The sequence below is a fragment of the Chryseobacterium sp. HMWF035 genome (genome assembly GCF_003094695.1).
Classification (GTDB): Bacteria; Bacteroidota; Bacteroidia; order Flavobacteriales; family Weeksellaceae; genus Chryseobacterium; species Chryseobacterium gambrini.
In genome coordinates, this window is record NZ_QEHP01000057.1 from 129331 (window position 1) to 187001 (window position 57671).

52 protein-coding genes, 2 tRNA genes and 3 rRNA genes (1 of these 57 running past the window's edge) are annotated in these 57671 nt (G+C 37.7%); 30 read left to right on the plus strand and 27 right to left on the minus strand.

Annotated features, from left to right (window positions below):
- Positions 1-192: 192 nt before the first annotated feature.
- The 7 genes from DD829_RS09980 to DD829_RS10010 all read left to right on the plus strand — a co-directional run bounded on the left by DD829_RS09980 (position 193) and on the right by DD829_RS10010 (position 8551).
- Positions 193-1709: ribosomal RNA gene (locus DD829_RS09980) — 16S ribosomal RNA — on the plus strand.
- Between the two features lie 272 nt (positions 1710-1981).
- A tRNA-Ile gene (locus DD829_RS09985) sits at positions 1982-2055 on the plus strand.
- Positions 2056-2138: 83 nt separating this feature from the next.
- A tRNA-Ala gene (locus tag DD829_RS09990) sits at positions 2139-2212 on the plus strand.
- 158 nt (positions 2213-2370) lie between these two features.
- Positions 2371-5125: ribosomal RNA gene (locus tag DD829_RS09995) — 23S ribosomal RNA — on the plus strand.
- Between the two features lie 195 nt (positions 5126-5320).
- Positions 5321-5428, plus strand: a 5S ribosomal RNA gene (gene rrf, locus DD829_RS10000).
- Together the 16S, 23S and 5S rRNA genes with 2 tRNA genes alongside form the textbook arrangement of a ribosomal RNA operon.
- A 518-nt stretch (positions 5429-5946) precedes the next feature.
- The gene (locus DD829_RS10005; protein WP_108408878.1) at positions 5947-7068 is read left to right on the plus strand and encodes a vWA domain-containing protein; all 1122 of its coding nucleotides are present in this window, start codon (positions 5947-5949) and stop codon (positions 7066-7068) included.
- 43 nt (positions 7069-7111) lie between these two features.
- Positions 7112-8551, plus strand: coding sequence for an AAA family ATPase (locus DD829_RS10010; RefSeq protein WP_108408877.1), 1440 nt, complete (start codon positions 7112-7114; stop codon positions 8549-8551).
- 402 nt (positions 8552-8953) lie between these two features.
- Here the strand turns inward: DD829_RS10010 and DD829_RS10015 are convergent, their stop codons facing one another.
- Positions 8954-10582, minus strand: a complete 1629-nt coding sequence (locus tag DD829_RS10015; RefSeq protein ID WP_108408876.1) for an acyl-CoA carboxylase subunit beta — start codon at positions 10580-10582, stop codon at positions 8954-8956.
- Between the two features lie 415 nt (positions 10583-10997).
- On the opposite strand from DD829_RS10015, the gene DD829_RS10020 reads away from it, so the two are divergent.
- From DD829_RS10020 to DD829_RS10030, 3 genes are read left to right on the plus strand one after another with little or no spacing between them, the layout of a single operon-like run.
- Positions 10998-11876: a DMT family transporter gene (locus DD829_RS10020; protein WP_108408875.1), complete on the plus strand. Its 879-nt coding sequence runs from the start codon at positions 10998-11000 to the stop codon at positions 11874-11876.
- Positions 11877-11888: 12 nt separating this feature from the next.
- Complete coding sequence (locus tag DD829_RS10025; protein ID WP_076396673.1) at positions 11889-12971, plus strand: PorV/PorQ family protein; 1083 nt, start codon at positions 11889-11891, stop codon at positions 12969-12971.
- Between the two features lie 12 nt (positions 12972-12983).
- A complete protein-coding gene (locus tag DD829_RS10030; RefSeq protein WP_108408874.1) occupies positions 12984-13739 on the plus strand; it encodes a hypothetical protein in 756 nt (251 codons plus the stop codon).
- Positions 13740-13929: 190 nt separating this feature from the next.
- Here the strand turns inward: DD829_RS10030 and uvrC are convergent, their stop codons facing one another.
- Together uvrC and DD829_RS10040 are read right to left on the minus strand one after the other, a co-directional pair.
- Positions 13930-15720 carry an excinuclease ABC subunit UvrC gene (gene uvrC / locus DD829_RS10035; protein WP_108408873.1) on the minus strand — a complete coding sequence of 597 codons (1791 nt, stop codon included), beginning with the start codon at positions 15718-15720 and terminating at the stop codon, positions 13930-13932.
- A gap of 129 nt (positions 15721-15849) precedes the next feature.
- Positions 15850-16611 carry a hypothetical protein gene (locus DD829_RS10040; protein ID WP_108408872.1) on the minus strand — a complete coding sequence of 254 codons (762 nt, stop codon included), beginning with the start codon at positions 16609-16611 and terminating at the stop codon, positions 15850-15852.
- A 132-nt stretch (positions 16612-16743) separates the two neighbouring features.
- Here DD829_RS10040 and hutH point away from each other — a divergent pair, with 132 nt between their 5' ends.
- The 5 genes from hutH (at position 16744) to DD829_RS10070 (ending at position 21423) form a co-directional block, all read left to right on the plus strand.
- Positions 16744-18231, plus strand: a complete 1488-nt coding sequence (hutH, locus tag DD829_RS10045; protein WP_108408871.1) for a histidine ammonia-lyase — start codon at positions 16744-16746, stop codon at positions 18229-18231.
- Positions 18232-18237: 6 nt separating this feature from the next.
- A complete protein-coding gene (locus DD829_RS10050; RefSeq protein WP_108408870.1) occupies positions 18238-18501 on the plus strand; it encodes a hypothetical protein in 264 nt (87 codons plus the stop codon).
- A gap of 348 nt (positions 18502-18849) precedes the next feature.
- Positions 18850-19296 carry a GNAT family N-acetyltransferase gene (locus tag DD829_RS10060; RefSeq protein ID WP_108408868.1) on the plus strand — a complete coding sequence of 149 codons (447 nt, stop codon included), beginning with the start codon at positions 18850-18852 and terminating at the stop codon, positions 19294-19296.
- 106 nt (positions 19297-19402) lie between these two features.
- Positions 19403-20899, plus strand: a complete 1497-nt coding sequence (locus DD829_RS10065) for a S8 family peptidase (RefSeq protein WP_116547698.1) — start codon at positions 19403-19405, stop codon at positions 20897-20899.
- Between the two features lie 257 nt (positions 20900-21156).
- Positions 21157-21423 (plus strand): hypothetical protein, encoded by a 267-nt coding sequence (locus tag DD829_RS10070; RefSeq protein WP_108410020.1) that lies wholly within the window; start codon positions 21157-21159, stop codon positions 21421-21423.
- Between the two features lie 54 nt (positions 21424-21477).
- Here DD829_RS10070 and ygiD read toward each other — a convergent pair whose 3' ends face one another.
- Together ygiD and DD829_RS10080 are read right to left on the minus strand one after the other, a co-directional pair.
- Positions 21478-22305, minus strand: a complete 828-nt coding sequence (gene ygiD, locus DD829_RS10075; RefSeq protein WP_108410021.1) for a 4,5-DOPA dioxygenase extradiol — start codon at positions 22303-22305, stop codon at positions 21478-21480.
- 76 nt (positions 22306-22381) lie between these two features.
- Positions 22382-22894, minus strand: a complete 513-nt coding sequence (locus tag DD829_RS10080; protein WP_076396693.1) for a YceI family protein — start codon at positions 22892-22894, stop codon at positions 22382-22384.
- A gap of 840 nt (positions 22895-23734) precedes the next feature.
- Here DD829_RS10080 and DD829_RS10085 point away from each other — a divergent pair.
- The 3 genes from DD829_RS10085 to DD829_RS10095 all read left to right on the plus strand — a co-directional run bounded on the left by DD829_RS10085 (position 23735) and on the right by DD829_RS10095 (position 28080).
- Positions 23735-25876 carry a S9 family peptidase gene (locus tag DD829_RS10085; protein WP_108410022.1) on the plus strand — a complete coding sequence of 714 codons (2142 nt, stop codon included), beginning with the start codon at positions 23735-23737 and terminating at the stop codon, positions 25874-25876.
- Positions 25877-25892: 16 nt separating this feature from the next.
- The gene (locus DD829_RS10090; protein WP_116547699.1) at positions 25893-26975 is read left to right on the plus strand and encodes an acyltransferase family protein; all 1083 of its coding nucleotides are present in this window, start codon (positions 25893-25895) and stop codon (positions 26973-26975) included.
- A 79-nt stretch (positions 26976-27054) separates the two neighbouring features.
- Positions 27055-28080: an LLM class flavin-dependent oxidoreductase gene (locus DD829_RS10095; RefSeq protein WP_108410570.1), complete on the plus strand. Its 1026-nt coding sequence runs from the start codon at positions 27055-27057 to the stop codon at positions 28078-28080.
- A 101-nt stretch (positions 28081-28181) separates the two neighbouring features.
- Here the strand turns inward: DD829_RS10095 and DD829_RS10100 are convergent, their stop codons facing one another.
- From DD829_RS10100 to DD829_RS10125, 6 genes are all read right to left on the minus strand, one after another.
- Positions 28182-28679, minus strand: coding sequence for a hypothetical protein (locus DD829_RS10100; protein WP_108410569.1), 498 nt, complete (start codon positions 28677-28679; stop codon positions 28182-28184).
- A 94-nt stretch (positions 28680-28773) separates the two neighbouring features.
- Positions 28774-29808, minus strand: a complete 1035-nt coding sequence (locus DD829_RS10105) for a T9SS type A sorting domain-containing protein (RefSeq protein ID WP_116547700.1) — start codon at positions 29806-29808, stop codon at positions 28774-28776.
- A 21-nt stretch (positions 29809-29829) separates the two neighbouring features.
- A complete protein-coding gene (locus tag DD829_RS10110) occupies positions 29830-30471 on the minus strand; it encodes a hypothetical protein (protein ID WP_123906843.1) in 642 nt (213 codons plus the stop codon).
- A 125-nt stretch (positions 30472-30596) separates the two neighbouring features.
- Entirely contained in the window at positions 30597-31349 is a 753-nt protein-coding gene (locus DD829_RS10115) for an intradiol ring-cleavage dioxygenase (RefSeq protein WP_228408162.1), read from the minus strand.
- 251 nt (positions 31350-31600) lie between these two features.
- Positions 31601-32278: a LytR/AlgR family response regulator transcription factor gene (locus tag DD829_RS10120; protein ID WP_228408163.1), complete on the minus strand. Its 678-nt coding sequence runs from the start codon at positions 32276-32278 to the stop codon at positions 31601-31603.
- Positions 32279-32281: 3 nt separating this feature from the next.
- Positions 32282-33376, minus strand: a complete 1095-nt coding sequence (locus DD829_RS10125) for a sensor histidine kinase (protein ID WP_108408663.1) — start codon at positions 33374-33376, stop codon at positions 32282-32284.
- 120 nt (positions 33377-33496) lie between these two features.
- Here DD829_RS10125 and DD829_RS10130 point away from each other — a divergent pair, with 120 nt between their 5' ends.
- Positions 33497-33748 carry a VF530 family DNA-binding protein gene (locus DD829_RS10130; RefSeq protein WP_108409724.1) on the plus strand — a complete coding sequence of 84 codons (252 nt, stop codon included), beginning with the start codon at positions 33497-33499 and terminating at the stop codon, positions 33746-33748.
- An 80-nt stretch (positions 33749-33828) separates the two neighbouring features.
- Positions 33829-34329 carry a peptidylprolyl isomerase gene (locus DD829_RS10135; RefSeq protein ID WP_076396709.1) on the plus strand — a complete coding sequence of 167 codons (501 nt, stop codon included), beginning with the start codon at positions 33829-33831 and terminating at the stop codon, positions 34327-34329.
- A 223-nt stretch (positions 34330-34552) separates the two neighbouring features.
- On the opposite strand, the gene DD829_RS10140 is transcribed toward DD829_RS10135, so the two are convergent.
- Both DD829_RS10140 and DD829_RS10145 read right to left on the minus strand, forming a co-directional pair.
- Positions 34553-34930: a YchJ family protein gene (locus tag DD829_RS10140; protein WP_108409723.1), complete on the minus strand. Its 378-nt coding sequence runs from the start codon at positions 34928-34930 to the stop codon at positions 34553-34555.
- Positions 34931-35120: 190 nt separating this feature from the next.
- The gene (locus tag DD829_RS10145; protein ID WP_108409722.1) at positions 35121-37262 is read right to left on the minus strand and encodes a M3 family metallopeptidase; all 2142 of its coding nucleotides are present in this window, start codon (positions 37260-37262) and stop codon (positions 35121-35123) included.
- 58 nt (positions 37263-37320) lie between these two features.
- Between DD829_RS10145 and DD829_RS10150 the strand changes: the two genes are divergently transcribed.
- Complete coding sequence (locus DD829_RS10150; RefSeq protein ID WP_108409721.1) at positions 37321-38139, plus strand: GIN domain-containing protein; 819 nt, start codon at positions 37321-37323, stop codon at positions 38137-38139.
- Between the two features lie 121 nt (positions 38140-38260).
- Here the strand turns inward: DD829_RS10150 and DD829_RS10155 are convergent, their stop codons facing one another.
- From DD829_RS10155 to DD829_RS10175, 5 genes are all read right to left on the minus strand, one after another.
- Positions 38261-40138, minus strand: coding sequence for a monovalent cation:proton antiporter-2 (CPA2) family protein (locus DD829_RS10155; RefSeq protein ID WP_116547702.1), 1878 nt, complete (start codon positions 40136-40138; stop codon positions 38261-38263).
- A 7-nt stretch (positions 40139-40145) separates the two neighbouring features.
- The gene (locus DD829_RS10160; protein ID WP_076393105.1) at positions 40146-40667 is read right to left on the minus strand and encodes an NAD(P)H-dependent oxidoreductase; all 522 of its coding nucleotides are present in this window, start codon (positions 40665-40667) and stop codon (positions 40146-40148) included.
- 249 nt (positions 40668-40916) lie between these two features.
- Positions 40917-41735: a TPM domain-containing protein gene (locus DD829_RS10165; protein WP_076393103.1), complete on the minus strand. Its 819-nt coding sequence runs from the start codon at positions 41733-41735 to the stop codon at positions 40917-40919.
- Positions 41716-42147: a TPM domain-containing protein gene (locus DD829_RS10170; RefSeq protein WP_087705773.1), complete on the minus strand. Its 432-nt coding sequence runs from the start codon at positions 42145-42147 to the stop codon at positions 41716-41718. Before DD829_RS10170 ends, DD829_RS10165 begins: the two co-directional genes overlap by 20 nt.
- Positions 42147-42755, minus strand: coding sequence for a LemA family protein (locus tag DD829_RS10175; protein WP_087705775.1), 609 nt, complete (start codon positions 42753-42755; stop codon positions 42147-42149). Before DD829_RS10175 ends, DD829_RS10170 begins: the two co-directional genes overlap by 1 nt.
- Positions 42756-42831: 76 nt before the next feature.
- Here DD829_RS10175 and DD829_RS10180 point away from each other — a divergent pair, with 76 nt between their 5' ends.
- A complete protein-coding gene (locus tag DD829_RS10180) occupies positions 42832-43317 on the plus strand; it encodes a dihydrofolate reductase (protein WP_116547703.1) in 486 nt (161 codons plus the stop codon).
- 101 nt (positions 43318-43418) lie between these two features.
- On the plus strand, positions 43419-43988 hold the full coding sequence (locus tag DD829_RS10185; RefSeq protein WP_076393095.1) for a hypothetical protein: 570 nt from the start codon (positions 43419-43421) through the stop codon (positions 43986-43988).
- 126 nt (positions 43989-44114) lie between these two features.
- On the opposite strand, the gene DD829_RS10190 is transcribed toward DD829_RS10185, so the two are convergent.
- The 4 genes from DD829_RS10190 to DD829_RS10205 all read right to left on the minus strand — a co-directional run bounded on the left by DD829_RS10190 (position 44115) and on the right by DD829_RS10205 (position 46730).
- Entirely contained in the window at positions 44115-44747 is a 633-nt protein-coding gene (locus DD829_RS10190) for a trimeric intracellular cation channel family protein (protein ID WP_076393091.1), read from the minus strand.
- A 39-nt stretch (positions 44748-44786) separates the two neighbouring features.
- Positions 44787-45149, minus strand: a complete 363-nt coding sequence (locus tag DD829_RS10195) for a four helix bundle protein (RefSeq protein ID WP_076393089.1) — start codon at positions 45147-45149, stop codon at positions 44787-44789.
- A 36-nt stretch (positions 45150-45185) separates the two neighbouring features.
- Entirely contained in the window at positions 45186-45650 is a 465-nt protein-coding gene (gene coaD / locus DD829_RS10200; protein WP_076393087.1) for a pantetheine-phosphate adenylyltransferase, read from the minus strand.
- A gap of 93 nt (positions 45651-45743) precedes the next feature.
- Positions 45744-46730, minus strand: a complete 987-nt coding sequence (locus tag DD829_RS10205; RefSeq protein WP_076393085.1) for a D-alanine--D-alanine ligase — start codon at positions 46728-46730, stop codon at positions 45744-45746.
- 155 nt (positions 46731-46885) lie between these two features.
- Between DD829_RS10205 and DD829_RS10210 the strand changes: the two genes are divergently transcribed.
- The 5 genes from DD829_RS10210 to murI all read left to right on the plus strand — a co-directional run bounded on the left by DD829_RS10210 (position 46886) and on the right by murI (position 52257).
- Positions 46886-47992 (plus strand): PASTA domain-containing protein, encoded by a 1107-nt coding sequence (locus DD829_RS10210; protein WP_108409811.1) that lies wholly within the window; start codon positions 46886-46888, stop codon positions 47990-47992.
- Between the two features lie 73 nt (positions 47993-48065).
- Entirely contained in the window at positions 48066-49139 is a 1074-nt protein-coding gene (locus DD829_RS10215; RefSeq protein WP_185140316.1) for an RluA family pseudouridine synthase, read from the plus strand.
- Between the two features lie 51 nt (positions 49140-49190).
- Positions 49191-50141 (plus strand): type IX secretion system membrane protein PorP/SprF, encoded by a 951-nt coding sequence (locus tag DD829_RS10220; RefSeq protein WP_116547704.1) that lies wholly within the window; start codon positions 49191-49193, stop codon positions 50139-50141.
- Between the two features lie 51 nt (positions 50142-50192).
- Positions 50193-51317, plus strand: coding sequence for a radical SAM family heme chaperone HemW (hemW, locus tag DD829_RS10225; RefSeq protein WP_116547705.1), 1125 nt, complete (start codon positions 50193-50195; stop codon positions 51315-51317).
- 109 nt (positions 51318-51426) lie between these two features.
- A complete protein-coding gene (gene murI, locus DD829_RS10230) occupies positions 51427-52257 on the plus strand; it encodes a glutamate racemase (RefSeq protein ID WP_108411039.1) in 831 nt (276 codons plus the stop codon).
- Between the two features lie 304 nt (positions 52258-52561).
- On the opposite strand, the gene DD829_RS10235 is transcribed toward murI, so the two are convergent.
- Positions 52562-53161: a nitroreductase family protein gene (locus tag DD829_RS10235; RefSeq protein ID WP_108410611.1), complete on the minus strand. Its 600-nt coding sequence runs from the start codon at positions 53159-53161 to the stop codon at positions 52562-52564.
- Positions 53162-53249: 88 nt separating this feature from the next.
- Here DD829_RS10235 and DD829_RS10240 point away from each other — a divergent pair, with 88 nt between their 5' ends.
- Positions 53250-53597, plus strand: coding sequence for a winged helix-turn-helix transcriptional regulator (locus DD829_RS10240; protein ID WP_087705857.1), 348 nt, complete (start codon positions 53250-53252; stop codon positions 53595-53597).
- An 18-nt stretch (positions 53598-53615) separates the two neighbouring features.
- On the opposite strand, the gene DD829_RS10245 is transcribed toward DD829_RS10240, so the two are convergent.
- The 4 genes from DD829_RS10245 to DD829_RS10260 all read right to left on the minus strand — a co-directional run bounded on the left by DD829_RS10245 (position 53616) and on the right by DD829_RS10260 (position 56080).
- On the minus strand, positions 53616-54200 hold the full coding sequence (locus tag DD829_RS10245; protein WP_087705788.1) for an RsmD family RNA methyltransferase: 585 nt from the start codon (positions 54198-54200) through the stop codon (positions 53616-53618).
- A gap of 71 nt (positions 54201-54271) precedes the next feature.
- Entirely contained in the window at positions 54272-54988 is a 717-nt protein-coding gene (locus tag DD829_RS10250; protein ID WP_108410612.1) for a DUF3822 family protein, read from the minus strand.
- Between the two features lie 18 nt (positions 54989-55006).
- Complete coding sequence (locus DD829_RS10255) at positions 55007-55501, minus strand: Smr/MutS family protein (protein WP_076393067.1); 495 nt, start codon at positions 55499-55501, stop codon at positions 55007-55009.
- An 81-nt stretch (positions 55502-55582) separates the two neighbouring features.
- The gene (locus tag DD829_RS10260) at positions 55583-56080 is read right to left on the minus strand and encodes a metallophosphoesterase family protein (RefSeq protein WP_108410613.1); all 498 of its coding nucleotides are present in this window, start codon (positions 56078-56080) and stop codon (positions 55583-55585) included.
- Between the two features lie 533 nt (positions 56081-56613).
- Here DD829_RS10260 and DD829_RS10265 point away from each other — a divergent pair.
- Positions 56614-57671 carry the 5' portion of a serine hydrolase gene (locus tag DD829_RS10265; protein WP_116547706.1) on the plus strand. It continues 487 nt past the right edge of the window, so 1058 of the gene's 1545 nt are visible here — the first part of the coding sequence; it begins with the start codon at positions 56614-56616; its stop codon lies off the right edge, out of view.

Consider the following 57671-nt stretch of genomic DNA (forward strand, 5'->3'; position numbering starts at 1 on the left):
CTTTAAAATTTTCTTCAAAACATTTGGTCAGGATAAAATAAAGTATTACTTTTGCACTCGCAAATACGAAATGAAAACGACAGAGAATTAGTTTTGTAGGAGCGTAAGATTTGAAGATCATTGACATACAATATAACAACCAAGTAAGGAAAAACTAAAGCGTTAAAAACTTTGAGTGAGTCAGACAAACATACAATGGAGAGTTTGATCCTGGCTCAGGATGAACGCTAGCGGGAGGCCTAACACATGCAAGCCGAGCGGTAGAGATTCTTCGGAATCTTGAGAGCGGCGCACGGGTGCGGAACACGTGTGCAACCTGCCTTTATCTGGGGGATAGCCTTTCGAAAGGGAGATTAATACCCCATAATATAATGAGTGGCATCACTTATTATTGAAAACTCCGGTGGATAGAGATGGGCACGCGCAAGATTAGATAGTTGGTGAGGTAACGGCTCACCAAGTCAATGATCTTTAGGGGGCCTGAGAGGGTGATCCCCCACACTGGTACTGAGACACGGACCAGACTCCTACGGGAGGCAGCAGTGAGGAATATTGGACAATGGGTGAGAGCCTGATCCAGCCATCCCGCGTGAAGGACGACGGCCCTATGGGTTGTAAACTTCTTTTGTACAGGGATAAACCTATTTACGTGTAAATAGCTGAAGGTACTGTACGAATAAGCACCGGCTAACTCCGTGCCAGCAGCCGCGGTAATACGGAGGGTGCAAGCGTTATCCGGATTTATTGGGTTTAAAGGGTCCGTAGGCGGATCCGTAAGTCAGTGGTGAAATCTCATAGCTTAACTATGAAACTGCCATTGATACTGCGGGTCTTGAGTAAGGTAGAAGTAGCTGGAATAAGTAGTGTAGCGGTGAAATGCATAGATATTACTTAGAACACCAATTGCGAAGGCAGGTTACTATGTCTTAACTGACGCTGATGGACGAAAGCGTGGGGAGCGAACAGGATTAGATACCCTGGTAGTCCACGCCGTAAACGATGCTAACTCGTTTTTGGTTTTTCGGAATCAGAGACTAAGCGAAAGTGATAAGTTAGCCACCTGGGGAGTACGAACGCAAGTTTGAAACTCAAAGGAATTGACGGGGGCCCGCACAAGCGGTGGATTATGTGGTTTAATTCGATGATACGCGAGGAACCTTACCAAGACTTAAATGGGAATTGACAGATTTAGAAATAGATCCTCCTTCGGGCAATTTTCAAGGTGCTGCATGGTTGTCGTCAGCTCGTGCCGTGAGGTGTTAGGTTAAGTCCTGCAACGAGCGCAACCCCTGTCACTAGTTGCCATCATTCAGTTGGGGACTCTAGTGAGACTGCCTACGCAAGTAGAGAGGAAGGTGGGGATGACGTCAAATCATCACGGCCCTTACGTCTTGGGCCACACACGTAATACAATGGCCGGTACAGAGGGCAGCTACACAGCGATGTGATGCAAATCTCGAAAGCCGGTCTCAGTTCGGATTGGAGTCTGCAACTCGACTCTATGAAGCTGGAATCGCTAGTAATCGCGCATCAGCCATGGCGCGGTGAATACGTTCCCGGGCCTTGTACACACCGCCCGTCAAGCCATGGAAGTCTGGGGTACCTGAAGTCGGTGACCGTAACAGGAGCTGCCTAGGGTAAAACAGGTAACTAGGGCTAAGTCGTAACAAGGTAGCCGTACCGGAAGGTGCGGCTGGAACATCTCATTTTAGAGCGTTGAAGAACGTTAAACAAAATTAGTGTAGCAATACACAAAGTACTTACTTAAAGTAAAGCTTTAGTTTTTTATTTGGTTGATATATATAAATGATAAGCGATAAAAGATAGATGATGCTACCCATCACTGATCAGACATCGGTTATCAATTATAAATAAAAAAACCCACTAGAAATTAGTATAAGGGATAAGAGATTGAGAATGAAAGATTGTAATGCGGTATGAATAATATCAATTATTACTGATCAATCATCACTCATAACAAAGTCTCGTAGCTCAGCTGGTTAGAGCGCTACACTGATAATGTAGAGGTCGGCAGTTCGAGCCTGCCCGAGACTACTAATTAAGGCGGCTGGCAAATAGCTTATGGCTTATGGCAAAAAATCCAAAAGCAATTAGCAAGAAGCCAACAGCACCTAGAGGGGGAATTAGCTCAGCTGGCTAGAGCGCCTGCCTTGCACGCAGGAGGTCAAGGGTTCGACTCCCTTATTCTCCACAGTTTTGGAAGTTTGATTTAAAAGTTACGATTGGAGCCAAAAACAACAATTGTTCATCAGACTGAAGAGAAGAAATTAAGATCATTGACATTAACGGTAAAGACATCACAAAGAGAAAACCGAGCACTTATAAGTGCTTGAGTAACCTAAAAATAGGAAAGAAATCGTTAAGGGCGTATGGCGGATGCCTAGGCTTTCAGAGGCGAAGAAGGACGTGGTAAGCTGCGAAAAGCTGCGGGGATTGGCACACACGAATAGATCCGCAGATGTCCGAATGGGGCAACCCGGCATGTTGAAGACATGTCACCCAGCAATGGGAGCAAACCAGGAGAACTGAAACATCTAAGTACCCTGAGGAAAAGAAATCGAAGAGATTCCGTAAGTAGTGGCGAGCGAAAGCGGATTAGCCCAAAAGTCTTTATATATTTAGAAGAATGTTCTGGAAAGAACAGCCATAGACGGTGATAGCCCGGTATTCGAAAGGTATACATAGATGATAAATGAGTAGGGCGGGACACGTGAAATCCTGTCTGAATATGGGGGGACCATCCTCCAAGGCTAAATACTCCTGAAAGACCGATAGTGAACAAGTACTGTGAAGGAAAGGTGAAAAGCACTTCGAATAGAAGGGTGAAATAGAACCTGAAACCGTACGCCTACAAGCGGTCGGAGCAGATTAATTCTGTGACGGCGTGCCTTTTGCATAATGAGCCTACGAGTTAATTTTACTAGCGAGGTTAAGGACTTCAGGTCCGGAGCCGGAGCGAAAGCGAGTCTGAATAGGGCGCATAGTTAGTAGGATTAGACGCGAAACCTTGTGATCTACCCATGGGCAGGTTGAAGCTTTGGTAACACAAAGTGGAGGACCGAACCGGTTGACGTTGAAAAGTCTTCGGATGACCTGTGGGTAGGGGTGAAAGGCCAATCAAACTGGGAGATAGCTCGTACTCTCCGAAATGCATTTAGGTGCAGCGTCGTATATAAGTTTATTAGAGGTAGAGCTACTGATTGGATGCGGGGGTTTCACCGCCTACCAATTCCTGACAAACTCCGAATGCTAATAAATGTTCTACGGCAGTGAGGGCATGGGTGCTAAGGTCCATGTCCGAGAGGGAAAGAACCCAGACCAACAGCTAAGGTCCCCAAATTTCTGTTAAGTTGAAGCAACGCGGTTGGACTGCATTGACAGCTAGGATGTTGGCTTGGAAGCAGCCATTCATTTAAAGAGTGCGTAACAGCTCACTAGTCGAGCGGTCCGGCATGGATAATAATCGGGCATAAACAGAATACCGAAGCTATGGATTTATAATTAATTATATCTGGTAGGAGAGCATTCTATCGGCGCTGAAGCAGTATCGTGAGGTATTGTGGAGCTTATAGAAAAGAAAATGTAGGCATAAGTAACGATAAAGGGGGCGAGAAACCCCCTCACCGAAAGACTAAGGTTTCCTCAGCCATGCTAATCAGCTGAGGGTTAGTCGGGACCTAACGCGAACCCGAAAGGGGTAGTGGATGGACAATGGGTTAATATTCCCATACTTGCTCACACTAAAAAGGGGACGGTTCGACGTAGCTATTGAAGACGGACGGAAGTGTCAAGGCCTAGCCTTCGGGCGAAGCTGTTATAGTGAAATCGGATCCAAGAAAAGCCGAAGTGAAGCAACCCGTACCAAAACCGACACAGGTGGTCGAGGAGAGAATCCTAAGGTGCTCGAGTGAGTCGTGGCTAAGGAACTAGGCAAAATAGTCTCGTAACTTCGGAAGAAGAGACGCCAACAGCAATGTTGGCCGCAGTGAAGAGGCCCAGGCGACTGTTTATCAAAAACACAGGACTCTGCTAAATCGAAAGATGCTGTATAGGGTCTGACACCTGCCCGGTGCTGGAAGGTTAAGGAAGGGCGTTAGCGTAAGCGAAGCGTTTGACTGAAGCCCCAGTAAACGGCGGCCGTAACTATAACGGTCCTAAGGTAGCGAAATTCCTTGTCGGGTAAGTTCCGACCTGCACGAATGGTGTAACGATCTGGGCACTGTCTCAGCCACGAGCTCGGTGAAATTGTAGTATCGGTGAAGATGCCGATTACCCGCAATGGGACGAAAAGACCCTGTGAACCTTTACTATAACTTCGTATTGACTTTGAGTAAGTAATGTGTAGGATAGGTGGGAGGCTTTGAAGCAGGCACGCTAGTGTTTGTGGAGCCGTCGTTGAAATACCACCCTTTACTTACTTGGAGCCTAACTTCTTTCAGAAGGACATTGCGTGGTGGGTAGTTTGACTGGGGTGGTCGCCTCCAAAAGAGTAACGGAGGCTTTCAAAGGTACCCTCAGCACGCTTGGTAACCGTGCGTAGAGTGTAATGGCATAAGGGTGCTTGACTGTGAGACCAACAAGTCGATCAGGTGCGAAAGCAGGACATAGTGATCCGGTGGTTCCGTATGGAAGGGCCATCGCTCATAGGATAAAAGGTACTCCGGGGATAACAGGCTAGTCTCCCCCAAGAGCTCACATCGACGGGGAGGTTCGGCACCTCGATGTCGGCTCGTCACATCCTGGGGCTGGAGAAGGTCCCAAGGGTTGGGCTGTTCGCCCATTAAAGTGGCACGCGAGCTGGGTTCAGAACGTCGTGAGACAGTTCGGTCTCTATCTATTGCGGGCGTTAGATGTTTGAGAGGGCTTGATTCTAGTACGAGAGGACCGAATTGAACAAACCTCTGGTGTATCAGTTGTACCGCCAGGTGCACCGCTGAGTAGCTATGTTTGGAAGAGATAAGCACTGAAAGCATATAAGTGCGAAACTCGCCTCAAGATGAGACATCTTTTAAGGGTCGTGGGAGATGACCACGTTGATAGGCTACAGGTGTAAAGTTGGTAACAGCATAGCCGAGTAGTACTAATTACCCGTAGATTTATAGCCTATTCATAAGTAATGAGTAATAGGTAATGAGCAATCATGCTTATCATAACTTAGCTTAAGTATTTATAAGTGCGACACTGGTTTTGCCTTTGTGATGAAATTTACCGATAAAAACGGTTCATGGTTGAATGTTTAAGATTCAGGGTTCAAAACTTTGAACAATAAACAATAAACCTTAAACCTATATACAACCTTTAGGGTGGTTTTAGCGGTGGGGCTCACCTGTTCCCATTCCGAACACAGAAGTTAAGCCCACCAGCGCCGATGGTACTGCGAAAGCGGGAGAGTAGGTCGCCGCCAGTTTTTATTTAAAAGTCTCATAGATTAAATTCTATGAGACTTTTTTTTTGCGCACAACTCTCCCTCTCTCATCTTAATCTATCCCTTATCAAAGGAAAGAAACAAGGGAAAAGTAAAAAGAACCAGGAGAAAAGGAAATAGAACAAAGTAAAAAGTAAGAAGTAACAAGAGAAAAGTAAAGAAGCCGGAGAATGTAATCAATCATCATTCATCAATTATCAATTATCTTTCATTAATATTATTTGCCATCTTCTAGCCGCGATAGAAACGGTTACCCCGCAGCGGGATTGGGAAAAGTGAGGGCATTAACCCGGGAAGCAGGGTGCGAGGAGTAAGAGTGGATAGCGGGATAAAGCTCCTGAAAATATATTTCGCATATTAAAGACGTTTTATCTAAAGTAGCGGATAATTTTTCTTTCCCATAACTTGAGAATTTTCTTTGATTCAATTATTTTTATTCTTAAAATGTAAAATAGACTAAATCTCTTAATCCCTCTTAATTTATATCGTAAATTTATGATATGAAAGAGCATATTGTAAGAGGTTTTAGGTTTAATATTTATCAGGAACCTGAACTGTCTGTATTTGACCGATTGCTGGAAATTTTTACGGATTTACTGACTCATACTTCAGGTGATTTTGATGAAGCAATTGACTGGCTTCGGATGCTGGATGAAGAATACCAATTAACCACTCCTGAATATACAATAGATGACTTTATTGAAGATCTTAAGAAGAAAGGATATATTCGGGAAGAGATTAATCCAGATGGAAATGGCAATGGAGTTACCTTAAGTGCGAAAATGGAACAGAATATCCGTAAACAGGCACTTAAACAAATATTTGGAAATCTTGAAAAGAGCGGAAACGGAAATCATAAAACGAATAAAAGCGGAGCAGGTGAAGACTTAACCGGAGAATTCAGAAATTATAATTTCGGTGATTCTGTGGAAAAAATTTCAATGACGGAGAGTCTAAAGAATGCACAAATTAATAACGGGATCGGAGATTTTCATCTTACGGAAAATGATCTTATTGTTGAAGACAGCATACATCAGTCTCAAATGAGCACTGTTTTAATGATCGACATCAGCCACAGTATGATTCTTTACGGCGAAGACCGCATTACTCCGGCTAAAAAAGTTGCGATGGCACTTGCTGAATTAATCACAACGCGTTATCCGAAAGATACGCTGGATATTATTGTTTTCGGGGATGATGCATGGCCGGTAAAGATTCAGGAACTTCCTTACCTGCAGGTTGGGCCTTATCATACGAATACTGTTGCAGGACTTCAGTTAGCAATGGATATTTTGCGCAGAAAAAGAAATACCAACAAACAAATTTTTATGATTACCGACGGAAAGCCAAGCTGTGTGCGTGAACCGGACGGTACTTATTATATGAATTCTTACGGACTGGATGAATATGTAGTTCAGAAATGTTACAATATGGCAGCTCAGGCAAGAAGACTCCATATCCCAATTACTACTTTTATGATTGCGCAGGATTCTTATTTGCAGCATTTCGTGAGCGAATTTACAGAAGCCAATCAGGGAAAAGCATTTTATACAGGTCTTAATGGTTTAGGAAACATGATTTTTGAAGATTATGAATCCAATCGTAAAAGAAGAATCCGTTAAAAATTTATGACTTAATAAAAATTATCAATTAGATTTAAATACAATGACTGCAAAGCCAGAAATAAAAACGTTGGGTGCGTTAAAAGCATCAGGTTATACATCAAAACATATTAAAGACGAATTACGGGATAATTTAAAAACTAAAATCCGAAATAGAGAATCTGTATTTGAGGGAATCTTCGGATACGAAAACACGGTAATTCCTCAATTGGAGCATGCGATTCTCAGTAAGCATAATATTAATTTATTAGGATTGCGAGGTCAGGCTAAAACAAGACTGGCAAGAATGATGACAAGCTTGTTGGATGAATGGATTCCTTATGTTGACGGAAGCGAGATTAATGATGATCCTTTTAACCCGATTTCCCGGTTTGCAAAAGAATTAATTGAAAAAGAAGGCGATAGCACGCCTATTGAATGGCTTCACCGCGATGAAAGATTTTTTGAAAAACTTGCCACTCCGGATGTTACTGTTGCCGATCTTATTGGTGATGTAGATCCGATAAAAGCTGCCAATCTTAAATTATCTTATGCAGACGATCGTGTGATCCATTTTGGAATGATTCCTAGAGCCAACCGCTGTATTTTTGTAATTAACGAGTTACCTGATCTACAGGCAAGAATTCAGGTTTCCCTGTTTAATATTTTACAGGAAGGCGATGTTCAGATTCGTGGATTTAAAGTGAGAATGCCTTTGGATATTCAGTTTGTCTTTACCGCCAATCCGGAAGATTATACCAACAGAGGAAGCATCGTTACTCCTCTTAAAGACCGTATTGGATCGCAGATTTTAACGCATTATCCTGAAAATATTCATATTGCGAAAGAAATTACTAAATATGAATCCAGTCTGGACAGCCGCCAGAAAAACGGAGTGTATGTTCCGGCTTTAGCCCATGATCTTCTGGAACAGATTGGTTTTGAAGCCCGCGAGAGCGAATATGTAGATGCAAAAAGTGGTGTCAGTGCACGTATGAGCATCACCGCTTTCGAAAATTTGTTGAGTACGGCAGAACGTAGGGCTTTGTTGGCTGGAGAAGAAAAAACTTCGGTGAGGCTGAGCGATTTTGTTGGCGTTATTCCTGCGATTACGGGAAAGGTAGAACTGGTTTATGAAGGAGAGCAGGAAGGAGCAGAATCTGTGGCACAACTCTTAATAGATAATGCGGTAAAAACTCTGTTTACCACGTATTTCCCCAAAATAGAAAAACTGGAGAAAAAGAATGTAGACGGACCATTCAGCCAGATCACCGACTGGTTTTTACAGGATGACGGGTTTTTAGAAATTACCGACGAATCTCCGGATGAAGTCTACGCGAAAAACCTAAATCGAATTACTCCGCTTGATGAAATCATTGAAAAATACCAACCCGATACCCAACCCGAAGATCTTCTGTTTTTAAAAGAATTTATTCTTTGGGGATTGGCTGTGAATAAAAAACTGAATAAAGAAAGATTCAGAACGGGAGTTTTCTTTTCATAGAATCTGTTTTATGAGGAGCTGCTTCCCGCTTTCCGCACTCGCTATTTTATAGTTTCGGCTTTGCCGCCGCCGAAACTATAAAATGAGCTCACACAAATGCTGCAATCGGGGCTAAGGTGAAAGTCAGAATTTAAAATATTGGACTAACTTACCTATTCAAAACAAAAAAAGATGTAGAATTAATTTCCACATCTTTTTTATTTATAATCACTCATCAATGTGATTGTCCACAATTTGTTATCATTAAAAAAACTTTGGGTTCTTAGCTAAGTGAATAGTTTATGCTGAGCTTGTCGAAGCACCTTTGCGAGCTTAAAAAGCAGTTAATATTTAAAAGCTCTTGCGAACTTTGCATTAAATTAAGCATTATGATTAATTAAAGATAAGCAAAATCATCAATTATCAAACCTGTATAACTCCAAGATTAAACTTCTCAGTAATCGGAGAATGATTCGCCGCTTCAATTCCCATAGAAATCCATTTTCTGGTATCAACTGGATTAATAATTGCGTCGGTCCACAACCTCGCTGCTGCATACGTTGCTTCCGTCTGTTTCTTATATTTTGCTGAAATAGAATCCAGAATTTCTTTATGTTCTTCCTCAGAAATTTCTTTTCCTTGTTTTTTCAATGTTGATTCCTGGATCTGTGCCAAAACTTTTGCAGCCTGTGCACCGCCCATTACCGCAAGATCTGCCCATGGCCACGCAACAATTAACCTTGGATCATAAGCCTTTCCGCACATCGCGTAATTTCCGGCTCCGTAAGAATTTCCGGTAATAATCGTGAATTTCGGAACCACGGAATTAGAAACAGCATTTACCATTTTTGCACCATCTTTAATAATTCCTCCGTGTTCAGATTTAGAACCCACCATGAAGCCGGTTACATCCTGTAAAAACACCAACGGAATTTTTCTCTGGTTACAGTTCGCAATAAATCTCGTTGCTTTATCCGCAGAATCAGAATAAATTACCCCTCCAAACTGCATTTCACCCTTTCCGCTTTTTACAAGTTTTCTCTGGTTCGCTACAATTCCTACAGACCATCCATCTATTCTTGCCGTGGCACAGATAATGCTTTTCCCGTAATCAGGCTTATATTCTTCGTACTCAGAATTGTCTACAAGACATTTTATAATATCGTAGGTATCATACTGATCCGCTCTTGAAACAGGCATAATCCCGAAAATATTCTCAGGCTTTTCTTTCGGCTGTACACTTTCAATTCTGTCGAAACCTGCCTTTTCCGTACTTCCCAAAGACTTCATGATATTCTTAATTCTGTTCAGCGCATCTTTATCATCTTTAGCCTTATAATCCGTAACTCCCGAAATCGAACAATGTGTAGTGGCTCCTCCCAGAGTTTCATTATCAATGCTTTCCCCGATTGCCGCTTTTACCAGATAACTTCCTGCAAGAAAAATAGAACCCGTTCCCTCCACAATCATCGCTTCATCACTCATAATCGGAAGATAAGCACCACCTGCAACACAGCTTCCCATCACAGCAGAGATCTGAATAATTCCTGCAGCACTCATTTTAGCATTATTTCTGAAAATTCTCCCGAACATCTCCTTATCAGGGAAAATCTCGTCCTGCATCGGCAAATAAACCCCTGCGGAATCTACCAGATAAATAATCGGAAGTCTGTTTTCCATGGCAATTTCCTGAGCTCTCAGATTTTTCTTACCCGTGATCGGAAACCATGCTCCCGCCTTTACAGAAGCATCATTGGCCACAATGATGCATTGTCTTTTAGAGACATACCCCATTACCACAACAACCCCTCCGCTTGGACAGCCTCCGTGTTCCTCATACATCTCATATCCTGCAAAAGCACCAATTTCTATGGAATCAGAATCCTTATCAAGAAGATAGTCTATTCTTTCTCTTGCCGTCATTTTTCCCTCATCACGAAGCTTCTGAAGCCTCTTTTCACCACCCCCCTTTTTAATTTCTGTCAATAAGCGATTGATGTCGGATAATTTTAGTCTGTTCTGATCTTCTCTTTTGTTGAATTCAATGTCCATAAAAATTTCAATTTTTTCCGTTTAAAGATACTATTTTTTACATGGAATGAAAATGGATATAAACAAATGTTTAATAAATTGGTTTTCAGAATTTTATGAAATATTTAACAAAAAATATATTTTTTATGGTTCGTAATTTGCTAACTTTACATTAGAGAAAGGGAGAGTGAAATCTCATCCTTCCTCTAAGTTCCTAGTTTATTTTTTTAATAGTTTATTATTTGAAGGCCCTGAAAGTTGAATAAATTTTCAGGGTTTTTTTATTTTATGTTAAATAGGAATCTTAATTCCTGATTTCCTTCAAACAATTCGCATTTTAAATTTTATCAGAAAATCAGAAGCTTTACTGAAAAATTATTACACGAAATGTAAAACCTATTTGTATTTTTGCAGAAATAGTAAAAGAAGGTAGGGTATGCATAAATTGGCTCTTTTCAGATTGCATTTGATAGTGTTTTTGTGGGGATTTACGGCAATCTTGGGAAAGCTGATTCATGCAAATGCAGATATTCTGGTTTTTTACAGAATGCTGTTTGCGGCGATCTGCCTTTTCGTATACATCCGTGTTTTTAAAAAAGACAGCATTAAAGTTTCAAAGAAAGTATTTTTTCAGCTGGCTGCAATCGGTTTTTCGATGGCGCTTCACTGGTACTGCTTTTTTTACTCCATTAAAATTTCCAATGTTTCCATCGCATTAAGTTGTCTGTCTTTATCCACCTTATTTGCATCCATTCTGGAACCTTTGATTTTTAAAAGAAAGATCGATGTTTCGGAAGTCGTCATGGGAGTGGTGATTGTTGCCTGTATTTTGTTGATCTTCAAAACAGAATTTCAGTACAAAGAAGGAATATTTTACGGAGTGCTGTGTGCCATTTTCGGAACCATTTTTTCGGTTTTCAACGGAAAGATGTTTGGAAAAACAAGCTCAGGAAATATCATTTTTTATGAAATATTCTCAGGATGGTTTATTTTATTGATATTTTATCTCTTCTCAGGACAAATTTTTTCGATAAATGAAATAAGTTACCGCGATATTGCGTTAATAGGTTTACTGGCAAGTGTTTTCACAGCTTTCCCGATGCTGGAATCGGTGAATCTCATGAAATATATTTCGCCTTTTACATTAATTTTAACAGTTAATTTAGAACCGGTTTACGGAATTATACTAGCTTTTTTTATCTTTGGGGAATCAGAACACATGAGCCCGATTTTTTACATCGCTTCAGGAGTTATGATACTGGCAATCATTGCTAACGGATTGATAAAAGCTAAAAAACAAAAAACTTTAAATTAAGCATCAATTGATATGATGAAAAAATATTTTTTACTTGCATTCTCTCTGGTTTTCGGGATATCGCAATCCCAGATCATCAGAAAATATTCCAACGAATTTCTGAACATCGGAGCCGGAGCAAGAGGTCTTGCCATGGGAGGTGCGGTGATCTCCAATCAGGATGATGTCTATTCCCCGATGTGGAACCCCGCTGGATTAATGGGCGTAGAAAAAGACTGGCAGGGCGCAGCAATGCACGCCGAATATTTCGAATCTATCGCAAAATACGATTATCTAGCCTATGCCAAAGTGCTGGAAACCGGAGTTTTCGGAGTTTCTGTTGTAAGATTGGGAGTAGATAATATCTTAAATACCACACAGTTAATCGACACTGAAGGAAATATTGATTATGACAAAATCACCAAATTCTCCCAGTCCGATTATGCAGCAATACTTTCGTATGCATTCAATCCGGGAGGAAATCAGAAGCTTGATGTGGGGATTAATGCTAAAATTGTTTACAGAAATGTAGGGAAATTCGCCAACGGATATGGTTTCGGTTTCGATGTAGGGGCTATTTATAAAATGGACAACGGCTGGAAACTGGGAGGTATGCTGAGAGATGCAACTACTACAGTGAACTTCTGGAGCGTCAACCAGAAAGAACTTTCCACCGTGGTTAACGGAGAAGAATTCAACCCTGCGCCAAAAGATAAAATGGAACTTACGATGCCGAAATTAAATGCAGGTGTAAGTAAAATGTTTGAAATCAACAGCAGTGTATATGTATTGCCAGAAGCGGGAATTAACGTAGATTTTGCAAAAACTGCCGCATTGGTTTCTACCGATTTTGCGAGTTTAACACCATATGCCGGAGCAGAATTAGGTTATCAGAAAATGATTTTCGTGAGATTGGGGGTGAACAGATTCCAGTCGATTACAGATATTGAAGATCTCAGAAGAAAAGTTTCTTTCCAGCCGAGTGCGGGAATCGGGATCAGATACCGAGGTCTTACGCTGGATTATGCAATTACAAACTCCGGAATCGGAGGATCTAATTTCTATTCCAATTTCTTTTCTCTAAAACTGGATATCGGGCAATTCAGAAACGACTAAATTTTAAATTAAATGAAAAAAATATCACTTATCATATTAACAGCCAGTTCGATGTTGGCTTTCGGACAGAAGGTTTCGGATTATAAATATATCTCTCTTCCTTCGAAACTGGAAACTTTTAAAGAAGATTTCGGGTTGAATGATTTATTAACCAAAACCTTAAGAAGTAAAAATTACTCGGTAATTTCGGCAGATAAATTACAATGGCCGGCTGAAGCGCAAAGTAATCCATGCAATGTTTTGATGGCAGATATCATCAACGACAGTGGCTTTTTGCGAAATAAAGTATTGGTTCAGTTTAAAGACTGTAACGATAAAGTAGTTTCATCCATTAAAGGCGCTTCTAACATCAAAGAATACAAAGAAGGTTATCAGGATGCCCTGAAACAGACTTTTGTTTCCATTTCTCCGGCTAATCCTACAGCACAGCCAGCTTCTCCGGTAAAAGTTCAGGAAACCATAACAACAAACTCTACCCAGGTTGTTACCAACAGTTCATCTTCATCTGTAGACAATACCGCGTTGAAATTCAGCAACGGAAAGATGGACCTTCAAAAAATTCAGATCGACAATTCTCAGTTTATTCTGGTAAATTCTAACAGTTCTTCGCCGTTTGCAACTTTCAAAGCAACGACAAAAAATGATGTTTTCAGAGTAAAACTACAAAACGGAGAATCTACATTAGGATACTACGAAAATGGAAATATTATTATAGAAATGCCTTTGTCCGGCGGTGAGTACGGCAAAGAAATATTTTATAAAAAGTAACGGCATTACAGCATAAATCAAAAAGTCCTCATAACGAGGACTTTTTTTTGTAAATTTAAATATGAAGAAGTTCTTGAGTTAAGTAGTCTTTAACTTCATCTAATTTATAAAAAATATTTAAATTAACAAATATTATAAAAATTATTTTCATAAAATAATTTATTATTTGCTATTTATTTCGCGTTTGTCATTATTCGTTGAAAAAATCGTAAATGATTTTCGCTTTGCTTTTCCCTAAAATCTCCTCCAATGTCTCAAGATTAGATTCCTTAATTCTTTTTACCGATTTTAATTTTGAAAGCAATAATTCAATTGTTTTTTCCCCAACTCCCGGAATTTCTTCCAGTTCAGATTTTATCGTAGAATTTTTTCTTCTGGTTCTGTGATGTTTCACCCCAAATCGGTGTGCTTCGTCTCTCACACGCTGCAAAATCTTCAGCGTTTCAGACTTTTTATCCAAATATAAAGGAATAGGATCTTCCGGAAAGAAAATCTCTTCCAGACGTTTCGCAATGCCTACAATGGTAATTTTTCCATATAATCCTAACAGTCTCAGACTTTTTACGGCAGAAGATAGCTGACCTTTTCCACCGTCAATCAAAATCAACTGAGGCAGATCTTCGCCTTCATCCAGCATTCTTTTGTAACGGCGGTAGATCACTTCCTCCATTGTAGCGAAATCATTGGGACCTTCCACAGTTTTCGGATGAAAAATTCTGTAATCGGCTTTGCTTGGTTTTCCGTCTCTGAAAACAACACACGCAGAAACAGGATTCGTTCCCTGAATATTGGAGTTATCAAAACCTTCAATGTGTCTTGGTTCAACCGGCATTCTCAGCAATTTCTGCATTTCAGACATAATTCTGTTCGTATGTCTTTCCGGATCAACGATCTGAACCTGTTTTAATTTTTCTAAACGGTATTCTTTCGCATTCTTTTCAGAAAGCTCAACGATTCGCTTTTTATCACCTACTTTCGGAACGATCAGTTTTACATTCGGAATTTCAATAGAAAGATGAAAAGGCAGAAGCACTTCCTTTGAATGGGAATCGAATTTCTGACGGATTTCCACCAAAGCCTGCTCCATAATGTCTTCGTCGCTTTCCTCAAGGATTTTTTTAATTTCGGTGGTATAACTCTGGATAATATTTCCGTTCCTTATTTTAAAGAAATTAACGTAAGCAGCCGTTTCGTCACTTGTCATTCCAAAAACATCCACATCATCAATACTCGGATTCACCACCGTATTTTTAGTCTGATAATCTTCAAGCGCATCAATTCTTTCTTTGATGATCTGAGCGTTTTCAAACTGAAGATTGGTTGCATATTTCATCATCTGGTTTACCAGATATTCTTTCGCTTTACGGAAATCTCCTTTGATGATTCCGCGGATGGCATCTATTTTTTCATCATAATCTTCCTTGCTTTCCAAGCCTTCACAAGGTCCTTCACAGTTTTTGATGTGATATTCCAGACAGACCTTGTATTTTCCTTCATCAATTTTACTCGGAGCTAAATTGAGATTGCAGGTTCTTAATTTGTAAATATGTTTTATCGTATCAAGAAGAATCTTTGCGGGACGTACTTTTGCGTAAGGTCCGTAATATTCGGAACCGTCTTTAATCTTGGTTCTGGTTAGAAAAATTCTCGGAAACTCTTCATTTTTAATGCAAATCCATGGATACGTTTTGTCATCCTTCAGCATGACATTATAAAACGGCTGATGTTCCTTAATTAAATTATTTTCCAGTAAAAGCGCATCATATTCGCTGTTAACGATCGTTGTTTCTAATCGTTGGATTTTCCCGACCATGATTTTGATGCGGTATCCCGAAAGATTTTTGTTGAAATACGAGAGAACCCTTTTCTTAAGATTTTTAGCCTTTCCTACATACAAAAGCTGATCATTTTTGTCATAATAACGATAAACACCGGGCTCGGAAGGTAAAGTTTTGAGTTGTAATTCTAAAGAAGGATTCATATAACAAAACTACGGAATTTAGAAGCACAAAAAAAGCTGTAAAAAAGCTACAGCTTTATAATATTTGTTAAAATTGATTTTAATTAAACAGTTTCTTTATAAACGATTTATTCTTTTGTACTTAAAAATTTAGCTTTGGCTCATTTCTGTGTACTGATACACTAAAAAGCTGAAATAATCCCATTCCACGGAATTCTTAGGATATTTTTTCATAAACTCAGCATTGTCTCCGAAAAGAAAATCATAATTGTCTTCGAAATCATCTTTATGAAGCCACATTACTTTATCTCCTTTTTTTACATAGTAGGATTTTGTAACACCGCCACCCAATTGTGGAGAACCCATCACCGAAAATCCGCCGGTTTCTTTTGCTCTGGGATCATGATATACGGAAATAATATCATCAAATTCCGGATTGATGACCTGCATTAAGAATTCTTTGTCGTCCTTCTTATTTTTCAGGGAAACGGTCTGGTTTACAAAGTGAATACGGTCTTTGGTGGTTGAGTTTTTTAATTTCTTGGTCTGATAGTTTCTGATGTTCCCCATGTACTTAAAAACTTTCCCCACTTTTTCCGCCTCATTCGGATACAGATACATTTCGCTGATGTTATCGGCAACAAATACCGATGGCTTTTTAGAAATACTGTCTTTCAGCGTAACCTCAAAAATCTGACCCTTTTTCGTATCTGTTTTGCTGCAGAAACCTTTGTGTGTTGTTCCGTCCTTTAATATTACAGTAGAAGTTTTTTTTACAGAGGGAGCGTTAAAACCTTCGTTAAAAAGGTACTGTTCCATTTTTTTAATTTCTTCTTTGGAGTATTTTACTTTCTGTGCGAAAGAAGCCGTGCTTACAAGAAACATCGTAAACACTAAAGTTTTAAGTTTCATGGGATATTATTTTTTATATTTCGGTGGTAAAAATAGCAAATTAATTCACTTATTTTCAGAAAAATACAGACTGTTGAAATTTAGTTTTTCCAATCGTTGCCAAATGTGTAATTTTAAGACAAAATTTAGAGAATGATATACGGTGTAGATGTTTTCAGTTTCCATGATGTTCTGGAGATCTGTAAAACTCCTGATAAAGCTAAACTAAACAAGGCTGCCAAAGAACAGATTTTAAAATCACAAAAGAACGTACGTGAAATTGTAGAATCAGACAGAACGGTTTACGGAATCAATACAGGGTTCGGTCCTTTGTGCGATGTAAAAATATCTGAAGAAGAAACCGCACAGTTACAATATAATCTGATTATTTCTCACGCAGTAGGCGTAGGAAAGCCGATTGATAAAGAACTTTCAAAAATCATGATGATTGCAAAAGTTCATGCACTGTCAAAAGGTTTTTCCGGAGTCTCTCTGGAAGTGATCGAAAGATTGATCCTGATGCTGGAAAAAGACATTATTCCGGTAGTTCCGGAGCAGGGTTCTGTAGGAGCTTCCGGAGATTTGGCTCCTTTGGCGCATCTCGTTTTACCGCTTTTGGGGCTTGGAAAAGTTTGGGTTGGAAATGAAATTTTTGAAACAGCCGAAATTTTAGAAAAAAACAATCTCGAGCCTTTGGTTTTAGGACCGAAAGAAGGATTGGGATTAATCAACGGAACGCAGTTTATTCTTGCTCATGCGATTAAAGGATTAGAAAAATTTGAATATTTGCTTGATCTTGCGGATATGACGGCTGCAATGAGTATTGAAGCATACAGAGGTTCTGCAAGTCCGTTTAAAAAAGAACTGCATGAGATCCGTCCTTTTGAGGGAAGTAAAAAAGTTGCGGCAAGAATGCTTAAATTTTTAAAGAGTTCTGAAAACCTTAAAGCACACGAATATTGCGACAGAGTTCAGGATCCGTATTCTATGAGATGTGTCCCGCAGGTTCACGGAGCAAGCAGAAACGCCTTCGAACATCTGAAAATGATGGCAGAAACGGAACTGAATTCCGTAACAGACAATCCTATTGTTTTAAGCGCGGAAGAATCTATTTCCGGAGGAAATTTCCACGGACAATTAATGGCTTTACCTTTGGATTATGCAACTTTGGCGGCTGCCGAACTGGGAAATATTTCAGACCGAAGAAGTTACTTGTTACTGGAAGGAAAATACGGCTTACCAAGATTATTAACGGAAAGTTCAGGTCTAAATTCTGGATTTATGATTCCTCAATATACTTCTGCAGCGTTGGTTACGGAAAATAAAACATTGTGTTTTCCGGCTTCTGCGGATTCTATTCCTACGAGTTTAGGACAGGAAGATCATGTTTCGATGGGAAGTATTTCCGGCAGGAAATTCAATCAGGTTCTTGGCAATCTCGTGAATATTTTGGCGGTTGAACTCATGTTTGCGGCACAAGGTCTGGAATTCCGAAGACCGGCAAAATGTTCAAAAATTATTGAAGAAAATTTTGAAATCCTTCGTTCAAAAGTAGCTAAGCTTGAAGATGACAGACTGATCGGTCAGGATATGCTTGCAATAGCAGAATTGATAAATGAAAGAAAATTTATAGTTAATTAAAACAAGATGAAAAAAATTATAGTAGCATTTGTTCTTTTGATAGGAGTTACAGGTTTTGCCCAAACTTCAAAAGAAGCAAAGATCAAAGAATTAATTGAAGTTACCGGAGTGAGTAAAATGGCGGTACAGGGAGCTCAGCAATTTGTAAATACATATAAAGAAAATTATAAAGATATTCCTGATGAATTTTGGAATGGATTTTTAAAAGAAGTTTCCACAGAAGAATTTTCTAAACTCTATTTTATACAGAATCGGATCTTGATGAACTGATAAAATTTTATAAAACTCCTATCGGGCAAAAGACAATTTCTAACATGCCTTTAATCATGAATGAAAGTATGGAAGTCGGCAGAGAGTGGGGACAGAATTTAGCCAAAAAGCTGATTGATAAAATTAACGAACAAAAAGGGTATCAATCTCCACCACCACCAAAAAGTAAATAACACAAAGGCTTCCGGAAATGGAAGTCTTTTTTATTTCAAAGAGATTTTAAAAATTGGAAAAGATATTTGTGTTGAATTGTGAAAATATGAGTGTTATTTGTGTTAAAAAATATAACCTTTGAAAAAGTATTAAAATTTAAAAACAAAATCTTTAATTTAGCCTAAAACCATTTCCATGACAATCAAAAGAACAGATTCTTCCAATAAAGATTTTCAAAATTTAGTACAGCTTTTAGATGCAGATTTAGCCATTCGCAATGGGGAAGATCATTCCTTTTACGATCAGTTTAACAAAATTGATGCGATCAAAAACTGTATTGTTATTTATGTGGATGAAATTCCTGCGGCTTGTGGGACATTTAAAAAATTTGATGAAGAAACAGTTGAAATTAAAAGAATGTACACCAATCCTGATTTCAGAAAGAAAGGTTTAGCAACAACGATCGTTAAAGATCTGGAAATCTGGGCAAAGGAATTGAATTATACAAAAGCGGTGTTGGAAAGCTCATTGGAGCAGAATGAAGCACTTTCTGTTTATGAAAAAAGCGGTTACACAAGAATTCCAAATTACGGACAGTACATCGGAATTGATAAAAGTGTCTGTTATGAGAAAGTTTTATAACTTAATTTCATAGTATTATTTTAAGCATAATAAATTTTTAAATTCTGTTGTTCGGTAATTCATTGTAAATTAATATCTTGGTTTTACCAAACAAATATTATTTTATATGAGAAAAAATGTTTTTTACCTTTTATTGTTGTTCTTTGTTTTCACGGCATGTAACAGAGACGATCTTCAGAACAATGTTGCCAATACAGAAATTACCCAGAAAGATCCTTTAACGGCAAAACAGATCAATGAAAAAATCAACGAAACCATCAAAACGAAAGGCAGATTTTCATGGAATGAATCTTCCGATCATTTTCTGTGGAGCGGGATTTTTCAGGGAAATAAAATTGCTTCCATCGGATTTGGCTCTTCTTTCGACAGAAGTCTGGATGCAGACAACAAAGCCATTGAAAACGAAATTTTAGACCTGATTAAAAAATATGAAGGAAAGACCGACAGAATTTTACTGTCTTCAGACCAATATCTGAATCAGATCGACGTTGCCATCGAAAAGCAGGAAACGGTGATTGCCCTTAGAAAAATGAAAAATATCCGTTATCTGGAACCTGCAGATTACCGTTATTTTGAAAACGAAAAACAATTCGGGGCAACTGCAAAATCCAGCAGCAGTTCTTCAGGATGCGGATTTGAATCTACCGCTTTGAATGCTGCGGATTATACAACCGTTTCTCCTAACGCAAAAGCACCTTGGTCATTTACGAAACACAATATCATTAATGCATGGAGCTACAGCACAGGAGCAGGAGTGACCATCGGAGTGATAGACAGCGGTGTTTCTCCGGAGCAGTCTTTATTAGGAAGCAGCTTTAATAACGGACTTTCTACAGGAAGAACCATCAGCAAAAATGGAGTGTATGTAGATTCAGTCTGGCCGTGGAGTACAGGATACGACGGTTCTGCGGATAAATGCGGTCACGGAACAAGCATGGCTTCTGCCGCCGCCGCTCCGAGAAATAATCAGGGACAGCCGGTTGGTGTGGCTTACAATGCCAATCTGGTAACGTACAGAGCAGCTTCTAATGTAGTTCTGGACGGATATCATGAGCAAAACGGAGTGAAAATTGCCTTTACAGAACTGGGAAATAATAACAGTGTAAAAATTATTTCAATGTCGATGGGACATATTTTCTCTGTCGGAAAAATTGAAGATGGGGTAAAATATGCGTATTCAAAAGGAAAGTTAATTTTCTGCGCAGGCGGAACTTCCACCAGCTTCACCAATTTCGTAGGTGTAATTTTTCCTGCATGGATGCCTGAAACACAAGCGATAACCGGAGTAAAAGAAAATACGTCCAATCAGAAATGCGACGTTTGCCATTCAGGAAACGAAATCGATTTTACTTATCAGATGGAAAGAGGTTCAGGAAGCAATATTCCGGTCTTAAGTTACTATAGCGGACAAACAGATTATGTAGGTGGTTCTTCTGTAGCAACAGCTTCCACAGCAGGAATTGCGGCGTTGGTCTGGGCTAAAAATCCTTCATGGACGAGAGATCAGGTTATTAATAAAATGAGACAGTCTGCGACCTATTATCCGACTCCGAACTCAGATTACGGATATGGAAATATTAATGTTTTACAGGCGGTACAGTAAAGAATTAAATTAAAAATAGAGGAAAGGGAATATTGTTAATTAACGATATTCCCTTTTTATTTCTCCTGAATCATCATATTAAGTATTTCTACGTAAAGTGAAAAAGTGGTAAATCTACGCTAACCGCTCTAGAGGAAGTGTGGTATCTTTGAAAGGTGATCACAAACAAAACTTAATAATCATGGAGACCAGAAACCATTCAAACGGGGCGAAATCCGAAAAGCCAGAAGAGTAGGAACACAAAATAAAATTAAAACATGGAAACAAAAGAATTAGTAGGAGGCTGGACAGCGTATCATCCTTTAACACCGGAAGATCAAAAAGTATTCGACGAAGCAATGAATGGATTTGTTGGAGTAAAATATCAACCGCAATCTGTATCTACACAAGTGGTAAACGGAACAAACTACCGTTACCAGTGCCTTGCTTCCATGCCGCCATCTGAGGTAATCTGGAATGCAGTTGTAGAAATCTATGCTCCGATTGACGGACAACCTCATGTTGTTGGTATTCAAAGAATCTAATGATAGCATTGCCCTTAATAAAAAAGAAACGGAAGAAAATTTCTTCCGTTTTTTTTATCCTATTCTCACGCTCGTCATACTCAGAGATCCTGCAATTAATTCATCATTAAATAAACTCAGGTTTTCAGATTTCTCTTTTAGTCCTAAAGTATAGAGTAAAGGGAGATAATGATCGGGAGTGGGAACCGCATATTGCAGCGAAGTTCCCTGTTTCTGGTAATCGATGATGTTCCGGAAATTTCCGTCCAAAAGCCAGTTGTTGGTTTTCTCTCTGGCTTCAATCGCCCAGTCCCATCCAGCTCCGACAGTATTGATGTTTCTCCAGTCGATCAGTCTCAAATTATGAACAATGTTTCCGCTTCCGATAATTAAAATTCCTTTTTCGCGGAGCTTATTGAGTTTGTTAGCTAAATCAAAATGATACTGCGGAGGTTTTGTATAATCAATACTCATTTGAATAACAGGAATATCTGCATTCGGATACATATGTTTAATCACAGACCATGCTCCGTGATCCAGTCCCCAGTTGTGATCTTCCTCCACGATAACAGGAGCCAGCAATTCTGCCGTCTCTTTTGCCAACTCAGGATTTCCCGGAGCAGGATACTGTACATCAAACAGGGCTTGCGGAAAACCTCCAAAATCATGAATCGTTCTCGGCATTTCCATTGCCGTTACTTTCGTTCCCTGCGTAAACCAGTGTGCCGAAATACAGAGAATGGCATTCGGTTTCGGAATTTCAGCCGCAGCTTTTCGGAAACCCTGTACAAACTGGTTTTCTTCAATAGCATTCATTGGCGAACCATGTCCCAGAAAAAGAACAGGCATTTTCTGAGTATTTTTAAAATTTTCGCTGATGTTTTGTAAATCGTTGAGGTTCATTTTTTTATTCTCAAAAACAGAAAAGAGCAAAGGTAATGTAACTTTCCTTTGCTCTTTTACCTTGATTTTTATGTTCTTATGCTTGTTTTACAAACTGTAATTCTCCGGCGATTTTTACCTCCTCGCTTACCATTACACCTCCTGCTTCAAGCGCAGCATTCCAGTTCAGTCCGAAATCTTTTCTGTTGATTTTCCCTTCGAAAGAGAAACCAGCCTTTGTATTTCCCCAAGGATCAACATTAATTCCGTTGAAATCCACATCAAGTGTTACAGGCTTTGTAATTCCGTTAATCGTTAAATTTCCTGTTACTTCGTTGTTCAGTGCAGAAGATTCGAAAGTAATCGTAGGATTGGCTTCAGCGTTAAAGAATTCAGCAGATCTTAAGTGGTTATCTCTGTCTGTATTGTGCGTAGAGATAGAGGCTGTCTGAACTGTTGCCGTTGTTTTAGCATTCGCAAAAGTATCGTCTTCCGCATCAATTTCAGCCGTAAAATCTGTAAAGTTTCCTTTGATATTAGAGATCATCATGTGTTTTACTTTAAAAGTAATTTCACTGTGAGCAGGGTCTAGGTTCCATTTTGTTGCCATTGTATTAATATTTTTTGTTGTTAATTATACTACAAATGTATATCAGAAGAGAGGTACAAATCATTGACGTAGGATAAGAAATGCTTTTCGCTGTATTTTTCACAATCCTGTCATTTCAACGAAAGAGAAATCTTAAAAAATTTTTAAGGAAAAAGCAAAACAACCTTAATTTCTCATACACTCACACTCTTAAACCCTCCAACCCTTCAACTTTAAAACTCTCAAACTCAATCAGGAGCTTTATCGCGCTTTCCGCACTCGCTATTTCTTTAGTTTCGGCGCGGCTTTGCCGCGCCGAAACTAAAGAAATGAGCTCAGACAATTGCTGCAATCGCGGCTAGGATTGAAGCCGGTTATTCATTACACGTCATTGCGAGCAGAAGGTCTGCGAACGTAGTTCTGAAACGGCAAAGCAATCTCAATAAAACAAAAGCCTCTCTTTATCATTCAGCAAAAATCAAACCCGAACTTCAAAAATGGCTCGGAACTATATTACATATTCTTACAAAACGAAAAACATACAGTTCATTTGCTGAGTGAATAGTTTATGCTGAGCTTGTCGAAGTACCTTTGCGACCGAAAAATCCGCATAATCATTAAAATAAAACCCTTGCGTATTTTGCGTTAAGATTCTAACCAAGTCATTGTGACGGAAAAATCTCAATAAAGCAAAAGTCTCACTTTATCATTTAATAAGATTTGAAATTACTTCAAATAAACTCAAAATAAACAATTGAAAACAGCCATCAACAACCAACAAAAAACCAAACTCCATTTTACTTTAACACTTCTTAACCATTGATATTTATTTCTTATTTTTGAAGGATTCAATTTTATACAATGAAATTATATAAATTATCTTTATGGATGCTGGTTTTGGGAAGCAGCGCATTGGCTCAGACCCAAAAATTTACAATGGCGGAGGCAGTAAACGGGATGAGAACCAACTTAGCTGTTAAAAACATCTCGCAGTTTTCATGGTCTGCAGATGGAAAATCTTATATTCAGGCGGTAAAAGGCGGATATTTAATCACCGATCTGAAAACCAACAAGCAGGACACGCTGGTTTCTTTATCTCAGTTGAATAAGAATTTAACAGACAATAAATTCAAAGCAGTTCCACAGATTAAATTCATCAGCAATTCTCAGGGATATTTTAATTCCGGCGGAAAAATGGTATGGGTAGAAAAATCCGGCAGCGACTGGAAAACAAAAAATTCCGTTGCTTTGGATAATAACGCTGAAAATATGAAGATTTTTGGGGATAACCAGACTTTTGCATTTACGGTAAAGAATAATTTATTTGTTAATAAAAACGGAAAAACCATTGCAGTAACCAATGATACCGATGAAAATATCCTGAATGGAGCTTCCAATGTTCACCGAAACGAATTCGGAATTGATACCGGAATTTTCCCGGCTCCAAATTCTGAAAGTGTTGCTTTTTACAGAATGGATCAGACGATGGTTGCTGATTATCCGATTATTGACTGGTCTGTAACTCCTGCTGTAAATCACAATATCAAATATCCGATGGCGGGGAAAACGTCTCATCAGGTAACTCTGGGAGTTTTCAATATTAAAACTCAGAACACAACCTTCTTAAATATCGAAGGCGAAAAAGATCAGTATTTAACGGCTGTTACCTGGAGCCCGGATTCAAAGTATATTTTTGTAGGCGTTCTGAACAGAGGACAGAATTACCTGAAAATGAATCAATATGATGCTTCGACAGGAAATTTAGTAAAAACTTTATTCGAAGAAACAAGTGATAAATATGTGGAACCTCAACATCCTTTAACATTCTTCCCGAATTCCAATACAGATTTCATCTGGCAGAGCCAGAGAACAGGATACAACCATTTATTCCACTACAATCTGGAAAAAGGACTCGTTGCACAGATTACAAAGGGAGATTGGCTGGTAACGGATATTTTAGGTTTCAATGAAAAGAAAAAAGAAATCTATTTTACCTCCACGAAAGAAACTCCGCTGGAAAAGCATTTGTACAGAATCAACTGGACGAATTTTAAGATGCAGAGAATGGATAACGCAGAAGGAGTTCACTCCGGAGTATTAAGCAGCGACGGAAATTTCCTGTATGACGTCTACAGCAACGCCGATACACCAAGAGTTGCCAACATCATCAACACAAACACTTTAAAGACAAACAATCTTCTGACTGCTGAAAATACACTGAAAAATTATCAGCGTCCGGAAATTAAAAATATCAACTTAAAAGCCGAGGACGGAACAATTTTGTACGGAAAAATGATTCTTCCGATCAATTTTGACCAGAATAAAAAATATCCGGTGATTGTTTATCTATACAACGGTCCGCATTTGCAGCTTATTACCAATTCTTTCCCTGCATCCGGAAATCTTTGGTACGAATACATGGCGCAAAACGGATACATCATTTTCACGATGGACGGAAGAGGTTCTTCTAACCGTGGGTTAAAATTCGAGCAGGCAGTTTTCAGAAATCTGGGAACAACAGAAATGAACGACCAGATGAAAGGAGTAGAGTATTTAAAATCTCTTCCTTACGTAGATTCCGAAAGAATGGGAATTCATGGATGGAGCTTCGGAGGATTTATGACGACAAGTTTCATGCTTCGTAAGCCGGATGTTTTCAAAGTGGGCGTTGCAGGAGGACCCGTAATCGACTGGAGTATGTACGAGATCATGTATGGCGAAAGATACATGGATACTCCGCAGGAAAATCCACAAGGTTATGCAACAGCAAATCTTCTGGATAAAGTTCAGAATCTGAAAGGAAAATTATTAATGATTCACGGAGCGCAGGATGATGTTGTGGTTTGGCAGCATTCGGTTAAATTCATCAAATCTGCGGTTGATAATGGTGTTCAGTTGGACTATTTTGTATATCCGGGACACCCCCACAACGTGATCGGAAAAGACAGAGTGCATCTTATGCAGAAAGTAACAGATTATTTTGATCAGAATCTGAAAAAATAATCCTGAAAAATTGACAATGAACTTCACCAAAAAAGGCAGAGTACACTTTCATACGTTCGATTCGTTGAGGTTTCTGTCTTTTTTATTGGTTTTTTTACGCCATTCCCCCGTTCCCGAAGATAGTTTTCTATACTATTTTTCCAAGCAAGGGGGGATTGGTGTTTCTTTTTTTTTCGTACTGAGCGGTTTCCTCATCACCTATATTCTTATTCTCGAAAAAATAAACAATAACGGAACAATTCCGCTGAAAAAGTTCTTTATGAGAAGGATTTTAAGAATATGGCCGCTTTATTATGTCATGGTACTTTTTGCGATATGTACGCCTTTTATTCTTGATTTTTTTAATATTTCCTATTCCAACGAAGGATATCAGCCAAATTGGTTGCTTACCCTTACTTTTCTGGAAAATTATATGGCGATGTATACCAATCAGCTTCCCAATGTATCGCCGATTACCGTGATCTGGTCTTTGTGTATCGAGGAGCATTTTTACATTTTCTGGGGACTGGCTTTTTACTTTATTTCCCTTAAAAATATTCCGAAACTTCTTCTGGGAAGTATTGTTTTTTCATTCATCATGCAGATGGTGTACGAAAAATTACAAATTCCGACTTTAGATCTCTTTACCAATATTCATTATTTTGCTTTCGGAGCAATTCCTGCGTATATTTTTGTCTTTAGAGAAGATCTAATCCAAAAGCTTGAAACGGTTTCTGCTGTTTACAAATACAGTTACGCTTTTTTGGTGTTGGCATTTATTGTTTTTATAGGGAATTCAAAAATAATTTCAAATCCTGCACTGATTTCATTTCTTTTGAGTGTTTTCTTTTCAGGGTTAATTTTATCTACTTTAGGAACAAAAAATGTATTTAAAATTTCAGATCAAAGTATTTTGGCAAAACTTGGAAAATACACATACGGACTGTATCTTTTTCACACCATTTTAATCATGCTTTTTATAAAAATAGGAAACAGATTCAATCTCAACTGGAAGCTAATTGTTGCGCTGTCATTTATTGCTTCAGTTGTATGCTCGGTGCTTTCTTATCATCTTTTCGAAAAACAGTTTTTAAAACTTAAAAGCAAAATCAGCACTTAATATTCTCATTTTCTTTCTTATCAAACATCAATGCATCTGATTTTCGGTTGCCGTAAATTTGTACTATAAAATCAACAATATGGAATTAGGAATAGGAATGTTTGGCGATCTTGCTTTCGACCAGACAACAGGAAAATATAAAGATGCAGGCGTAAAGATTCGTGAAATTCTGGAGCAGGTAAAATTCATGGATGAGGTAGGAATTGATGTTTTTGCCATGGGAGAACATCACCGTCCCGATTATGCGGTTTCTTCTCCGGAAATCGTTCTGGCTGCAGCGGCAAGTATTACAAAAAATATAAAATTAGCGAGTGGTGTTACGGTTTTAAGTTCATCAGAGCCTGTAAAAGTATATGAAGATTTCTCGACTCTGGACTTAATTTCAGACGGTCGTGCTGAAATTTTCGTCGGAAGAGGAAGTTTCATCGAATCGTTTCCGTTGTATGGGTATTCTTTAAACGATTATGAGGAACTTTTTGATGAAAAATTAGATTTATTGCTTAAAATCAATTCTCAGGAAAATGTAACCTGGAAAGGAAAACTTCGTGCACCAATGCAAAACCAGACGGCTTATCCGAGAGCAAAAAATGAAGGAAAACTGCCCATCTGGAGAGCAGTAGGCGGAACTCCACAGTCGGTTTTAAGTGCCGCAGAATTGGGAATGCCTTTAGTGGTGGCAATTATTGGAGGAATGCCTGTACAATTCAGAAATTTAATTGAATTCTATAAGCAGGAATACAAAAAAGCGGGACACGACGTTTCAAAAATGCAGATTGCCGTTCATTCGCATACTTTTGTAAGCGATGATCCGGAAGTGATTGAAGGATATTTCCACAACTATAAATCGCAGATGGACAGAATCGGTTCTTCCAGAGGTTGGGCTCCTTACACCAAAATGCAGTATGACGGCGGAAGAAGCAAAGAAGGAGCTTTGTTCATCGGTAATCCTAAAGAAGTGGCAGATAAAATTGCTTACCTGAAAGAAATTTTCGGCATTACAAGATTTATCGGACACATGGATGTGGGAGCTCCGGAGCATGATCTTATGATGAAATCTATCGAGCTGTTTGGCAAAGAAGTAAAACCACTCATCAAAGATCTTTAAAAATAAAACCTCCGCTGAATTTCAGCGGAGGTTTCTCTTTAATAAAAATCATCTGTAAAAATGAAACAACATCCTGTTGTTTAGAAATTAATCAATATAAATTATAAAGCTGTGTAAGAAGCTATTGCAACCTGTGGATGAAAGGCGAACATAAACGTTTCAAAACATTCTCCCGAAGTATTTTTACTTAAAAGATACTTATTGTCGATGATATCGATCAGCAACAATTCAGGCGTGTAAAAAGTCAAACCTATTTTATGCTTTGAAGGATCTTCCACGTTGGAGCTGATAAGATCCAGTTTGAAATTTTCAATCGGGAAAAAAGTATTTCCCAAAACATCCGGAAGACTTTTGATCTCACCGTTAAGCTGGGCAACATAGTTCACCACTGCTGAACTCAGCAAAAACGGAATTTTTTCCGCATGAGGATTTTTTCTCAGCAATTCCCAGTAATTTTTCACCGGATTTTCTTTATTATCAAAAACCTGATGCTGGATTTTATATTCAAAATACGTATCCTCAAAAATGTATTTATCCCAGACAATTTCAGAATTCTGATCAATTACAATCCGGAATCCCAGTTTTATTTTAGCCTTCATCATTTTAAATTTTAATAAAACAGGGCAGTCTTTTTCTGATTCTGCCCTGATCCTAAACAAAATTGATATGAAAAATATCTAATACTCAATAAGTTCAGTTTACAAGCACTTTAAGATCTTCTGTAAACGTTCCCTTCGTATTATCAATCGTAATTTTTGCGACATACATTCCGGATTTCAACTGATTTTTCGTCATTTTGATCTGCTGACTTCCGGATGCAAGTTTTTGCTTGTCGATCACACTGAAAAGTTTTTTTCCGCTAACATCAAACAGTTCAATACTTACTGTTGATCTTTCGTTGAGGGTAATCGGGAAAATAGTCTCTTCTCTGAAAGGATTTGGATAATTCTGTCCCACATTAAAATTTTTGGTGTTTGCTGCTTCCTGAGTTCCTAAAACGGCTCCTGCTACATAAATGGTATGAGTTAAAATATATCCGGCAGATAAAGAACCCGTTACGGTACTCATCTCATTGCTGGTTCCGTCTGAAAATACATTATCACTCGCATTATAGGTATAACCTGTCATGCCTTTTGTATAGCCGTATGAAGTTCCGTTTACATTTACATTATAAACAGCACTGCCTGTTCCCTCCGGAAATGCAATCTGCGTTACCAGAAGAGAAGTTCCGTCCGCTTTGTAAATATGAACATGAATGTGGGTGGCTCTGCTCTGGTACCATCCCGGAAATATGCTCGTGAAACTTACAAGTCCGTTTGCATCTGTGGTCTGTCTTCCGCGGAGAAAATGATTGTTGGTGTAATTTGCAGCCTGCATTGCCGTACCTCCGTATTCGGAATAGTTGCCGTCTTTATCACAGTGCCAAACGTCTACCAGAACTCCTTGATAGGCAGCGCAGTTTCCGTTGGTGTTTTTTATATAAATATTCATCGTAAAGGCAACTCCGGTTCTGTCTCCCACAATATTGGTTTGTACAAGGCTCGAAGGAGTATGCGTAGGAAAAGGACCCTCTGTTTCCGAATTGGTTACACTGCAGGTTAAAACATTTTGAGAAGACTTTTCCGGCAGCATTTCCTCATGAAAAATTTCCGATCGGAGAAGAACAGGTGCAGCAACAGCTATTCCTGCCAGTCCGAATGAGTTTTTTAAAAATTTTTTTCTGTCCATGTATTTAGTTTTTATTTTAAATTAAACTTCAAAGAAAAGTAAAAGTGCATTTTCACTTAATGCTTCAAATTCCAGAGTTTCGATTTCAGAAATGATGATTGCGTCTCTGGTTTCTAAAAGTCTGTTCTGAAATTCAAAAGCGCCGTTAATCACCATTCCGAAAATTGATTTTCCTTTCTGATGTAAAGAATATTCCTCTTCTTTCCTTCCTTCGTACAGACCTATGAAATTGGGATATTCCAGCTTTTCAGAAATCTGTATCAAATGATTTCTACGGTCTATATTCAGATTTTCAATGCTGAAGAAATTATCTTTTTTAATACTTTTTAGTTCAAAAATCAGAATGTCGGCTTTCTCATCCGGTGTATTGTTTCTGATGTTCAGTGTATTGTCTTCTTCAGACTTTAAAGTGAAGATATGCTCCGGAGAAACAGGTTTCTCAAAATCGTTAATGAAAATTTCGCCGAACAGAACAATGATGAGAACGGTAGAACTTTTTTGATAATTAAAATCAAATGTTCCGTTTTCCTCGAAAACAACTTCTGTTATTTTGTGCAATCCTGACTGTTCATCGGGAATCATCTCGTTTAGAACACATGAGTTTTCTTTCCTCCAGACGGAAAGATCAGATTTAAAAATTTTGGATGGACTTTGAACTAACATTTGATTGGATTTTTTTGAGGAATTCCACACTGCACAGATAAACAATCTAATCACTTCACACCTGTGTAAATCTGTGCTTTAGTGGAAAACTAATAAACTAATAGTAAACAACCTCTTTTTTATTTTTAAGCCGAAACTTTTATTGTATGGGTAAGAGCATAACCTGCACTTACACTTCCAGTAATCGTAGACATTTCATTAGATGTTCCATCGCTGAATACATTATCACTTGCATTATAAGTATATCCGCTCATTCCTTTATATCCTGTACTTGAAGCTACCTGAACCACTGCGCTGTCGCTGCCTTCAGGAAATGCAATCTGCGTTACCAGAAGAGACTGCCCTGCAGAATTGTAAATGTGAACATGAATATGGGTGGCTCTACTCTGGTACCATCCCGGAAATATACTTGTGAAAGAAACTTTTCCGTTGGCATCGGTTGTCTGTCTTCCTCTAAGGAAATGGTAAGACGTGTAATCGGCAGTCTGCATCGTCGTTCCTCCGTACTCAGAATAGTTTCCGTCTTTGTCGCAATGCCAGATATCAACAATAGCTCCCTGAAGATTGGCACAGCTTGCATTGGTATTCTGAATGGTAATTGTAATTGTGAACGGAACACCTGTTCTGTCTCCTACGATATTAGTCTGTACAAGTGTAGAAGGTGATTTTGTAGGAAAAGGTCCTTCAGTCTCCGAGTTGGTAACAGAACATGCCGATGAAGATGATCCGGAGGAAGATCCTGAACCTGAAGATGAACCTGTTGTGGTATCTGTGATATCGTCATCACTTCCGCAACGTATCAAAATAGGAGCTGCCACTGCGGTAACACCTGCCAAACCAAGAGTTTTTAAAAAACCTTTTCTGTCTATTGTTTTCATAATATGTTTTTTTAAGGTTACTATTTGAATGATTTCAATGTCATTCTTTAATTTCCTGTAACAAATGTATTTTGAAAAAAACAGCTTATGAAATTTATGAGGTAAACAGCAAAAATGTGTCGGTAAATGGATTTTTTTTAAGAAATATTAAGAATAATATGATAAAAGTGAAGTAGAATTACCAAATAGAAATTCGGTATAGCAAAAATTCGAAGAATTTTTGATGGGGTGGTTTTAGAGATGAATTAAAATTATTTATTCACAATCTCCATTACCACGCCTTTAAATGTTTCCCCAATCGGAATGATAAATTCCCCAATGTGAATATTGCGGTTCACAATCGTTTTAATAAGTTTTACGGGAACAATATAAGAACGGTGCACCCTCACAAAATCTTTTTCTGAAAGTTTTTCCAGAATATTTTTCATGGAAGAGCGTGCGGTAATCTTGGAATGATCTGCAAGATGGATCTGAATGTAATCGTCTAAACCTTCGATCAAAATAATATCATCAAAGTTAATTTTGTGAAGTTTATAATCTGCACGGATAGAAAGATATTTTACATCGGCAGATTCATTATTTATTTTTACTTTTTCCACAGCCGCTTTAAATCGTTCAAACGAAAAAGGTTTTAATAGATAATCTACTGCATTGATACTGAAAGCATCCACCGCATATTCAGAATAAGCCGTGGTAAAAATAACTTTTGTATTCTGAGAAATACTTTTATAAAAATCCATTCCGTTTTTGGAAGGCATTTCAATATCTAAAAAAATAAGGTCAACAGGATATTTATTGAGATGTTTCTGGGCATCGCTTTGTATATTGAAAGTCTTTTCCAGAGAAAGATTTTCAATTTTTCCGGCATAATTCTCAATAATTTTAAGAGCCAGAATCTCATCATCCAGTGCAATGGCTTTTATCATCATGTATCAGATTAAATTAATTTTTAGATCCACATCGTATGTCTTTCCGTTGCTGGTTATAACAAGGTTTTGTTTTTCCCCATAAATCTGTTGCAAATGTTCAATCGTATTTTTCAGTCCCACTTTCAGGCTGCTTTCATTCGTTATATTTTCGTTCACGATATTATTGAATACATTAAAATTTAAAATACCTTCCTGAACAACGGCTTTTACAGAAATTTTGGAATTTTTTTCCGCATTGAAGCCATATTTAAATGAATTTTCTACAAAATTAACCAAAATGAACGGCGCAATTCTCAGTCCTTTCATTTCTCCGATCTCCGTGTAGGAAAAATCCAGACTGCTGTCGGTTCTTATAAGTTGTAAAGAAATATAGTCTTTTATATAGTCAATTTCCTGACTTAATTCCACAAAATCTTTGCTGCTTTCCTGTACCACATAACGCATCACGTTGGAAAGCTTTAAAATTCCTTCAGGCGTATCGTCAGATTTTAACAAAGCCAGAGAATAGATAGAATTCAAAATATTAAACAGAAAATGAGGCTGCAGCTGATATTTTAAATTCAACAGTTCAGCTTTAGCCTTCAATCTTTCCAGTTCCTTTTTCTCATTGCTCCTGTAAATAAAGAATGAGGATAAAAAAGAAAAAAGAAACGGCAATAGAGAAGAAAATATCATCTGATGATAAGTGCCGTCATTTCTTTTAGGAGCAAAATTGCGAAATGGAGCCTCTCCATTCATTGGAGGTTTGGGGGGATTTCCATTTGGATCAGACATTTCAGGAGGACTCATCTGTATTTTCGGATATACTTCCGGAAACAGATTTTCCGGAGAAATATGAGTAGGAAGAAAAACCATACCCCCAAAACAGAAGAGGACAAAAAGTGAGAAAAGGAAATATTTTTTTCTTCGGTAATATTTTGGAAGAAAGATTTTAAGATTTAAATAAAAGAAAATAATAACCAGTACAAAGCGGATAAACTCTCTTTGAAATGGAGGAACCCTGAAAACCGAAAGCGTTCCGTCGAAATCCGGAGAAGAAACAATCGGGATTGTAAGAAGCAGCGGAATAAGGATAATATGCGGTAAAAGCTTTTTCATTGAACTAAATTATTAATTTGAATTTATAATTTGTGAAAAATTATTTAAAAGCAGTAATTTTTTTATTTTCATTAAAATTAATTTATTTGTCATAAAATACAAATTCTCTACTTTTACGGCATGGAACAACAATCTAAAGATCCTCTGCACGGAAAAAGACTAGATGCCATTCTTGAAGAGCTGGTAGAATATTATAACGGTTTTGAAAAACTTGGTGAAAAGATCAATATCCGATGTTTTACAGACAATCCGAGCATTAACTCTTCTCTGAAATTTTTAAGAAAAACAGACTGGGCAAAAGCGAAAGTAGAAAGTTTATATCTTTTTGTACAGAGAGAAAAAAAACGTAACGAAAGAAAAAAAGACAGATAAATATTTCTTCGGTCAATGATTTCAAAAACAGTATCTTTGTGCCGTTAATCGTGAAAGAAATCACGAAAAAAGAATAAAATATGACAATCGAAAACAATCACGTTGTAGCTGTAAAGTATATCCTACATACTATTGAGCCGGATGGAAGTAAAATTCTTGTAGAAGAAACAACAGCAGAAAACCCACTTACATTTTTGTATGGGGTAGGAATGATGATTCCAAAATTTGAGCAGAATATCCACGGCTTACAAGCTGGTGATAAAGCTGATTTTACTATTCAGCCTGAAGAAGCGTATGGCGAAAGACAACCAGATGCAATCGCTCAGTTGCCGATCGATATGTTCCAGGAAGCTGGAATTCCGCCTGTAGGAGCAATTTTACCATTATCAGACAATCAGGGAAATAACTTTCAGGCAATTGTGGTTGAGGTAACTCCGGAAGCTGTTGTGGCAGATCTTAATCACCCGATGGCTGGGAAAACGTTAGATTTCCAGGTTGAAATTTTAAACACACGTCCTGCGACAGAAGAAGAATTGTCTCACGGTCACGCTCATGGAGTAGACGGAAACGAAGCTCACTAAAATATAAAAAGAATGTCCGGTTTTTAATCGGACATTTTTATTTTCTGGATTTCACAAAAACGCAAAGTTTTATTTTTGTGGGGACGTTTTAAAGTGCAATAAATCAAAGCTGTTCAGAATTCGGCACTGTTAATTTTATCGAAGATAAAATCCTTGCGCCTTAAAATCTTAAAGTATGCTAAAATTTGCGTTTTTGCGGATATCAACCAATAATATCAACTTTTTATTCTAAAAATTCACCGCTTACATAAAACCAGCGGTTCTGGATCATTTTAAAGGTAGATAATTCGTGATGAACATGGTTTCCTCCGTTTTCATCAGTGTAAAAAGCCTTGAATTCCACTTTATTCATGGAAGGCTTATTTACAATTTCCAGTTTTGTCCACTCATTAATTTCTCCCCATTCCTGTAAATCTTTTGTATTGTGAAACTGCCTTTTACTCGGCGAAGTGGTTTCCATTAAATATTTACCATTCGGAATCGCAAATGCAGAAAACCTTGAGCGCATCAATGCTTCTGCAGTAGGTGCAAATTTTTCTTTTGTATGATAAGGTTTACAGCATTCTTCGTAGGTCTTTCCGGAACAGCAAGGACAGTTCATTGTTTTAAATTTTAAGAAACAAATTTACACTTTTTGCTAGCCATGAATTCAAGAATTTTGATCTTTTATAATTTTAAAATCTGTGTCATCTGCGAAATGTTTTATTGAGCTATTAGTGAAAAATATTTGTGTCATTCGTGTTTAAATAAAAAGAAAAAAAGCATCCAAAAAATTGAATGCTTTTAAAAATTTATTTAATAAAACCTCTGTTTCTCAATAAAGGCTTAATATCCGGATCGTGTCCTGTAAAATCTCTGAATGCCTGATTCAGATCCACAGAATTTCCTACAGACAGAATATATTTTCTGAAGCGGTCTCCGTTTTCTCTTGTCAATCCTCCATTTTTAGAAATCCATTCCCAGGCGTCGTTATCCAGAGTTTCAGACCATAAATAAGCATAATATCCTGCAGAATAACCACCGCCCCAAATGTGTGCAAAATAAGGCGTGTGATATCTTGGAGGAACTGTTGCCAAAGTAAATCCGTGCTTCGCTAAAGATTCTTTTTCGAAATCTAAAACTGGAATTAACTGATTTTCATTGGTAACCGTATGCCAATCCATATCAAGCTCTGCCGCAGAAACCAGTTCCGTGGTCATGTAACCCTGATTAAAAGTTGCTGCTTTTTTAATTTTATCAACCAAAGTTTGCGGAATGGGCTGTTTTGTTTCGTAATGTAAAGCGTAGTTCTTTAAGACAACAGGATCTAAAGCCCAGTGTTCGTTGATCTGTGAAGGGAATTCCACGAAATCTCTCGGTACATTGGTTCCGGAAAGGGAAGGATATTTCTGGCTGGCAAACATCCCGTGAATCGAATGTCCGAATTCATGGAAAATAGTGGAAACATCATCATAACTGATTAAAGAAGGTTTCCCGGGAGCCGGTTTCTGATAATTGTAGCAGTTTACAATTACAGGTTTTGTTCCCAGTAAATAAGACTGCTCTACAAAATTGCTCATCCACGCTCCTCCGTTTTTAGAATCCCTCGTGTAGAAATCCAGATAATAAATGGCAATGGATTTTCCGTCATGATCGAAAACCTCATACGTAACCACATCAGGATGATAAACCGGAAGATCTGTTCTCTTTTTGAAAGTTAATCCATAGAATTTTTCCGCAGCGAAGAACACTCCCTTTTCCAAAACGGTTGTAATTTCAAAATAAGGCTTTATTTCACTTTCATCAAGATCAAATTTTGCCTTTCTTACCTGTTCAGCATAAAAATTCCAGTCCCATGGTTCAACCTTGAAACCTCCTTTCTGCTGATCAATCAGATCCTGAATATCTTTTGCCTCACGTCTTGCCGTTTCTACGGCAGGAGTCGCAATCTGATTCATTAATTTTGTTGCAGCTTCCGGCGTTTTTGCCATCTGATCCTGCAATTTCCATTCTGCGAAACTTTTTTTACCTAAAACCTGAGCTTTTTTCAGTCTTAATTTCGCTAATTTTTCAATGGTTTCTCTTGTATCGTTTCCATCCCCTTTTTCGGCTCTTGTCCATGATGCTTTGAAGAGTTTTTCTCTCGTTGCTCTGTTTTTAAGATTCTGTAAAAGAGGTTGTTGTGTTGTATTTTGTAATGCTAAAAGATACTGTCCCGGTTTTCCGGCATTTTTAGCATCAGAAGCTGCCGCAGCAATTTCATCAGCCGAAAGTCCTTCAAGTTCTTTTGCATCGGTAAAGAAAACGCCACCTTGCTTTCTCGCTTCAAGCAATTTGTTGGAATATTGCGTAGACAGTGAAGCCAGTTCCTGATTGATCTGCTTTAGTTTCTCTTTATCCGCAGAAGAAAGATTCGCTCCTGCGATTTCAAAATTCTGCTTGTAATATTGTAATAATCTTTTGCTTTCAGCGTCTAAGCCATTCTCAGAAATCGCTTTTATTCTTTTATAAAGATTTTCATTCAGATACATTTTATCAGAATGGGCTGCAAAGATCGGAGCATATTCTTCATCAAGAGCCTGTAAAGTCGGGTTTGTATTGGCGCTGGTAAGATTAGAGAATACAATGGTTGCTCTTTTCAGAACTTCACCGCTTTTTTCCAGAGCTACGATGGTGTTTTCAAACGTTGGTGCTTCAGAATTGTTGGCAATTTTTAAAATTTCAGCGTCGTGCTGTTTCAAGCCAAAATCAAAAGCGGGTTTAAAATGTTCATTTTTAATTTTGTCAAATTCAGGAGCTTCATACTGAAGTTTGCTTTTTTTCATGAAAGGATTCGATGAAAGCGATGCGTCCGGAGCTGGAACTTCCTGTTGGCTATCGGTGTTTTTCATTGTTGTACATGATTGGTTGAATGCTAATGCAGAAATTAATAATACCGATGTAATATTTTTCATAAATTAGTTGTTAATAAGGTATAAAGATACTTAAAACTTAATTCATAAAATAATAAACATGAAATCACAGACTATTTTTCTTTTTTCAGTTGTTGCACTTCTGGCTTCTTGCGATAAAAATGACAGACATCATAACGAGAACGATCAGAAAAACTGGGTGGAAAAGGTGACCACGAAAGACAACGGACCGATGAGTCATAAAGAAGTGACGGGCGATTTCGATGAAATCGAAGTTTCACAGGCAATCGAAGCTGAAATTATAAAAGCTGATTTTGAAAAGGTCGTAATTTCTGCTCCCAAAAATATTATCGATGAGATTTTGGTGGATAACAACGGAGGAGAGCTTCATATCCATTACAAACCGGGAATCCGTGTAATGAATACCCACAATGTTTCTGCGAGAATTTATACGAAAGATTTTTCAAAATTAAATGCCAATTCTGCAGCCAGCGTTAAAGTGAAGGATAAATTTGTGCAGGATAAAATGGAACTTGAAGTTTCGAGTTCTGCAGCGGTTTCCGGAGATCTTGAAGCAAATACATTTAATATTTCCATAGACAGCAGCGGAAGTTTCGACGGAAAAATCTGGGCGGTAGATCTTGATGTGGATGCTTCATCCGCTGCAAGTGTGGATCTTTCCGGAAAATCTAAAAACGGCAAAATCAGTGGTTCATCGGGAAGCAGTATTTCTGCAAAAGATGTTATTATCCAAAATCTGAAAGCAGAATCTTCCAGTGGTGCAAGTGTAGACATCAGTGCGTCTTCAACCATCAATGCAGAAGCGTCTTCTGGAGGAAGTCTTACGATTTATAAGAAAGGAAACGTTACCAGTATTACCAAAGACGAAAGCAGCGGCGGAAGCGTAACTATTCAGTAATGTAATGCTTTGCTGAATGAAATGCCATTGCGAACGGAAAATTAAACGTTTGAGATAAAATCTTTGCGGTCATAGCGTTAAAATGATGACTGATTTGCTTATTTAAATCAAATGTAAGCTATTAATTTTCATCTTCATCCTCTTCGTCGTTTGAAGAATCTTCCCATTGCTGATTATCAAAATTAAGATTATCATACGCCAGTAATTCCTCCTCTCGCAGGAGGATTTCTTTTGTGGTAAAAAGATGGATTTCATCATCATGATCCGATTTGGCTAACTTTCGGATGGAAGCTTTGTCGATGGTCATGAATCTTTGCCCGAGACGTCTCGCTGCGTATTTCCTCATTCCGGTTGCATGAAGAACATCAACTGCCATATCTACGGCGGTTCCCAGAGTTTCACGGTAGATATTATGAATTCCGCTGTTTAAATATTCATAAGAATCTATTCTGTTTTTGGCACGTACAAAGATTTTTACCTGAGGATAATTTTCCCTTACGATATCGGCAACAAATTTATTGTCTTCGGGATCATCAAGACACAGAACAAGAATTTCGGCATCCTCAATTCCTGCTGCGCGTAAGGTAGGAATTTTTGTGGCATCTCCGTAATACACCTTAAAACCGTAGCTTCTCAATAATTTCACACGGTCAGAATCTCGATCCAAAACCGTAGCCGGAATTTTATTGGCTTTTAAAAGTCTTCCCACCGTACTTCCGAAATGTCCGAATCCTACAATGATAATTTTCTTTTGCTGAATATTACCGTCCAGAATATTAAAATCATTATCGGGATCAGGAACTTCTTTTATGAATCTCGGAGTAATAAGTTTATCATTAATAATTAATAAAAACGGCGTGATGCACATGGTAATTGCTGTTACAGCCATCATCTGCGCATTCAGTTCAGAAGGTAAAAGATACAGACTTGAAGCATAATTAATCAGTACAAAAGCAAATTCTCCTACCTGCGAAAGGGCAAAAGCATAAAACAGGCTTTGTGGAGTATCTATTTTGAAAAACTTTCCGATAAGAAATAAAACAAGGAATTTTATGGCTAAAACCGCAAAAACGGTGGTGAAAATAAAGGTAGGATCTTTCTGAATGACGTTAAAATTCATCGTGGAACCCACACTTACAAAAAATACCGCAAGCAGTAATCCTTTGAAGGGATCGATCTGTGCTTCCAGTTCGTGGCGGAACTCGCTGTTAGCCAACATGACTCCTGCGAGGAAAGCTCCTAAAGCGGGAGATAAACCAATAGCAACCATCAGTTCTGAAACTCCGATGACCAAAAATAGGGAAGAGGCTGTTAAAAGCTCCGACATACCGGATTTCGAGACATATCTTAGAAAAGGAACAAAAACATACCGCCCCAGTAAAATTAAAATAACAACTCCCAAAATAACGGTCGCGAACTGCATCCATTCCGGAAGGGTCTGTATGAGTACCTGAATTTCGTTATCGTGATGTCTGGATTTGTAATTGGCAATTAAAGGAAGAATCGCCAAAATAGGAATCACCGCAATATCCTGAAACAGCAACGTGGAAAATGAAGCTTCTCCGGCTAATGTTTTTAAATTGTTTTTTTCCTGTAATGTCTGCAGCACAATTGCCGTAGACGATAACGCAAAACACATGGCAACGGCTATGGCTTTGTCGATTTTCCAGCCTGCCCAGATAAATACGAGAAATAGCAGGGAAATCGTTAAAAGCATCTGCGTTAAGCCGAGTCCGACAATTTTCTTCCGCATATCCCAGAATTTTCGGGGTTCAAGCTCCAGACCGACTAAAAACAAAAGCATGATGACCCCAAATTCACTGGCGTGCATAATGTCGTTGACATCTTTTCCCGTTAATTTTAAAACATAAGGACCAATGATAATTCCGCCTGCAATATACCCGATGACAGAACTTAGCCCGAATTTTCTCGCCAGCGGAACCATAATGATGGCTACGCCTAAGAAAATAAGTGTGTTCATTGCTAAGCTTGTTTCCATAAAATTTTTATTGGTTGAGAAGTTCTACAAACTGCTGTTTGTGTACGATAATTTCTTTTTTTGAGAGCTTGTTGGCTTCGTAAACGATTTTGATATTTTTGATGTTTGCTTTAAAAACATTCAGCGATACGATAAGTCCGCTGATCAGCTCCTCTACGGTAAACTGATAGGTTCCTTCCTTGCTGAACGATCTTTCTTTTCCGCCTGTGGTTACCAGAATGTAAACCTCTTTTCCCTCCAAAGGATTGTGATGATCTTCTTTAAGCCAGTCGCGGTCGAAAACTTCATCAATCCAGAGTTTTAACAAAGGCGGCATTCCGAACCAGATGAGCGGAAACTGGAAAATAAAGCGGTCGTAATTTTTTATTCTTTTTCTTTCCCTGAAAGCGGCAATATGAAAATTAGGATACTCTTCATAAATATCCCGAAGCGTAAAATGCTGATGACGAACATAGAAATTAATGAGCTCTGCATTCGAGTTTGAGTGCTCTAAATAAGGATGCGCAAAAACTACCAACGTCTTCTTCATAAACCTGTTTTACGTAAATATAATGAAAAATTTTTGAAGTAAAGGAGGGTTTTGTAGTAGTTTAATAATTTTTTAATAGTAAAAAGGATGTTTTTAATGATATAAATGGAATAAATGATTTTGATTTTTAACGTATTAACATTTTATAAAGCTGATAATAAAAAAAATCGATCAAAAAATGACCGATTATTTATTGTATATGTTTATTTCAATTTAAAAACTGAGTAAATTTAAAGCAGGAATAAAATTCTACCATCCTCCGGAAGCACCACCGCCTCCGAAACTTCCGCCTCCGCCGAAGCCTCCAAAACCGCCTCCTCCGCCGCCGGAACTTCCACCACCAAATCCACCGCCGCCAAAGCTGCCCGGAAAAGGGAAAAATCCACCCGGATAATTTCTGCGACCTCTTCTGGAAAGTATTACATCGTCATCGTCATAATTTCCGCCGCCTTTTCCTCCTCCTTTGTTTCCGAAAAGGATGGCAATAATGATGAAGATAACAAATGCAATAATGATAATTTTAAAAATACTTCCGTCTCCATCTCCGCTTTCACGGTTGTTCAAAGGTTTAAATTTCCCCTGAACTGCTTCCATAATTGCAGAAGTACCGCCGTTAATGCCTTCGTACCACTCGCCTTGCTTAAAATGGGGGGTAACAATATAGTCTAAGATCTGTCCTGCAACAGATGCCGTTAAATATTGCTCCACCGCTCTTCCCTGTTGGATAGACATGGTGTGGTCTTCGGTTGCAATAAGGAAAACAATTCCGTTATCTACATCTTTTTTTCCGATTCCCCATTTCTCGCCAAACATGGTTGCCAGAAAATTAATGTCTTCTCCTTTTGTGGAAGGAATAATAACCACTTCAATCTCTGTAGAGGTAGAATCTGCAAATGCAATCAGTTTTTTATTAAGCGCATCTTTTTCCTCCTGCTTCAGAAGATTGGCATCGTCATAAACAGGATACAGAACGTCTGGTTTTGGGGGAATGGTATATTGTGCCGATACAAAAGTGTAAAAGCATACCAGCAAAAATGAAAAAACTATTTTAAGAGAACGTAATTTCATTAGGAAGTTCGTTGTGGTTTTCTCCTGTTACAGGAAAATATTTTTTTAGTTCCAGACCGGTTTCCAGAATTCCGCTTTTTAAAGCCTGATAATAATTTCCTTTGGCAAATTCAGACGTAATATAGTCGTGCAGATGATCCCAGTAAGATTGGCTTACTTTTGCATGAATTCCTGTATCTCCGATGATGGTAAGATATTTCTGTTCGAAATTGACATGAAAAAGCACCGCATTTCTTTCTTTGGTTTTGTTCAGGCACAATTCTTCAAAAACTTTGAAAGCAATTTTTGCATTGTCTTCATCCGTATTTGAATCGATATGCACTCTGATCTCGCCGGTAGAATGCTCTTCTGCTGACTGAATAGCTTCCACAAGGGAAGCTATCTGCTGATTTGTTAAGAAACTGGTTGCCATTATTCTGAGAATACTTCAGGTGCCTTTTCTGCTCCTGCTTCCGCTTTGAACAAAGGTTTTTCTTTAAAGTTGGTGAAATTCGCCAGAATATTATTCGGGAATTGCTTTATAGAAACATTATAATCTTTTGCTGCATCATTGTAGTAAACAGTTTCTGTTCTGATGCTGTTTTCTATCGCGATATACTCTCTCTGGAAATTAATGTATTGCTGATCTGCTTTTAAATTAGGATAAGATTCCACCACTGCCATCAATCTGCTTAAAGCACCGGATAATTCTCCCTGTGCAGCCTGAAATTTAGCAATATCCTGCTCAGTCATATTGGTAGGATCAATATTAATGGAAGTTGCTTTAGAACGTGCTTCAACAACTTTCGTTAAGGTTTCCTGCTCGAATTTGGAATAAGATTTTACCGTTCTTTCAAGATTCGGGATAAGATTTGCTCTTTTCTGATAAACTGTTTCTACGTTAGACCATTTTGCATTAACCGTCTGTTCCTTGTCTACAAAGCTGTTGTAGCCGTTTTTGCCCCAGAAGAAAATAACTGCGACAATAATAAGTAGAGCGATACCAATAGTTCCTGCGCTCAGACAACCTTTATTTTTCATAGTTTGAATTTTTTTAATATGTTTTGTGCTAACCAAATATACAAATTATGTGCTAATTTTGTAAAAATTTATTTTAATGACAACAATTGTGGTGGCAATGGGAGAGAAGAACGAAATTGGTTTTGAAAATCAGTTGCTTTGGCATCTTCCGAAAGATCTGAAACACTTTAAAGAAATCACTTCGGGGCATCCGGTGATCATGGGAAGAAAGACATATGAAAGTATCGGGAAACCGCTTCCCAACCGTACCAATATTGTTGTGTCCAGAAAAACCGACTGGTTCGAAGAAGGAATTTTAATCGTCGGAAGCATTAAAGAAGCCGTAAAATTTGCTAAAAAGATAGATGAAGATGTTTTCATCATCGGAGGCGGAAAAATTTATGAACAGACGATGGATGTTGTTGATAAACTGGAAGTAACTTTGGTAAAAGCAGATCTTGAAGCAGATACTTTCTTTCCAAAGATCGATCCGAAGATCTGGAAAAAAACAGACGAAATCTGCCATGAAAAAGACGAAAAAAACCAGTATGATTTCTGTTTTCAAACGTTCGAAAGAATTTAATGTTTAAAGTTCTCAGTTCAGAATTCGATACAAAACTTTAGACTCTGAACCTTAAACTTTGAATCTTAAATTTCTTATCTTTGCACTTCTAAAATTTAATAATGAATAAATATATAAAAATTGCAGTTGCAGCAGTTCTTATTCTTTTAGGACTATGGATGATTATTTTCACAAGAGAGAAAGGTTGGGGAATTGTAGTTTTCCTTTTGGCAGGAGCTCCTATTCTGCTTTTCTTTAAAAATGAATATATTCTTTTGGCTTTCTGGCAATTAAGAAAGCAGAATATGGAAAAAGCAGGAGAGTGGCTTAAAAATATTACAGATTACAAAAACCAGCTTCATAAAACCCAGTATGGATATTTCCACTATTTAATGGGATTAACTCAAGCTCAGGATCATCCTACAAAAGTGGAACCTTTCATGAAAAAAGCTTTGGAATATGGTCTTAACATGAAGCATGACAGAGCTATGGCAACTTTAAATCTTGCAGCAGCAGCAATTTCTAAAGGAAGAAAACAGGAAGGTCAGAAACTTCTTGACGAAGCAAAACGATTAGACAGTGCAGGAATGATGACCGACCAGATTAAAATGATGAAGGAGCAACTGAAAATGCCAACGATGCAGAAACATATGCATAACCCGAATATGAGAAACAGAGGGAAATTCTTTTAATGAATAACTGCAGTAAAAATAATAAAAGCATCTAATTTTTTAGGTGCTTTTTTGTTATCAATAGGGACGGGCTTTAGCCCGGCTTTTGGGTGCGAAGTTGACGGCTTCAGCCAAATAAATCGGCAGTTACATCTCAGAGTTATTCTCATACCCATAAAATTTCGGGATCTGCCAATGATATTTCACGGCTAAAGTTCTTATGGAAACAATTAATAGAATGGTGAAAATTTGAACAATAGTATACGTTAAAGTCGTAAATTTTGTCAATAGTAAAAAAGCTGAACCTCCCACAATACAGGCGGTTGCATAAATTTCTTTCCTGAAAATTAAAGGAATTCTGTTGAGCAATATATCCCGGATAATTCCACCGAAACAACCTGTAATTGTTCCCAACCCGATACAGATTAATGGGTGGATATCCGCATTTAAACCCTTCTGAACGCCGATAATCGTAAACAATCCTAATCCAAAACTGTCAAAAATAAATAAAGTAACCCGAAAGTTTTTTTCAAAAGATTTAAAAATCATGGTGAAAATACTGGTCAGAATAATCAATGCGCATGTAAGCAAATCATGCATCCAGAAAACCGGAATATCAAGCAGAAGATCTCTCACGGTTCCACCACCGACAGAAGTTACAAAAGCAATAATCAGCACGCCGAAAGGATCGAGCCGTTTCTGCATTGCCGCAAAACTTCCCGACATCGAAAATGATATCGTTCCCAAAACTTCTATGGCAAAATTGAATTGTTCGTGCATGTTTTATGGGTAATGAGTAATTGGTAATAAGTAATATGATTATAGTGTTGTATTTTGAGATAATTTGAATTTATAAGCAGTCATTACTTTTACCAATTCATCACATTCTGATCTTAAATTTGAGATTTTTCCTGGATCTAAATATTCCAGCTCATCAATTATTTCTAACCAGAATTGAGTCTCATCAATTTCTTCTACAACAATGCAAATTTTAGCAAATCTTTCCTTTTCGGATCTTGCTCTCGCAACTGCTCTGTAATTAGCAGCTACAGAAGTTGCTGATCTTATAATTTGTTTTCTTATTACTGAAAGATCATCAGAATAAGGTAATGGTGATAACGATTTAATAATCGAAATCGAAAAATCTTTAGTTCGATCTCTAAATAACTGATTAAAATCCATAGTTGTAAAAATTACTCATTACCCATTACTCATTACTTATAATTGCACTCTCACCGAATCCGGAACCAAGAGCTCATATTCTCCGCCGTGATTGATGATTTCTCTTACAATGCTGCTGCTGATGAAAGACTTTCCTGAAGACGTTAACAAAAATACCGTTTCCAGTTTTTTGTGCGCTAAAGTTCTGTTGGTGTGGGCAATCGCTTTTTCAAATTCAAAATCAGCAGGATTTCTTAAACCTCTGATGATGTATTGTGCATTTTTTTCGAAACAGTAATCAACGGTTAATCCTTCAAAATAATCCACTTCCACATTTGGAAATTCTGCAACGGAATTCTGGATGAATTCCATTCTTTTTTCCAGCGGAAACATATATTTTTTCTGGGAATTCTGCCCGATCGCAATTATCAGTTTATCAAAAAGCGGAGCCGCTCTTTCTATAATATCATAATGTCCTAAAGTAATCGGATCGAATGACCCCGGAAAAACAGCAATTTTCATGCGTATAAAAGTTATAAGTTATAAATTATGAATGATGAGGGTAGAAATATAGAATGCTAAACTTCCAGCTTCTATCCTCAATCTTCCATTCTTTTAATTTTTTTGTAAAGCTTTTTCAACCTCGTTTCCACAAAGGTCTGTAATGGAAATTCCGTAGATTTTTGCCTGTTGCGGAAGAATACTTGCGGGAGAAAATCCCGGATTCGTATTCATTTCCAGCATATAAGGAATTCCGTCCATTAAAATATATTCACTTCTTGAGAAACCACTCATCCCAAGAGAATTGTAAGCTCTTTTTGCGATTTCTTCTACGCGGATTCTTGTTTCATCGTCGATTCTTGCAGGCGTAATTTCTTCAGAAGCCCCTTCGTATTTTGCTTCATAATCGAAAAATTCGTTGGTAGGAACGATTTCTGTAATTCCCAGAACAATTGTTTCTCCTTTATAATCGATTACTCCTACGGAAACTTCCATTCCGTCAAGAAAACTTTCAATTAAAATTTCATCATCTTCTTTGAATGCAATTTCAGTTGCAGCAAGGAATTCAGCCTTTTCTTTCACTTTAGAAATTCCCAAAGATGATCCCGACTGATTGGGTTTCACAAAAACAGGCAAGCCAAGAGTTTCTATAATCTCATCAACCTTAATTTCTTCTCCTTTTCTTAAATAAACGCTCTTCGCAGAAGGAATTCCGTATTTTGAAAGTACCGCTAAAGTATCTTTTTTATTGAATGTTAAAGCACTCTGATAAAAATCGCATCCCGTATATTTCTGTCCGATCGCGTCCCAGTACGCCTGCAGAATTCCGTTTTCGCCCGGTGTTCCGTGGATGATATTGAAGCATACATCAAATTTCAATGGGGCATTGTTATCTAAAGTCACAGAAAAATCTCCTCTGTTTATGGGGAATTTCTGCTCATTTTCGCCTAAAAAATACCATTCATCTTTCAGGATAACTACTTTATATACATCGTAAAGATTTCTGTCTAAAGAATCATAGATTAATTGTCCGCTTTTCAATGATACAACATATTCGTCTGAATAGCCTCCCATCACTACGGCAACTTGTTTTTTGCTCATTTTTGTTTAGTATCAATTAAGGCAAATTTAATGATTTTATACAACGCGTAAACCTAAAACCTGAAATTTTAAAATCAAAAGTGAAATGTGTTAAATTAAAAGCACATTCTAAAATTATTAGTTATATTTGCTGTCTAATTATAGTCATTTTAAGTATGCTTAAATCACTTTTCAATTGGAAAGTTTTACTGAACTTAGTCGTAGCCATCGGTGTTTTTGTGGGGTTGGTTTGGCTTACGTTTCGTTGGTTAGAATATCATACCAATCATGGTCAGGAAATTCCCGTTCCAAATATCGTTAACAAATCTGTACAGGAAGCCATTAAAATATTGGATGATTCGGGATTGGAATATGAAGTGGACAGTTTTAATTATGATCCTAAATACAGACCTTTTCAGGTTTTACAGGTGTATCCCATTCCGGGTTCCCGTGTAAAAGACGGAAGAGCAATTCAGTTAAGAGTAAATCCAAGAACCTGGGCTAAAGTTGAAGTTCCGGATGTAATCAATAAATATTCAGGTCTTGCTTTCCAGCGTCTGGAACAGGTGGGTCTGAAGGTCGGAGATACCATCTATGAGCCAAGCATTCAGAAAGATGCTGTGATCCGTATATTATTTAACGGAAATGAAGTAAAACCGAAAACAAAACTGGCAAGATTCTCTACGGTGGATGTCGTGATAGGTTCCGGACCAATGAGAAACATTGCGATTCCTAATGTTGTAGGATTAACGGTGAAAGAAGCGAGACAGGTCATTGCAAGAAGCATGTTTGAAGTAGGTCTTGTGGATCATGAAGACGGCAGCAAGGACGAATCCGATGTTATCTATTATCAGGATCCTGCAGCCGGAGATGTCCGGGATCAGGGAATGCAGATCGACCTTTGGGCGAGTAAAAGAACCCTTGCTGAATTGAGCGCTAAAATAGAACAGTTGAATTCTACCTACAGAATGAAAGTAGATACCGCTTTGCCTCCGATTCAGTACCAGGAAATGCCAGTTCGTCAGGAATCTTCACAGGACGTTCCGCCACCACCTGTAACTCCGAGAAGAGAAAATCCTAAACCGTCCACAGATGTGGTAAAGACAGATGCTTCTAAAGCTACTGTAAAGCCCGCTACATCGGTAACTGAAAATAAACCAAAGACTACTGCTTCCAATACAGGTAGTAGTTCTGGTAATAATACATCAGCAAATAAACCTGTTGCGACGACTCCTGCAAAACCTGCAGAAAAGCCAAAAGCTAAAAAGATGGTTATAGAATAAAACGATAATTATTATAAAAAATACAGGCTTCAACTTTCATTATGTTGAAGCCTTTTGTATAAAAGATAAAACAATGGCAGAAGATAACGAAGATTTTTTGGACGAAGAATTATTAGATCAGAACAGTATCGATAATCTTGATATTGATGAGGAAAATAAAGGATTGTATGAGCATCTTAATATCACGGTAGATAAAAGTCAGGAACCGTTGAGAATCGACAAGTTTCTGTTGATTTTCCGTCAGAATTCTTCCAGAAATAAAATTTCACAAACCTGCAGAGCGGGAAATGTTATTGTGAACGGTGTTGCGGTAAAACAGAATTACCGTGTAAAACCCGGAGACCAGATTTCTGTACTTTTGGCACATCCTCCGAGGGAAAATGTTATCATTCCGCAAAATATTCCTATCAATATTGTATACGAAGATGATGATCTTATCGTTGTAGATAAAGATCCGGGAATGGTAGTGCATCCGGGATTCGGGAACTGGGACGGAACTTTGGTGAATGCTTTGGCGTACCATTTTGAGCAAAATGGCGAAAAATCTGATCTCGACAGGGTAGGACTGGTTCACAGAATTGATAAAGACACCTCCGGATTACTGGTTGTTGCAAAAAACGAATATGCGCTGAGCTTTTTGGCAAAACAATTTTTCGACAGAAAAACGAAAAGGTTATATTGGGCATTTGTTTGGGGCAGTGTGCAGGATGATGCGGGTACAATAAAGGGGCATATCGGGCGTCACCCGAAAAACAGGATGCAGATGCATACGTATGAAGACGGAAGCCAGGGAAAGCATGCCGTAACGCATTACAAGGTTTTAGAAAGATTTAAATACATGACCTGGGTAGAATGTAAGTTGGAGACGGGAAGAACCCATCAGATCAGAGCACATTTCAAACATATTGGTCATACTTTATTTAATGATGAAAGATATGAAGGACATACGCCTCTCCGTGGAGTGAATCTTCCTAAGTATAAGCAGTTTATAAAAAATGTGTTCGAAATTTTGCCCAGACACGCGCTTCATGCCCATACTTTAGGATTTATACATCCCACCACCAAGAAGGAATTATATTTTGAAAGCCCAATGCCGAAAGATATGGCGGATGCTGTAAAAAAATGGAGAAATTATTTAGAAAACTAAAAATATATTGAGAATTTTTTTATATTTGTTGAATTGAAATCAAGATTTGTTATGAGAAAACTATATGCTATCGTATGTTTAGCTCTTTTGTCAAATGCATACAAAGCACAAGAAACTTTACCGTACTATCAACAATATCTTTTAGATGGTGAGTTTTTGTTCAACCCGGCACAATACGGAAAGACCGACTATGTGCAGCTTAATCTTAACTATCAGCAGCAATTTTCGAAGTTCAGTGAGTCTCCAAACGTTCAGTCGGTAGGGATCAACGCGAACATCTTTGATAGAGTGGGAGCAGGTTTGTCTGTATTCAGAGACAGCAACGGGCCTATTTCTGCGGGCGGTATTACAGCGGGTGCTTCATATTTTATTCCTCTTAGCAGCGACGGAGACAGAAAAGATCAGTTCTCTTTCGGTACAAGCGTTAGCTTCTACAACATGAATTTTGATTATTCAAAGATTAACACGCAGGATGCTTCAGATCCATTATTGCAGGGAAGTGAAAGTAATATTTTCATGGCGTATGCAAACTTCGGAGCACAGGCTACTTACAGAAATATTTTCGCAGGAGTTTCAGTTAACGATATCGCTCTTACCAACGATGAAGCGATCGTAAACGGACGTGAACCTTCTCCTATCAAGTTTTTCTTAAACTTAGGATATGACTGGCATATTGGTGATAATATCTATTTCACGCCTTCAGCATTAATCAACCTGAATACGAACTCTACAAGAACGATTGATTATAACTTAATGGCAACCTTCTTCAACGATATCAATGCATTCTCTTTCGGGGTAAGCTACAGATCTGTTCAGAACAGATTCGACAGCCAGCAATTACAGATTGCTCCGGTTGTAAAAGTAAGATTCAACAAATTCATGATTGGAGCTACTTACAACTTAGGTTTGTCTGATATTCAGGAATATGGAGGAAACAGCTTCATGATCGGGTTAGGATATAACTTCGATAACTTCATTAACCACAGAGGTTATAGATATTAATTGATTTAATTTAAATAAATTTGAGCTCTGAATTTTTTCAGGGCTTTTTTTATGATTTACATTCACATTCCGTTTTGCAAGCAAAAGTGCAGCTACTGCAATTTCCACTTTTCAACATCTTTAAATTTTAAGGATGAAATGCTGGCTGCGATGAAGAAAGAAATCTTTCTCCGAAAAGATGAATTGCAAAACAAAAACTTACAGTCACTGTATTTTGGAGGCGGAACGCCTTCCATTCTTTCGCCTGATGAAATTAAATCTTTAATTGATGAGGTATTAAAACATTTTACTTTTGAAAAGAATATTGAAATCACTCTAGAAGCGAATCCCGATGATCTGGATAAGAACTTCCTGAAAGGACTGTCGGAATCCCCTATAAACCGTCTATCCATCGGAACCCAAAGTTTTTTTGAAGAAGATCTGAAATTAATGAATCGGGCGCATACTGCAAACGAAGCCGAAGATTCCATCAAAAGAGCGCAGGATTTTGGTTTTGAAAATTTAAGCATTGATTTAATTTACGGTTCGCCAACTTCCAATCTGGAAATCTGGAAAGAGAATTTAAATAAAACCATTGCGCTTGAAGTTCCGCACATTTCTTCTTATGCTTTAACGGTTGAGCCGAAAACTGCTTTGGAAAACTGGATCTCAAATGGGAAAGTAAAAAGCCCGAAGGAAGAAGAACAAAACAGAGAATTTTACTACTTATCGGATTTTCTGAAAGATAATGGTTTTGAGCATTATGAAGTTTCCAATTTTGCCAAACCCGGATTTTACTCAAGACACAATTCTTCCTACTGGAAATACAGAGAATATCTGGGAATTGGTCCTTCTGCTCATTCTTACAACGGTTTTGATGTCAGAAGCTGGAATGTTGCCAACAATCAGCAGTATATCAAAAAATTAAATTCAAATCTTTTGGCTAAAGAAGAGGAATTTCTTTCTCAAAACGATCAGTTTAATGAGATGATCATGATTGGCTTACGAACAATATGGGGTGTTGATCTGGAAAGCTTAAAGGAAAAATTTAATGACAGCATTTTAGAACATTTTCAGAATGAAATCAAATCAAAACTGGAAGAAGGAATTTTGATAACAGAAAACAATCACCTGAAAATTCCGGAAAAACACTGGTTTATGGCAGACGGAATTGCTTCGGATCTGTTCATCGTCTAAGATGAAAGTCTAAAGCCGGAAGTTGGAAGAACGGTTTGTGAAAAACTTGTAACATCCATCTTCTGCATCCAACAATTTCACTATTTTTGTATAAAATTTCAGCTCAATTTTGAAAACTAAAAAGCAAGATTATTCGCATCTTTCCCCGAAGCAACCTATCGGAATTTTCGATAGCGGAGTGGGCGGACTTACGGTTGCCAAAGAAATAAAAAGACTTCTTCCGAACGAAGATCTGATCTATTTTGGTGACACCAAACATCTTCCGTATGGTGAAAAATCGAAGGAAGCGATTATCGAATATTCTACAAAGATCACCAATTTTCTGTTGGAGCAAAACTGTAAAGCGATTGTTATTGCCTGCAATACGGCAACGGCAAATGCGCTGAATGAAGTGATGCAGTCTGTTGCAGGAAAAGTTCCTGTGATTGACGTAATTAATCCGGTTGCAGAAAAAGTTTCCTATGAAATCCATAATAATGTGGGTGTCATTGCAACGAAAGCTACTGTGAATTCAGGGTTGTATAAAAAAAGCATCAGAAAGCATAATAAATGGATCAAGGTGGATGAACTGGCGACGCCTTTATTGGTTCCTGCCATTGAGGAAGGTTTTAAAAATCATCCGATTACGCATGCGATTATCTACAATTACTTAAGCAACAGTAAATTAAAGAATATTGAGACCTTAATTCTGGGTTGTACGCATTATCCGTTGCTGATTGATGAAATCAAGCAATATTACGGAAATCGTGTCCGCGTAATTGATTCTCCGAATATTGTCGCCAATCATTTAAAAATCATTCTGGATAAGTATCATCTGCTGAATGAGCAGAATCCAAAACCGAATTACCATTTCTATCTTTCGGATTTAACGAAAAATTTCGAAAAAATCTCAAAGAAATTCTTCGGGAAAACCATCGATTTAGAATTGAAAGTACTATAAAAAGTAAAGCTGTCACCATCTGAAACAGCTTTTTTTGTACATCAATCTATAATTTTTATCAGCTTGATTTTTCATCCTGAAGGATCCAAAACAATTCATAAAAAAAAATATTTCGGTTGAGATTCCTACGGAATGACAAAATAGGTGTATTAATACTATTCAGTCAGAAGAAATAGCCCCGATTGGAGTTTTGTTTGAGCTCATTTATTACTATTTGGGCTGCGGCAGCGAAGCTGCCGCAGCCCAAATAGTAATAAATAGCGAGTACGGAAAGCGGGAAAAAGCTCCCAAAATATAAGCTCTATTAAATTTCCAGAATTACATTTTTACTTTCCAGTCTCCTTTTCGGGGTATGAACCGGCTGGTTTTTATCTTCTTCAGACTTTACGCCAATCACTACCGCAAAAACACTTTCGTACTTTTCGTTCTTTAAAATAGCATCATATTTTTCGGTTTCAATTCCTTCCATCGGAGTAGAATCTATTCCCATATCTGCACACGCAGAAAGCAAAACGCCTAATGAAAGATAAACCTGATGTTTCAGCCACGATCTGATCTCTGCTTCTCCTTTCGGTTTTACAAAAGTTTTATAATAAGTTACCGAACCTTCCGGAAGATTTTCTTCAATCTGCTTTTCAAAATCTTCAGGATTTTTAAGTGCCTGAAAAACGATAAGGTGACTTCCGTCCAATACTTTTTCCTTGTTAAAATAAGAGGCTTCGGCAAGCTGTATTTTTGTTTCCGGTTCCGATACAAACACAAAATTCCATGGCTGACTGTTAATGGAAGATGGACTTAAATGCAGAATTTCTTTAAGCTGCTGAATCTGCTCTTCACTTATTGTACCTTTAGGATTATACTTTTTTACGGTATATCTCGATTTCATTTTTTCTAAAAAGCTCATAATTTTTATACTATATTTTTTATAGTTGCAAAATTAATGTATGTTTGATATATTTGCAATAACGGTCTAAAATGATAGTATGAAAAAAATGTATTCCATAGATAATAAAGAATATCCGTGCTGTACAACAGTTACAATGAGATTTATCGGCGGAAAATGGAAAGCGGTCATTTTGTTTTATCTGATTGATGGAGCAAAAAGATACAACGAGCTAAGAAAATTAATTCCCACAATTACAGAAAGAACGTTAAGTTTACAGTTGAAACAGCTTGAAGAAGATCATATTATCGACAGAAAAGTGTACACAGAAAAGCCGCCTTTAATGGTAGAATACACCTTAACGGATTTCGGGAAAACGTTGCTTCCTCTTTTAAAAGAAATTGCAAAATGGGGTGAAAGTGCGGTTGTTTCTTCTGAAAAAGTAAAAATTGTTTAAAACAAAAAATCAGGAAAATTATTCCTGATTCTGTATTTCCGTAGTTTCTTCCTTATTCGGTTCAAAAAAACTGAAACTTACATTTCCGTATTTTCGGGTATCGATTAAATTCGGATGATCAAATTTCATTCGGCTTTGGTGTTCTATCACTAGAATTCCGTTTTCCTTCAGGTATTTATTGTTTAAAACCAGAGAAATAATTTCCTGATACTTTTTTTCTTCCATTTCGAAAGGAGCATCGGAAAAAACGATTTCAAAAGATTTTTTATTTCTGAATTTCTTCAGCCAGTCGAAAACATCACCCCGCTGAACATTCACCTGCAGACTGAATCCAAGTTCAGAAGCGGTAGAATTAAGAAAAGACGTATGTTTCGGATTCATTTCTACGGACGTAATATCCTGACATCCTCTTGAAGCAAATTCAAACGAAATAGAACCGATTCCCGCAAAAAGATCCAGCACGGAAACCGACTGCATATCGTAGGTGTTTTCCAGAATACTGAAAAGTGCTTCTTTGGCAAAATCCGTAGTCGGTCTTACATCAAAATTCTTCGGAGCGGCGATTTTTTTGGCTTTCCATTTGCCGGATATGATTCTGTACATAATTGATAGGTTTTAGATTGTAGGTAAAAGATTGCAGATAAACTAAAACCTGCTATCTGATCTTCTGCAACCTAATTTAATATAAAATTTTTAGAAGGAATATTATCAAATACAATTTTCAGATTCTTTACGAATTTCTGAAGTTCTGAAATAAACGTTTCATTTTCAGTAGTTTCTCCGTACGCGTAGAAATTGGTCTCATTGATTCCGAAACCGATTTTGCTTAACGTAAACATCACGAAATAAAGAAAATCTACTTCAGAATTAACGTCCAGATTGTTGTATAAAATAATTTTTTTGTTGTCTATCGCGAAAAACTCACATTGGTTATGATACAGGTTAATGTGAATTTCTTTGCTGTTTTTGTTACTGATAGAATTTAAAAACTTTTCACCGGAAAAATTAAACTGAACAGGCAGCGCGAGTTCTTTAATCTTTTTGTAAAAATGCTTCGGAAATGTATAATAAAACTGAATTTTAAACTTTTCGTTAATCGAAAGCATCAGTTCTTCTTTCTCTTTATCCACAGGAGCGTTGAAGGCGATAAGATCGAATCCTGCTTCATGCTCCGAAAAACCTTCCGGCATCAACGTGAAATGATTGAGTGCGGAAATCACATGGATCTCATCAAATCTCTGCAGAAGAAGCACTTTATCCAGCATATCCGAAATAAAGTTTTCCGGAGATTCTTCATCTACGAAATACGATTTCTCTTCCACAATGCTCTTATTTTTAGCAATCTGGTAGATTAATCCGTCTTTGGTAAAAAGTAAATTAAGTATATTCATAATTTGATTCCTGCAAATTTAGTGAAATTCTACCATTACCGCACCCGATTGATGATGAAGTATTTCCTTATTATAAAAATCCACATTCGTCTGGCTTTCCAGCGTATCAAATACCATTTTTTGCAAAACTCCGTCTCCGATTCCGTGTACGATTTCCAGCCTTTTCAGATTGTGTTTTCTGCAAAAGTTGATGGTTTCCACCAATCTTTCTTTTTGGATGAAAAGTCTTTCAAAACTGGTGTAATCATTTGGATTTTTAACTAAATTATGAAAATGCAGATCAAGAACCAAATGATTTTTCTGATGTGCTTTGGAAATTACCTTTTTCGGCTCCGCTTTTTTTATAATGGGTGTATTTTCATAAAAATCCGAAATTTTCGGAACCAGTTTCTCCTTCGGATATTGATGCGTAAAACCGTATTCATCTTTAAAAACCACGATATTTCCTTTCACGGAAGTTACCACCCCGCTCAAATCTTCATCTACTACAGAAACTTTATCGCCTATTTTCATAGTACTGTCATTGCGAGGAACGAAGCAATCTCTTATTATTCTTAACTCCTCAATTTTTTTCTTAATGGTTTAAAAATTATTTTAAAACTTCGGTCCCAATTCAATAACCTCCAAATCCTTTATTTCCGTATCATCGATTACAAAACGCATCATTGTCCGCATTTTATGCCATCCCTGTTTTCCGCACGCTCCGGGATTCAGGTGAAGAAGATTGTTTTTTTCATCAAACATTGCCTTCAAAATGTGCGAATGTCCCGAAATAAACAGTTTCGGAGCTTTTTCAGTAATCTCCTGCTTTGCCAACGGTGTATATTTTCCCGGATAACCGCCGATGTGGATCATGAGAACTTCTACATTTTCGCATCTAAAACGACTCACTTCCGGAAATTCAGAACGGATTTTCGCATTGTCGATATTTCCGTAGACCCCTTTCAGCGGTTTTATCTTTTCAAGCTGCTCAATTACATCCATACTTCCGAAATCTCCGCCATGCCAGATTTCATCCGCCTGACCTGCATATTCTAAAATACGGTCGTCGATATAAGAATGAGAGTCGGAAAGGAGTAGGATTTTCGTCATTATTTAAAATTCTCTGCAAAGATAAGATTTGAAATTATTTTTTCTGAAGATTTACAAACATCTTTAATGTTAATTGTTATTATTTGAGGCTTGTAATGACATTCATTAATATAAACTTGTTTAAGCTTTTTTTACCACAAAAGATGCAAAAGATTTTAACACTTTAGTTTTTTAAGTTTACTACTTAAATGAAAAAAAAGAGTACATAAGTTAAAAAAATCAAAGATTTTCTTTTTGCAGGATTTTAAAATTAGTTTAAACCAACTTATAATTTTAGTTTCAGAACTGTCATTCAGAATGAAATTTTGCGAAGCATTATGGAATGAAGAATCTTTTGCAGATAAGTCCTTTTTAAATTTCAGTATTTTGTTTCGAAGAATCAATACAAAGTAATAATTAAAGCTTTAAATAAAAGTTTAGTTCATCTTTTGTAGCTTTTGCGGTTAAACAAAAGTTTAAACAGACTTTTTGTTATTGGATATAATATGAAAAGTTTAAACAGCTTTATTTACTACATTTGAAAAAAATTAAAAATGAAGCAGAAACTTTCTTTTTTCCTTCTTCTTTTATCGGTTGGGATTGCGAATGCGCAGGTTGAAGAGAAAAAGCTGGATGAATTGGTCCAGAACACTTTGAAAACTTTCGACGTTCCGGGAATTTCGGTTGGTGTGATTAAAGACGGAAAAGTAATTTATTCCAAAGGTTTTGGGGTACGTTCTTTAAATTCCAAACAACCGATGGACGATACTACATTGGTCGGAATCGCCTCCAATTCCAAAGGTTTTACCTGTACAGCACTTGCCATTTTAGCAGACGAAGGAAAACTGAACTGGGACGATAAAGTTTCAAAATACATTCCTGAATTTCAGATGTACGATTCGTATGTTTCGCAGAATGTTACCATTAAAGATTTGGTAACACACAGAGCAGGATTAGGTTTGGGACAGGGGGATTTAATGTTCTTTCCGGAAGGCGGAAATCTAACGGTAAACGATATCGTTCACAATGTAAGATATTTAAAGCCTGAAAATCCTTTCAGAACAACTTTAGACTACAATAACATCATGTTTATCGTAGCCGGAGAAGTAATCCACAGAGTTTCGGGTTTAAGCTGGGCAGAATTTATCGAACAGCGCATTATGAAACCTGTAGGAATGACTTCAAGTTTCGGAAGTTATAACAGAGCCAAAGCTGTTGCGAACAAAATTGATGCTCATGCACCGGTAGACGGAAAAGCCATCGCTGTTCCTCACGACTGGAACGAAACAGCCAACGCAGCCGGAGGAATTATGAGTAATATTAAAGACATGACGACTTGGGCAGAATTCCTGTTGAATAATTTCACAACGAAAGACGGTAAAAAATTAGTTTCAGATAAAAACGTTCAGCAGTTGTGGAGTTTACAGATTCCGAGTGGAGTGGCGGCGAAAAATCCTTATGATACCAGTTTCTACGGATACGGAATGGGCTGGTTTTTAAGCGATGTGAAAGGTCACAAACAAATTCAGCATACAGGAGGACTTATCGGGACGGTAACGCAGTTTACGTTGATTCCGGATATGAAGCTGGGAATTGTTGTCTTAACGAATCA

Excerpts from the sequence above, each read along its gene's own strand:
- DD829_RS10255 (WP_076393067.1), bottom strand. The coding sequence starts at position 55,501 with ATGAAAATAGGCGATAAAGTTTCTGTAGTAGATGAAGATTTGAGCGGG.
- hutH (WP_108408871.1), top strand. The coding sequence starts at position 16,744 with ATGATATACGGTGTAGATGTTTTCAGTTTCCATGATGTTCTGGAGATC.
- DD829_RS10010 (WP_108408877.1), top strand. The coding sequence starts at position 7,112 with ATGACTGCAAAGCCAGAAATAAAAACGTTGGGTGCGTTAAAAGCATCA.
- DD829_RS10220 (WP_116547704.1), top strand. The coding sequence starts at position 49,191 with ATGAGAAAACTATATGCTATCGTATGTTTAGCTCTTTTGTCAAATGCA.
- DD829_RS10100 (WP_108410569.1), bottom strand. The coding sequence starts at position 28,679 with ATGAAGGCTAAAATAAAACTGGGATTCCGGATTGTAATTGATCAGAAT.
- DD829_RS10085 (WP_108410022.1), top strand. The coding sequence starts at position 23,735 with ATGAAATTATATAAATTATCTTTATGGATGCTGGTTTTGGGAAGCAGC.
- DD829_RS10185 (WP_076393095.1), top strand. The coding sequence starts at position 43,419 with ATGAATAAATATATAAAAATTGCAGTTGCAGCAGTTCTTATTCTTTTA.
- DD829_RS10005 (WP_108408878.1), top strand. The coding sequence starts at position 5,947 with ATGAAAGAGCATATTGTAAGAGGTTTTAGGTTTAATATTTATCAGGAA.
- DD829_RS10145 (WP_108409722.1), bottom strand. The coding sequence starts at position 37,262 with ATGAAAAATATTACATCGGTATTATTAATTTCTGCATTAGCATTCAAC.
- DD829_RS10015 (WP_108408876.1), bottom strand. The coding sequence starts at position 10,582 with ATGGACATTGAATTCAACAAAAGAGAAGATCAGAACAGACTAAAATTA.
- DD829_RS10115 (WP_228408162.1), bottom strand. The coding sequence starts at position 31,349 with ATGAAAACAATAGACAGAAAAGGTTTTTTAAAAACTCTTGGTTTGGCA.
- DD829_RS10215 (WP_185140316.1), top strand. The coding sequence starts at position 48,066 with ATGGCAGAAGATAACGAAGATTTTTTGGACGAAGAATTATTAGATCAG.
- DD829_RS10020 (WP_108408875.1), top strand. The coding sequence starts at position 10,998 with ATGCATAAATTGGCTCTTTTCAGATTGCATTTGATAGTGTTTTTGTGG.
- DD829_RS10240 (WP_087705857.1), top strand. The coding sequence starts at position 53,250 with ATGTATTCCATAGATAATAAAGAATATCCGTGCTGTACAACAGTTACA.
- DD829_RS10135 (WP_076396709.1), top strand. The coding sequence starts at position 33,829 with ATGACAATCGAAAACAATCACGTTGTAGCTGTAAAGTATATCCTACAT.
- uvrC (WP_108408873.1), bottom strand. The coding sequence starts at position 15,720 with ATGAATCCTTCTTTAGAATTACAACTCAAAACTTTACCTTCCGAGCCC.
- DD829_RS10155 (WP_116547702.1), bottom strand. The coding sequence starts at position 40,138 with ATGGAAACAAGCTTAGCAATGAACACACTTATTTTCTTAGGCGTAGCC.
- DD829_RS10090 (WP_116547699.1), top strand. The coding sequence starts at position 25,893 with ATGAACTTCACCAAAAAAGGCAGAGTACACTTTCATACGTTCGATTCG.
- DD829_RS10130 (WP_108409724.1), top strand. The coding sequence starts at position 33,497 with ATGGAACAACAATCTAAAGATCCTCTGCACGGAAAAAGACTAGATGCC.
- hemW (WP_116547705.1), top strand. The coding sequence starts at position 50,193 with ATGATTTACATTCACATTCCGTTTTGCAAGCAAAAGTGCAGCTACTGC.
- DD829_RS10245 (WP_087705788.1), bottom strand. The coding sequence starts at position 54,200 with ATGTACAGAATCATATCCGGCAAATGGAAAGCCAAAAAAATCGCCGCT.
- DD829_RS10180 (WP_116547703.1), top strand. The coding sequence starts at position 42,832 with ATGACAACAATTGTGGTGGCAATGGGAGAGAAGAACGAAATTGGTTTT.
- DD829_RS10250 (WP_108410612.1), bottom strand. The coding sequence starts at position 54,988 with ATGAATATACTTAATTTACTTTTTACCAAAGACGGATTAATCTACCAG.
- DD829_RS10110 (WP_123906843.1), bottom strand. The coding sequence starts at position 30,471 with ATGTTAGTTCAAAGTCCATCCAAAATTTTTAAATCTGATCTTTCCGTC.
- DD829_RS10190 (WP_076393091.1), bottom strand. The coding sequence starts at position 44,747 with ATGCACGAACAATTCAATTTTGCCATAGAAGTTTTGGGAACGATATCA.
- DD829_RS10160 (WP_076393105.1), bottom strand. The coding sequence starts at position 40,667 with ATGAAGAAGACGTTGGTAGTTTTTGCGCATCCTTATTTAGAGCACTCA.
- DD829_RS10070 (WP_108410020.1), top strand. The coding sequence starts at position 21,157 with ATGGAAACAAAAGAATTAGTAGGAGGCTGGACAGCGTATCATCCTTTA.
- DD829_RS10125 (WP_108408663.1), bottom strand. The coding sequence starts at position 33,376 with ATGAAAAAGCTTTTACCGCATATTATCCTTATTCCGCTGCTTCTTACA.
- DD829_RS10060 (WP_108408868.1), top strand. The coding sequence starts at position 18,850 with ATGACAATCAAAAGAACAGATTCTTCCAATAAAGATTTTCAAAATTTA.
- DD829_RS10210 (WP_108409811.1), top strand. The coding sequence starts at position 46,886 with ATGCTTAAATCACTTTTCAATTGGAAAGTTTTACTGAACTTAGTCGTA.
- DD829_RS10095 (WP_108410570.1), top strand. The coding sequence starts at position 27,055 with ATGGAATTAGGAATAGGAATGTTTGGCGATCTTGCTTTCGACCAGACA.
- DD829_RS10080 (WP_076396693.1), bottom strand. The coding sequence starts at position 22,894 with ATGGCAACAAAATGGAACCTAGACCCTGCTCACAGTGAAATTACTTTT.
- DD829_RS10170 (WP_087705773.1), bottom strand. The coding sequence starts at position 42,147 with ATGGCAACCAGTTTCTTAACAAATCAGCAGATAGCTTCCCTTGTGGAA.
- DD829_RS10205 (WP_076393085.1), bottom strand. The coding sequence starts at position 46,730 with ATGAGCAAAAAACAAGTTGCCGTAGTGATGGGAGGCTATTCAGACGAA.
- DD829_RS10175 (WP_087705775.1), bottom strand. The coding sequence starts at position 42,755 with ATGAAAAATAAAGGTTGTCTGAGCGCAGGAACTATTGGTATCGCTCTA.
- DD829_RS10165 (WP_076393103.1), bottom strand. The coding sequence starts at position 41,735 with ATGAAATTACGTTCTCTTAAAATAGTTTTTTCATTTTTGCTGGTATGC.
- DD829_RS10260 (WP_108410613.1), bottom strand. The coding sequence starts at position 56,080 with ATGACGAAAATCCTACTCCTTTCCGACTCTCATTCTTATATCGACGAC.
- DD829_RS10050 (WP_108408870.1), top strand. The coding sequence starts at position 18,238 with ATGAAAAAAATTATAGTAGCATTTGTTCTTTTGATAGGAGTTACAGGT.
- coaD (WP_076393087.1), bottom strand. The coding sequence starts at position 45,650 with ATGAAAATTGCTGTTTTTCCGGGGTCATTCGATCCGATTACTTTAGGA.
- DD829_RS10140 (WP_108409723.1), bottom strand. The coding sequence starts at position 34,930 with ATGAACTGTCCTTGCTGTTCCGGAAAGACCTACGAAGAATGCTGTAAA.
- DD829_RS10150 (WP_108409721.1), top strand. The coding sequence starts at position 37,321 with ATGAAATCACAGACTATTTTTCTTTTTTCAGTTGTTGCACTTCTGGCT.
- DD829_RS10065 (WP_116547698.1), top strand. The coding sequence starts at position 19,403 with ATGAGAAAAAATGTTTTTTACCTTTTATTGTTGTTCTTTGTTTTCACG.
- DD829_RS10235 (WP_108410611.1), bottom strand. The coding sequence starts at position 53,161 with ATGAGCTTTTTAGAAAAAATGAAATCGAGATATACCGTAAAAAAGTAT.
- DD829_RS10040 (WP_108408872.1), bottom strand. The coding sequence starts at position 16,611 with ATGAAACTTAAAACTTTAGTGTTTACGATGTTTCTTGTAAGCACGGCT.
- DD829_RS10025 (WP_076396673.1), top strand. The coding sequence starts at position 11,889 with ATGATGAAAAAATATTTTTTACTTGCATTCTCTCTGGTTTTCGGGATA.
- DD829_RS10120 (WP_228408163.1), bottom strand. The coding sequence starts at position 32,278 with ATGATGATAAAAGCCATTGCACTGGATGATGAGATTCTGGCTCTTAAA.
- DD829_RS10030 (WP_108408874.1), top strand. The coding sequence starts at position 12,984 with ATGAAAAAAATATCACTTATCATATTAACAGCCAGTTCGATGTTGGCT.
- DD829_RS10195 (WP_076393089.1), bottom strand. The coding sequence starts at position 45,149 with ATGGATTTTAATCAGTTATTTAGAGATCGAACTAAAGATTTTTCGATT.
- ygiD (WP_108410021.1), bottom strand. The coding sequence starts at position 22,305 with ATGAACCTCAACGATTTACAAAACATCAGCGAAAATTTTAAAAATACT.
- DD829_RS10105 (WP_116547700.1), bottom strand. The coding sequence starts at position 29,808 with ATGGACAGAAAAAAATTTTTAAAAAACTCATTCGGACTGGCAGGAATA.